This window comes from Actinoallomurus acanthiterrae, assembly GCF_054775715.1.
Window position 1 is genome coordinate 1,181,159 of sequence record NZ_BAAHCO010000001.1, and the last position, 55,707, is coordinate 1,236,865.

Annotated in this window: 51 protein-coding genes and 2 pseudogenes (1 of these 53 running past the window's edge); 26 read left to right on the forward strand and 27 right to left on the reverse strand. The window is 70.7% G+C overall.

Translation table 11 applies throughout. The annotated features are described in order from the left end of the window. The 3 genes from ACYVF7_RS05815 to ACYVF7_RS05825 all read right to left on the reverse strand — a co-directional run. A protein-coding gene (locus ACYVF7_RS05815; protein WP_460335987.1) for a replication initiator crosses the window boundary here: on the reverse strand, positions 1-1,000 show its 5' portion. The gene continues 434 nt to the left of window position 1, outside the view; the window shows 1,000 of its 1,434 coding nt (coding positions 1-1,000); it begins with the start codon at positions 998-1,000; the stop codon falls past the left edge of the window. Continuing rightward, complete coding sequence (locus ACYVF7_RS05820) at positions 997-1,176, reverse strand: hypothetical protein (RefSeq protein ID WP_460335989.1); 180 nt, start codon at positions 1,174-1,176, stop codon at positions 997-999. The genes ACYVF7_RS05815 and ACYVF7_RS05820 overlap by 4 nt, the downstream gene beginning before the upstream one ends. Positions 1,177-1,744: 568 nt before the next feature. Then, a complete protein-coding gene (locus ACYVF7_RS05825; protein ID WP_460335992.1) occupies positions 1,745-3,265 on the reverse strand; it encodes a recombinase family protein in 1,521 nt (506 codons plus the stop codon). A 29-nt stretch (positions 3,266-3,294) separates the two neighbouring features. Here ACYVF7_RS05825 and ACYVF7_RS05830 point away from each other — a divergent pair. The 3 genes and pseudogenes from ACYVF7_RS05830 to ACYVF7_RS05840 form a co-directional block, all read left to right on the forward strand. Beyond that, positions 3,295-3,405, forward strand: a pseudogene (locus ACYVF7_RS05830) (peptide-methionine (S)-S-oxide reductase MsrA); the annotation flags it as partial. A 1,603-nt stretch (positions 3,406-5,008) separates the two neighbouring features. Next, positions 5,009-5,632, forward strand: coding sequence for a DUF3995 domain-containing protein (locus ACYVF7_RS05835; RefSeq protein ID WP_460335995.1), 624 nt, complete (start codon positions 5,009-5,011; stop codon positions 5,630-5,632). 70 nt (positions 5,633-5,702) lie between these two features. Then, the gene (locus ACYVF7_RS05840) at positions 5,703-6,080 is read left to right on the forward strand and encodes a VOC family protein (protein WP_460335998.1); all 378 of its coding nucleotides are present in this window, start codon (positions 5,703-5,705) and stop codon (positions 6,078-6,080) included. A 189-nt stretch (positions 6,081-6,269) separates the two neighbouring features. On the opposite strand, the gene ACYVF7_RS05845 is transcribed toward ACYVF7_RS05840, so the two are convergent. Then, positions 6,270-6,464 carry a hypothetical protein gene (locus ACYVF7_RS05845; RefSeq protein WP_460336001.1) on the reverse strand — a complete coding sequence of 65 codons (195 nt, stop codon included), beginning with the start codon at positions 6,462-6,464 and terminating at the stop codon, positions 6,270-6,272. Positions 6,465-6,731: 267 nt separating this feature from the next. Between ACYVF7_RS05845 and ACYVF7_RS05850 the strand changes: the two genes are divergently transcribed. The 7 genes from ACYVF7_RS05850 to ACYVF7_RS05880 all read left to right on the forward strand — a co-directional run bounded on the left by ACYVF7_RS05850 (position 6,732) and on the right by ACYVF7_RS05880 (position 10,626). Next, a complete protein-coding gene (locus ACYVF7_RS05850) occupies positions 6,732-7,901 on the forward strand; it encodes a hypothetical protein (protein WP_460336004.1) in 1,170 nt (389 codons plus the stop codon). A gap of 24 nt (positions 7,902-7,925) precedes the next feature. After that, positions 7,926-8,354 (forward strand): pyridoxamine 5'-phosphate oxidase family protein, encoded by a 429-nt coding sequence (locus ACYVF7_RS05855; RefSeq protein WP_460336007.1) that lies wholly within the window; start codon positions 7,926-7,928, stop codon positions 8,352-8,354. A gap of 232 nt (positions 8,355-8,586) precedes the next feature. Continuing rightward, entirely contained in the window at positions 8,587-9,225 is a 639-nt protein-coding gene (locus ACYVF7_RS05860; RefSeq protein WP_460336010.1) for a hypothetical protein, read from the forward strand. Positions 9,226-9,304: 79 nt separating this feature from the next. Continuing rightward, positions 9,305-9,700, forward strand: coding sequence for a hypothetical protein (locus ACYVF7_RS05865; protein WP_460336013.1), 396 nt, complete (start codon positions 9,305-9,307; stop codon positions 9,698-9,700). After that, positions 9,697-10,023 (forward strand): hypothetical protein, encoded by a 327-nt coding sequence (locus ACYVF7_RS05870; RefSeq protein WP_460336016.1) that lies wholly within the window; start codon positions 9,697-9,699, stop codon positions 10,021-10,023. Before ACYVF7_RS05865 ends, ACYVF7_RS05870 begins: the two co-directional genes overlap by 4 nt. A 104-nt stretch (positions 10,024-10,127) precedes the next feature. Beyond that, entirely contained in the window at positions 10,128-10,331 is a 204-nt protein-coding gene (locus tag ACYVF7_RS05875; protein WP_460336019.1) for a DUF4236 domain-containing protein, read from the forward strand. A gap of 61 nt (positions 10,332-10,392) precedes the next feature. Next, positions 10,393-10,626, forward strand: a complete 234-nt coding sequence (locus ACYVF7_RS05880; RefSeq protein ID WP_460336022.1) for a hypothetical protein — start codon at positions 10,393-10,395, stop codon at positions 10,624-10,626. Between the two features lie 32 nt (positions 10,627-10,658). Here ACYVF7_RS05880 and ACYVF7_RS05885 read toward each other — a convergent pair whose 3' ends face one another. Both ACYVF7_RS05885 and ACYVF7_RS05890 read right to left on the reverse strand, forming a co-directional pair. Continuing rightward, the gene (locus ACYVF7_RS05885; RefSeq protein WP_460336027.1) at positions 10,659-12,464 is read right to left on the reverse strand and encodes an ABC transporter ATP-binding protein; all 1,806 of its coding nucleotides are present in this window, start codon (positions 12,462-12,464) and stop codon (positions 10,659-10,661) included. Then, positions 12,461-14,236 (reverse strand): ABC transporter ATP-binding protein, encoded by a 1,776-nt coding sequence (locus ACYVF7_RS05890; RefSeq protein ID WP_460336030.1) that lies wholly within the window; start codon positions 14,234-14,236, stop codon positions 12,461-12,463. Before ACYVF7_RS05890 ends, ACYVF7_RS05885 begins: the two co-directional genes overlap by 4 nt. Positions 14,237-14,467: 231 nt before the next feature. Here ACYVF7_RS05890 and ACYVF7_RS05895 point away from each other — a divergent pair, with 231 nt between their 5' ends. Then, positions 14,468-15,745, forward strand: coding sequence for a D-arabinono-1,4-lactone oxidase (locus ACYVF7_RS05895; protein WP_460336033.1), 1,278 nt, complete (start codon positions 14,468-14,470; stop codon positions 15,743-15,745). Here the strand turns inward: ACYVF7_RS05895 and ACYVF7_RS05900 are convergent. The 4 genes from ACYVF7_RS05900 to ACYVF7_RS05915 all read right to left on the reverse strand — a co-directional run bounded on the left by ACYVF7_RS05900 (position 15,650) and on the right by ACYVF7_RS05915 (position 19,630). Next, positions 15,650-16,036 (reverse strand): hypothetical protein, encoded by a 387-nt coding sequence (locus ACYVF7_RS05900; RefSeq protein ID WP_460336036.1) that lies wholly within the window; start codon positions 16,034-16,036, stop codon positions 15,650-15,652. The genes ACYVF7_RS05895 and ACYVF7_RS05900 overlap by 96 nt on opposite strands. A gap of 11 nt (positions 16,037-16,047) precedes the next feature. Beyond that, positions 16,048-16,929: a hypothetical protein gene (locus ACYVF7_RS05905; protein WP_460336039.1), complete on the reverse strand. Its 882-nt coding sequence runs from the start codon at positions 16,927-16,929 to the stop codon at positions 16,048-16,050. Positions 16,930-17,011: 82 nt separating this feature from the next. Beyond that, positions 17,012-18,811 carry an asparagine synthase (glutamine-hydrolyzing) gene (gene asnB / locus ACYVF7_RS05910; RefSeq protein WP_460336042.1) on the reverse strand — a complete coding sequence of 600 codons (1,800 nt, stop codon included), beginning with the start codon at positions 18,809-18,811 and terminating at the stop codon, positions 17,012-17,014. 225 nt (positions 18,812-19,036) lie between these two features. Further along, positions 19,037-19,630 carry an HD domain-containing protein gene (locus ACYVF7_RS05915; RefSeq protein WP_460336045.1) on the reverse strand — a complete coding sequence of 198 codons (594 nt, stop codon included), beginning with the start codon at positions 19,628-19,630 and terminating at the stop codon, positions 19,037-19,039. Positions 19,631-19,769: 139 nt separating this feature from the next. On the opposite strand from ACYVF7_RS05915, the gene ACYVF7_RS05920 reads away from it, so the two are divergent. After that, the gene (locus ACYVF7_RS05920; RefSeq protein ID WP_460336048.1) at positions 19,770-19,895 is read left to right on the forward strand and encodes a VOC family protein; all 126 of its coding nucleotides are present in this window, start codon (positions 19,770-19,772) and stop codon (positions 19,893-19,895) included. Here ACYVF7_RS05920 and ACYVF7_RS05925 read toward each other — a convergent pair. From ACYVF7_RS05925 to ACYVF7_RS05950, 6 genes are all read right to left on the reverse strand, one after another. Further along, entirely contained in the window at positions 19,892-20,527 is a 636-nt protein-coding gene (locus ACYVF7_RS05925; protein WP_460336051.1) for a DJ-1/PfpI family protein, read from the reverse strand. The two genes, ACYVF7_RS05920 and ACYVF7_RS05925, sit on opposite strands and share 4 nt — an antisense overlap. A 10-nt stretch (positions 20,528-20,537) precedes the next feature. After that, positions 20,538-21,482 (reverse strand): GlxA family transcriptional regulator, encoded by a 945-nt coding sequence (locus ACYVF7_RS05930; protein WP_460336054.1) that lies wholly within the window; start codon positions 21,480-21,482, stop codon positions 20,538-20,540. Between the two features lie 149 nt (positions 21,483-21,631). Further along, positions 21,632-23,062 carry a serine hydrolase gene (locus tag ACYVF7_RS05935; RefSeq protein ID WP_460336057.1) on the reverse strand — a complete coding sequence of 477 codons (1,431 nt, stop codon included), beginning with the start codon at positions 23,060-23,062 and terminating at the stop codon, positions 21,632-21,634. A gap of 90 nt (positions 23,063-23,152) precedes the next feature. Continuing rightward, positions 23,153-24,103, reverse strand: a complete 951-nt coding sequence (locus ACYVF7_RS05940; protein ID WP_460336060.1) for a ribose-phosphate diphosphokinase — start codon at positions 24,101-24,103, stop codon at positions 23,153-23,155. 90 nt (positions 24,104-24,193) lie between these two features. Then, complete coding sequence (locus tag ACYVF7_RS05945) at positions 24,194-24,844, reverse strand: response regulator (protein ID WP_460336063.1); 651 nt, start codon at positions 24,842-24,844, stop codon at positions 24,194-24,196. After that, positions 24,841-26,001, reverse strand: a complete 1,161-nt coding sequence (locus tag ACYVF7_RS05950) for a sensor histidine kinase (protein ID WP_460336065.1) — start codon at positions 25,999-26,001, stop codon at positions 24,841-24,843. The genes ACYVF7_RS05945 and ACYVF7_RS05950 overlap by 4 nt, the downstream gene beginning before the upstream one ends. A gap of 119 nt (positions 26,002-26,120) precedes the next feature. On the opposite strand from ACYVF7_RS05950, the gene ACYVF7_RS05955 reads away from it, so the two are divergent. Genes ACYVF7_RS05955 through ACYVF7_RS05965 form a run of 3 tightly spaced genes read left to right on the forward strand, consistent with a single transcriptional unit; the run spans position 26,121 to position 29,608 of the window. Beyond that, positions 26,121-27,008 carry an ATP-binding cassette domain-containing protein gene (locus ACYVF7_RS05955; RefSeq protein ID WP_460336068.1) on the forward strand — a complete coding sequence of 296 codons (888 nt, stop codon included), beginning with the start codon at positions 26,121-26,123 and terminating at the stop codon, positions 27,006-27,008. Then, complete coding sequence (locus ACYVF7_RS05960) at positions 27,005-28,000, forward strand: ABC transporter permease (protein ID WP_460336071.1); 996 nt, start codon at positions 27,005-27,007, stop codon at positions 27,998-28,000. Before ACYVF7_RS05955 ends, ACYVF7_RS05960 begins: the two co-directional genes overlap by 4 nt. A 39-nt stretch (positions 28,001-28,039) precedes the next feature. Beyond that, positions 28,040-29,608 (forward strand): alpha/beta hydrolase, encoded by a 1,569-nt coding sequence (locus tag ACYVF7_RS05965; RefSeq protein ID WP_460336074.1) that lies wholly within the window; start codon positions 28,040-28,042, stop codon positions 29,606-29,608. A 108-nt stretch (positions 29,609-29,716) separates the two neighbouring features. Here the strand turns inward: ACYVF7_RS05965 and ACYVF7_RS05970 are convergent, their stop codons facing one another. The 4 genes from ACYVF7_RS05970 to ACYVF7_RS05985 all read right to left on the reverse strand — a co-directional run bounded on the left by ACYVF7_RS05970 (position 29,717) and on the right by ACYVF7_RS05985 (position 35,862). Then, complete coding sequence (locus ACYVF7_RS05970; protein WP_460336077.1) at positions 29,717-31,411, reverse strand: nitroreductase/quinone reductase family protein; 1,695 nt, start codon at positions 31,409-31,411, stop codon at positions 29,717-29,719. Positions 31,412-31,872: 461 nt separating this feature from the next. After that, positions 31,873-32,301, reverse strand: coding sequence for an AAA family ATPase (locus ACYVF7_RS05975; RefSeq protein ID WP_460336080.1), 429 nt, complete (start codon positions 32,299-32,301; stop codon positions 31,873-31,875). Between the two features lie 118 nt (positions 32,302-32,419). Beyond that, the gene (locus tag ACYVF7_RS05980) at positions 32,420-33,268 is read right to left on the reverse strand and encodes an ABC transporter permease (protein ID WP_460336083.1); all 849 of its coding nucleotides are present in this window, start codon (positions 33,266-33,268) and stop codon (positions 32,420-32,422) included. Beyond that, positions 33,265-35,862, reverse strand: coding sequence for an alpha/beta fold hydrolase (locus ACYVF7_RS05985; protein WP_460336086.1), 2,598 nt, complete (start codon positions 35,860-35,862; stop codon positions 33,265-33,267). Before ACYVF7_RS05985 ends, ACYVF7_RS05980 begins: the two co-directional genes overlap by 4 nt. Before the next feature lie 91 nt (positions 35,863-35,953). Here ACYVF7_RS05985 and ACYVF7_RS05990 point away from each other — a divergent pair, with 91 nt between their 5' ends. From ACYVF7_RS05990 to ACYVF7_RS06010, 5 genes and pseudogenes are all read left to right on the forward strand, one after another. Then, positions 35,954-37,720, forward strand: a complete 1,767-nt coding sequence (locus ACYVF7_RS05990; RefSeq protein ID WP_460336089.1) for a hypothetical protein — start codon at positions 35,954-35,956, stop codon at positions 37,718-37,720. A 46-nt stretch (positions 37,721-37,766) separates the two neighbouring features. Then, positions 37,767-38,442 (forward strand): annotated as a pseudogene (locus ACYVF7_RS05995) (response regulator transcription factor). Then, the gene (locus ACYVF7_RS06000) at positions 38,439-39,899 is read left to right on the forward strand and encodes an ATP-binding protein (RefSeq protein WP_460336092.1); all 1,461 of its coding nucleotides are present in this window, start codon (positions 38,439-38,441) and stop codon (positions 39,897-39,899) included. Before ACYVF7_RS05995 ends, ACYVF7_RS06000 begins: the two are co-directional and overlap by 4 nt. Further along, positions 39,896-40,447: a hypothetical protein gene (locus tag ACYVF7_RS06005; protein ID WP_460336094.1), complete on the forward strand. Its 552-nt coding sequence runs from the start codon at positions 39,896-39,898 to the stop codon at positions 40,445-40,447. The genes ACYVF7_RS06000 and ACYVF7_RS06005 overlap by 4 nt, the downstream gene beginning before the upstream one ends. 16 nt (positions 40,448-40,463) lie before the next feature. Then, a complete protein-coding gene (locus ACYVF7_RS06010; protein WP_460336097.1) occupies positions 40,464-41,009 on the forward strand; it encodes a hypothetical protein in 546 nt (181 codons plus the stop codon). A 7-nt stretch (positions 41,010-41,016) separates the two neighbouring features. Here ACYVF7_RS06010 and ACYVF7_RS06015 read toward each other — a convergent pair whose 3' ends face one another. Further along, positions 41,017-41,982, reverse strand: a complete 966-nt coding sequence (locus ACYVF7_RS06015) for a TIGR03557 family F420-dependent LLM class oxidoreductase (RefSeq protein ID WP_460336100.1) — start codon at positions 41,980-41,982, stop codon at positions 41,017-41,019. Between the two features lie 648 nt (positions 41,983-42,630). Here ACYVF7_RS06015 and ACYVF7_RS06020 point away from each other — a divergent pair. Beyond that, positions 42,631-43,461 (forward strand): SecDF P1 head subdomain-containing protein, encoded by an 831-nt coding sequence (locus tag ACYVF7_RS06020; RefSeq protein ID WP_460336103.1) that lies wholly within the window; start codon positions 42,631-42,633, stop codon positions 43,459-43,461. Here ACYVF7_RS06020 and ACYVF7_RS06025 read toward each other — a convergent pair whose 3' ends face one another. The 5 genes from ACYVF7_RS06025 to ACYVF7_RS06045 form a co-directional block, all read right to left on the reverse strand. Next, the gene (locus ACYVF7_RS06025; protein ID WP_460336105.1) at positions 43,462-44,280 is read right to left on the reverse strand and encodes a crotonase/enoyl-CoA hydratase family protein; all 819 of its coding nucleotides are present in this window, start codon (positions 44,278-44,280) and stop codon (positions 43,462-43,464) included. Positions 44,281-44,308: 28 nt separating this feature from the next. Continuing rightward, on the reverse strand, positions 44,309-45,340 hold the full coding sequence (locus ACYVF7_RS06030) for a 2-oxoacid:ferredoxin oxidoreductase subunit beta (RefSeq protein WP_460336108.1): 1,032 nt from the start codon (positions 45,338-45,340) through the stop codon (positions 44,309-44,311). Further along, entirely contained in the window at positions 45,337-47,175 is a 1,839-nt protein-coding gene (locus ACYVF7_RS06035; RefSeq protein WP_460336111.1) for a 2-oxoacid:acceptor oxidoreductase subunit alpha, read from the reverse strand. The genes ACYVF7_RS06030 and ACYVF7_RS06035 overlap by 4 nt, the downstream gene beginning before the upstream one ends. A gap of 255 nt (positions 47,176-47,430) precedes the next feature. Further along, complete coding sequence (locus tag ACYVF7_RS06040; protein WP_460357802.1) at positions 47,431-47,571, reverse strand: putative leader peptide; 141 nt, start codon at positions 47,569-47,571, stop codon at positions 47,431-47,433. Positions 47,572-47,714: 143 nt separating this feature from the next. Further along, positions 47,715-48,974, reverse strand: coding sequence for a hypothetical protein (locus ACYVF7_RS06045; protein ID WP_460336113.1), 1,260 nt, complete (start codon positions 48,972-48,974; stop codon positions 47,715-47,717). Positions 48,975-50,146: 1,172 nt separating this feature from the next. Here ACYVF7_RS06045 and ACYVF7_RS06050 point away from each other — a divergent pair. The 4 genes from ACYVF7_RS06050 to nuoH all read left to right on the forward strand — a co-directional run bounded on the left by ACYVF7_RS06050 (position 50,147) and on the right by nuoH (position 53,521). Continuing rightward, positions 50,147-50,518: an NADH-quinone oxidoreductase subunit A gene (locus ACYVF7_RS06050; protein WP_460336116.1), complete on the forward strand. Its 372-nt coding sequence runs from the start codon at positions 50,147-50,149 to the stop codon at positions 50,516-50,518. 160 nt (positions 50,519-50,678) lie between these two features. Continuing rightward, positions 50,679-51,899, forward strand: coding sequence for an NADH-quinone oxidoreductase subunit B (locus ACYVF7_RS06055; RefSeq protein WP_460336119.1), 1,221 nt, complete (start codon positions 50,679-50,681; stop codon positions 51,897-51,899). Next, the gene (locus tag ACYVF7_RS06060) at positions 51,889-52,563 is read left to right on the forward strand and encodes an NADH-quinone oxidoreductase subunit C (protein ID WP_460336121.1); all 675 of its coding nucleotides are present in this window, start codon (positions 51,889-51,891) and stop codon (positions 52,561-52,563) included. Before ACYVF7_RS06055 ends, ACYVF7_RS06060 begins: the two co-directional genes overlap by 11 nt. Next, complete coding sequence (gene nuoH, locus ACYVF7_RS06065) at positions 52,556-53,521, forward strand: NADH-quinone oxidoreductase subunit NuoH (protein ID WP_460336124.1); 966 nt, start codon at positions 52,556-52,558, stop codon at positions 53,519-53,521. The genes ACYVF7_RS06060 and nuoH overlap by 8 nt, the downstream gene beginning before the upstream one ends. 170 nt (positions 53,522-53,691) lie before the next feature. Here nuoH and ACYVF7_RS06070 read toward each other — a convergent pair whose 3' ends face one another. Further along, the gene (locus ACYVF7_RS06070; RefSeq protein WP_460336126.1) at positions 53,692-54,876 is read right to left on the reverse strand and encodes an alpha/beta hydrolase family protein; all 1,185 of its coding nucleotides are present in this window, start codon (positions 54,874-54,876) and stop codon (positions 53,692-53,694) included. Between the two features lie 137 nt (positions 54,877-55,013). On the opposite strand from ACYVF7_RS06070, the gene ACYVF7_RS06075 reads away from it, so the two are divergent. After that, positions 55,014-55,568, forward strand: coding sequence for an ArsR/SmtB family transcription factor (locus ACYVF7_RS06075; RefSeq protein ID WP_460336129.1), 555 nt, complete (start codon positions 55,014-55,016; stop codon positions 55,566-55,568). Positions 55,569-55,707: the final 139 nt, after the last annotated feature.

Below are 55,707 nucleotides of genomic sequence, written 5' to 3' on the forward strand. Positions count from 1 at the left end.
CGGAGTCTTCCGCTCCCTTGGTGGCGTACTTGGCGATGTAGCGGGCCACGTGCTTGTCGGCGATGCCGTCCAGCTCGGCGGCGACGTAGACGGGCTGGACGTCGAGTTGGCTGCCCCACTCGATCGTCAGCGGCAGGCTTGCTCCGTCCGGGTTCGCCACCGCGAATGCCAGTTCGGAGGCGGTGCGCTGGATCGCCTGGTCGAGCAATCCGGCGGTGGCCCATGGAGGCGGTGACTGATCGGGGCCGTCCGGTCCGTCCAGCCGAACGACCGCGTGGAAGTGGATCAGTCCTCGGCGCTGGTACTCGATGACTCGGGCATAGGAGACGCGGGCATGTTCGCGGAACGCCTTGCGCGTGATGCCGAGCTCGGCGGCGATCTGCTTCGGTAGGGCCTGTGTGAAGCGTCGCCACAGCTCTGGAGCGTAGGCGTTCCACAACACGGCGGCGGGGTAGTCGTAGCAGTCGGCGCAGATCGGCTGACCGACGATCGGGTCATCGGATTCATGGATGCGTCCGCATCCTTCGGGGCGGCCGTGGGGGCAGAGTGGCCGGTCTCTGCGGGGGCGGCACGCCATGCCCTTGCCCGCTTTCTCCTTGTGGGCGTGCACTCCTCCGAACGAGGGGGCGGTAAGTGTGACGAACACGCGTGGATGGCGGCTGACGGATTCGGGGACGTCTTTGCCTCCGGCGAGTCCGGAGATGATCAGGTGGTAAGTGTCGTCGCGGTAGACCTCGGCACATGCCGGACAGCGGGAGGCGCGCCGGTTCCCGCATGCGGTGAGCAGGTACCCGGTGGGCTCATCGTTGGTGCTGTACGACTCGATCAGCTCGCCCGTGTCGGCATCCAGCGTGAGGCGTTCGCCTTGTAGCCGGATCGGCTGTGAGCATCCGCCCGTTGCGCTGATCATCTGCTGCCAGCGGGCGAAGTCGGGCATCGCGGCTCGCTGGATGGCTGCTTGGACTTCTGCCGGTAGCTGCGGCATCTGCGGCGCGCTCATGCGGCATCCCGCAGTGGGTCGGTCTCGGCGGCCTGGTCGTGCTGGTCGGCTCCTGGATCAGCGGCAAGCTGCACTCCGAGGAGAATCCCGATCTTGTTCCACTTGGCCTCGCTCCAGCGGGGAGATCCGCTGGCCTGGCGCTTACCCCACGCGACTGCTTCCGGGCTCGGCTGCAACCCTGGCAACTCCTTCTTCCTCACGGATGGAAAGGAGCTCGCGCCGACTCCGGGACCGAAGACCCCTGATCAGGGCACGCTGACGCAGGCCTGTTGATCAAGACTTCCGGCGAGTGATTTCCGTGAGTGCTGTGTTGGCCAGGGCTCTAAGTATGTAAGGCTGTTTGGCGGAAACTTCCGCCCGGCGCCGATCCCGTTGGTGCCGAGAGCCCACCTCGGCGGCATGTGTTTTTGTGTCAGTTTTGTGCGGCTGTCGTTTTATGTGAGGTCCCCTCACGAGGACCCCGGCGGCAGGGAGCCGACCCCTGCCTCTCACTCGCCGTCCACAGAGTCGCGTTTGCGGCTCCGGCCTCTACTGTGCCACGCCTGCGCGAAGATCAAACCTGCGAAATCCCCTGTGGGCACGGGGTTTCTGCGGTGTCGCGTTGTCCGTAGGTGACCGCTGGCGTCCGGTGGCATCCGCTGGCGACTGGTGACGTACGGCTGCGGGATCGAAGCGAGTGAGGGAGATCACAAAGACAGAGACGCCCCGGCGTGTGGATGTCGGGGCGTCTTGGCCTGGCTGTGGTCAGTCTTCGCGCCAGATCGTCTCCAGCAGGTCGGGATTGAACCGGTTCCGGCTGCCGTTGCCTCGTCCGGCCGGATGAACGATCACGGCGTGCAGCGCTTCTCGGATGTAGGCGCGCTTCTGCGACAGGTCGAGACGGTCGTCGTCCGTCTCGGAGTACCAGCGGCGGCGGATGTCGGTCATGTTCGTGGCTGCGCGTTCGACGGTCAGCGCATGCCGCTCGCGTTCGGTGCGGAGTCGGTCTCGGTCGGCTTCGAGAGACGGGAGTTGTTCGAAATAGATTGAGCTGCTGATCTTGCGCTGTCGCCAATAGGCGCTCAGCTCTCGAATCTGTTCCTCGACTGCGGCCAGCTCTTCTTCTCCCGGCCATGGGCCGATGTTGTCGGCGGCGATGGCGCTGCGTTCCTCCAGCTTGGCTAGTACGGCTTCGGAGATGAACTCATCGACCTTGTCTCCGCGACGGGCGAGGCCACCACATCCACCTTCCGTCTTCGCGGGACAGGTGTAGAGGTGCTGCACGCAATGCTTCTGCCAGTTGATGCGGAGCTTCGCGTTGCAGAGTGAGCCGTCGGGGAGCACCTTGCCGCAGCGTAGGAACCCGGTGAGCAGGTACTTGTGTTCGTGGAAGTCATGACGCAGCACCGGGCCCACTGATCCGTCCTGCCGGACGGTGCGGCCCTTCCGCGCCGTGAAGATGGCGTTCATGGCCATCCACAGCTCCGGCGTGATGATGGCCTCCCACTTGCCCACCACGGGCTCACCATCCGGGCCGCGAACAAGCTCGCCGTTGATCATTCGCCAACCGCACAGCCGGGGATTCTGCAACATGACCTTGAGGGACGTCGTGGTCCAGGTCCGGCCCGTCGTCGTCTTCCGGCCGTCGCGTACCCACTGGCCGACGATCGAGTTGATGCTCCGGCCCGCCGCGAACTCCTCGGCGGCCTTGCGTACGAGCGGGGCCTCGATGGGGTCGAGTGTCCGGCGGTCAGCCTTCCACCCGAAGGGCCGGTTGCCTCCGGCCGGTGGCTCGCCTGCGAGTGCTCGTCGGCGGTGGTCGTTGCGCATCCGGCGTTGCATCTTCCGGACCTCGGCCTTCGAGATGACGGCACCGATCAGGCCGATGCTCTCGACGTCCTCGCTGTAGAGGTCCTTCCGGCCGCGCTGGTCGGCGAACACTCGCCCGTCCCGGTAGGTGATCGCTTCGACGAACCGCTCGTAGTCGCCTGGCCGTCGAGCGAGGCGGTCATCCGCCACCACGACGACCCCTTGCACGGGCCTGCCGTTCGGAAGCTTCCCGGACCGGAGGGCACGGACCATGGCCTCGAAGTCGTCGCGGACCACGTTGCTCTTGGCGGCGGACTTGTCGTTGTCGGTGAACTCGTGGACGACGGTCCAGCCGAAGCGCTCGGCCGTGGCGCGGTTGGTCGAGTGCTGGGCCTGGACGCCGTGCTCGTCGCGGTCGATGTCGGCGGAGATACGGGCGTAGGAGACGACGGGGATTTCGTCACGCTCTGCGACCATCGGGGGAGTCCTCCTTGTTATGTCGCAGAGCAAACTACTACCACCAGCAGTACCTTTCGGACGCCAAGAACCCCAACGGCTACTGCGGCGTGGGCGGCACCGGCCTCTCCTGCCCGGTGGGCATTGCCCGCGCTGAGTGAACAACGCCGTCGCATCGCCCGCCAAAGACGGCGGCGAGGACTGAGCCAGGCGAAGACGGCCGGAATCGATGGTGAGCGGTGCGGCCGGTTGAATGTCGCAGGCTCCCGAGGGGCGAAGTTCTGCCGGCGGCACTGCACCCCTGGACCGCGAACCAGCGGTGGTGCGGTGCTGATGGTGACGTGCAGGCTCCGCACGGGCGGGGTCATGTGAACGGCGGACGGTCCGCCTCTCGCCTCGGGCGCGAACGGACCCCAAGGCCGCACGCGCAAGCCCGAAGCCGAGGAGCGGACCGGGCGGGCGGCGGGAGCGTCGTCGCCCGCCCGTCTGACCGCCACGTTCGATGTGAATTTCGTACATCCGCCGCCGACGCTGATGTGATCTGCGGGTCGGGGGATCTCGATGCTTCTTGTCGTCTCGTGCTTGATCACATCGTCATGTGCCCTCAGTGTGCCCTGTAATCAGATCCTCCGTTATGCCTTCAGGGAACGCCGAGATGCACCCGCGCGGTTGGAGGTGCTTGTTGTTCGGGACAAGAAGACTTCGTTGCCCGCGATTCTCACAAACCTGGTTGATCGCAGGCAGCATTTCCGCGTCCGTGATCGGGATATAGCGGCCGTCACGGCGCCGTAGGTACAGAGTCTGGCCAACTATCCAGTCACCGCTTCGCCAGTGGCCAACGATTTGCATACGGTCGTCGGGCTGGGAGTAGATGGTGACGATCATGAAGTGGAAGGGGCCGCCCTGGTTGCGAGACGCGGTCCGGTACAGCCTTCCGCACTCGTTGCAGGTTCGATCATATCTAGCTGTCTCGGTCTCAGTGGCCACTAGCAGATCATCGCATCAGCGCTGTCTCCCGAGATTGTTCCCCAGTTTGGAAAATTTCGGATTGGGATCTTGCGACCTGCTCCGATCCAGGTCGGCGCAGGTGTACGGCTGCTCGCGACTCTCCGTGAGTCGCCCTTGATCAGCATCCTGACGGGCGCGCATCGGGCACGCTCCCTGTGGGACGCTAGCTGCCCATGGATGTCTTTCAAGAAATTCCCGGGTGCGGAACCCGCGGCCAGCCCTTGGATGATCGACACACCCATGGCGAGTCGCGCGCCTCTGCGTCAAGAGAGGGCAGGCGAGTCGAGTATGTCGTCGTCGGCCAACGTGGGGCAACCGCGAGCTACCAGGCTGTTGAGGATTCGTCGAGGACCTACAAGACTGGTGCTGCCGAATTGGCGGAGCAGCTTGGTATTGACGAATCAAGCCTCGTGGGCTGCCGCTTCAACTGCTGGGTCGAGCCAGCGGAGTATGACGTAATTCGCCGTGACTACCGGCCCTCCTGACAGTTGCAGCAGTCGGGCACGCAGGCGCACACGGTCACGACGGAGGGATGGGCTCGATCTTTGGTTGGGGTCCTGCCTTGGGGGACCCCGGGGGACTCAAGCTTATTGGCGGTCTCGGGCTGGCTTGCCGGTGTTAGACCGCTCTGACCGGCACGCGGCGGGCATGGCCTGAGCGAGTAGTCCGTACGGGCCTGGCCCGCTTGGCTCGCTGTCTCCGCCTTTTAGGGGGGCACCATCACTCGGGAGGGGGACATGCCAATGCGTGCCTTCAATGATGATCGACGATATGAAACCCCTCGGAGGCATGCTCACCTCGTATGCCCGACCGCAGCGAGCCGACCGGATATCGGCGGATCGCCGCACGCGCGACGAGGTCGTGCGCGCTAATCGAAGGACCGCCTATACGGCATTCGCCTGGGTGATGGCCTTTCTGGCCTGGCACGTCGTCTGGTACGTCACCGGCCTGCAATTCCCCTCCGCTTCGGATCAGCATGGGGTCAGGCAGGCCGTCATCCAGGTGTTCTCGTTGATCGTCGTTCTCATGGTCATCGTCGGAGCCCTGCTGCCGTTGGCCCTGGCTCAGCCGTGGGGTCGGCGGGTTCCTCGATGGATGCTTCTCTCCGCCGCATGGACGGGAGCTGTGCTCCTCGCGGCACGCGGGGTCTCAGGTGTCGGAGACGATCTGGTCCGGGTCACCGGGATCCTGCCGAAAGGATTCACCGGGCTGACGACGGCACAGACGCTGGGAACCTCGCACCCCTCGTTCTGGTGCCTGTTCGCGAGCGGCACCACCGACGTGCTCTTCACCGTTGGCGGCCTGGCGTTCGCTCTCGCCGCCATCGCCTACCGTCGCGTCACCCTTGCCTCACACGGACGTGGGGCCACCGAGCGATGACGCTCGCACGGCAGGCGATGACCCACCATCTGGAGACCGCGCGGGACCGGCTGCTGTATAGGTTCGACGCATGAGCTGCCGACTTTCCGAGCTGGTGTTGAACTGCCGGGATCCCGAGACGCTGTCCCGCTTCTGGTGCGAGGTGCTCGGCTACGTCGAGCTGGGCCGCGACGGTGCCGACATCGAGATCGGCCCGGAGTCGGGCTTCGGCGGCCCGGCGCCGACCATCGTGTTCGCGCTCGTGGCCGACGAGAAGACCGCCCCGCTGCGCCTACACCTGGACGTGAACCCGGTGGACCGCGACCAGGACGCCGAGCTGGAACGCCTGCTGGCGCTGGGCGCCCGCCCAGCCGACGTTGGCCAGACGGGCGACGAGCCGTGGCACGTCCTCGCCGACCCAGAAGGCAACGAGTTCTGCCTGCTCAGGCGCCAGTTGCCGGAGCTCTAGGCGCACCCGCTGGCCATCGCGAGGCATGAACCCTCGCCTCGTCGACGGGCGAGCCGGCGCGGAGCGAGTGGCGGGCGCCTCCGCCGGTCGGCCGCCCCGAGGGTCGCGCCAAGTGGCCCGGCCCTCGAAGCGGCGCTTGCTCAGATGCCTACGTTCGGCTCTTTCTCGAGCCGGCGGGCGGCTGTCCCGTCAGATGTGTTCGGCGGGGGTCGCCGGCAGGATGAAGTTCCAACTGCCCTGGCCGTGATGCTGGTGGTCAGGGGAGCGCGGGGAAGGGCACGCGCCGTTGTCGGGGTTGCCATTCCACCAGAGGGAGTAACAGAAGTCGCAGAATCGCCAGTTGTTCTGGTAGGCGGTGACTTCGTCGGGAATCGGAGCGCCCATGTCACGCCTCTCTTTCTCTGGATATGAGCCGATTCTCGATCGCGATCGGCTGATGGATCCAGCAGAACATCGGGCTCTGGGAGGCCGCATGAGTACCCCCTACCTAATTCACTTCGGGGGGCGTCCGGCGGAGCACCCGGTGAACGCCTCGGCCGAGGGCGCCGTTCCGGCTGGTCGTCGATACGTGGCGGACCGCCGTTGCCCAGCCAAGCCGGGCTCGGTGATCCGGCTTGTGTTCGGGCGGTGCCGGGCTGTTGTATGTGGGTCGTGGAGGCGCTGACGGCGGTCACTGTTCTTGTCGGGAAGTACGGGGTGCAGCGGCTGGTCGGTTCGCTTACCGGCCGGCAGGGTCTTGGTGACCTTGCGAGTGAGCTCTTTGGAACCTTGGCCGCCAGTGAGGATCGGCTGGCTGAGCGCCTGGCCGGGATAGAGCAGCAGTTGAGCGGCATTGAGCGGCGACTCGACGAGGTCTTGGACCAGCGATACCAGGTGTCGCTTGTGTTGGGTCTGCGCGGTCTGCTGGAAGCGGGTGCGGCCCACGACCCGCTCGTGCGAACCGAGGAACTGACCAACGCACGGGAGCGATTCCGGGAGGCGGCCGCTTCCGCGCGTTCGTCGCTGCAGACCGCGGTGGCCGAGCGCTACGTCGTGCTGTGTGCCATCGCGCTGGGTCGCCCGGACGCGGCGAAGACAGCGTGGGCGCAGCTGAACGGCGCGGTCACTGCGACAGCGCTTGACCTGTGCACCGCCTTTGGGGAGGCGCACGGGAAGGTGGCGCTCCGATTGGAACAGGAGGGTGTTTCGAAGAATCGTCGATTCTGGAAACGCGTTGACGACGAAGCGACCCAGGCTCGCGACGGCGTCATGGAGGCGGTCGGCCTGGTGGAAAGTCTTCTTGTGGAGTCGGGCGTTCTGGGCCAAGTGCTCGGACAACCGCAGCCTCCTCGCATAGACAAAAAGGAAACGCAGCTCGACTATCGGCAGTCGAATCGTCAGTTGCGTGAGCTGACATTTTATAAAGATGCGCCTATCCTCCTGGGGCCCATGATGGGCGCAAGTTCGCTTGGCTGGGATGTGCAGCCGATCGTGCCCGGACCGGTACGCTTCGGTGCGTTGGTCGTCACCTGGACACACCTCGAACCACGGCCCAATGGTTGGGACCCAGGGAATGTCGGTCGCGCCCCCACCGTCGACGCCGATGTAGGACTCACCGTCCTGGCGGACCCACCTCTTTCCCGGGATGTTTCGATCGACCACCCCAGGCGGTTCCTGGCGAGCCCAGAGCACGGTCCGCTGTCTCTCAAGGCGGGTGACCGCTCAACCCAGCTGTCCTACGTCACAGCCCTCACGACAGATGAGCGGGGTAATGCGACGAAAGGCGACTCCGTTCGCGTCGGCGACATCACCTTCCACAGCTACTTCGGGCCCCTCGGGTAGCGCTCATGGCTAGCATCCGGGACTATGGCGCTCTCGGTAGAAGAACGAGAACAGTTCCTTGCAGAGCCCCACATCGGTGCGTTGTCGGTGGTCGAGAGGCCGGACCGTGCGCCGCTGACCGTCCCGATCTGGTACCAGTACAGCCCGGGCCGTGAGCTGTGGGTGCTTACGGAGCCCGGCTCGCGGAAGGCCCGTGCGATCGACGCCGCGGGCCGGTTCAGCCTGATGGTGCAGCGGACCGAGCCGACCATTCGCTACGTGTCGGTGGAGGGGCCGGTGATCAGGACCGCCGCAGCCAGCGTCGAGCGTTCGCGGGAGATGGCGGCGCGGTATCTACCGCCGGACGCGGTCGCCGACTTCCTGGAGTACGAACGCACGCAGCTCGGCGAACACGTCCCCATCTACATGCGGCCGGAACACTGGCTGTCCGCCGACCTGGGCCCGGCCTGGTAGGGCGCAGTGAAGCGGTCGTTCGCCGGGTCGGCCCAGGACTGCCTCGGTCTCGATCCCGCGATGGTGGCGAAGGGTGCCGAAGTCATTCAGTGCCCCCGCGGCGCTACGGGAGAACAGTCGTCCTGATCGGCTGGCGGGTCAGCCTCCTCGCTGAGGAGCCGTACGTATTGGCACATGCCCGGTTCGCTGTGTATGACGCTATAGTGCCCGCGATACGGAAGGCGGCGCGGTGATGCATCATCAAACCCGAGGCGGGAGTACCACCGCCCCCCTCTTCCTCGTCCTCGGCGGCGTCGTGGGCGTGGTGGCGGAGTTCGCCCTCGACCTCGTTCTCTCCTACACGGTGACGACGTCGAGCCAAGCGGTGTACTACTTCGTGGGCGGGTTGCAAGGCCTGGCCATCGGTGCGCTCATCGGCGGCGCCACCATCTTGGGCCGTCCCAGGCACTACGGCCTCGCGGCGGTGGCCGGCCTGGTCGCGCTGATCGCCGGCATCATCGGTGACCTGATCGCTCGCCCGGTCATCTGGCTCCTTCACCACCTGCCGGTGAATGCCAATACCTTCACCGACTACTTCACCCGCCAGACGGCCATCTCGCTGCTGCTCTACCTCGTGCCGATCGCGGCGGCGGCAGGGCTCACCGCGGTGGGCGTCTCGAGGACGGCACGTCCTGCCGCTGGTCCCGTTCCATCGCAGGGATACTGGAACCAGCCCCCTCCCTATGGGCCGGGCCAGCCCGGTCCGGGAACGGGCGCCCCGCCGTACGCACCGCCGGGGCCGGCCGCCGGCGGCGCGGCTCCCCAGGGCTGGCAGCCGCCCGCGGGTCCCGGAGGACCGCCGCCCGGTCCGCCCGGGTCCGGAACCGGCTGATCCTTTGCGGCGTCCCACTTTTCACACGGGACGGCCGAACGTTCCCAGGTGCGGCTCCGCCCCGTGAGAGGGGAGCACGGTGCCCAGTTACCTGCAGACACTTCCATTGCACACGATCACCGAGGTGTACGGCGAGGCCGGCCTGCGCGACCGGTTCTCCCGCGAGATCGAACGGTTCGCGGAGCCGGACTGGCGCCGGCTCAACAAGGCGCTCTCGCTGGCGAGCGACCTCCACCGCCAGGACCGCCGGGCGCGCGAACCCGTGGTCAACCATCTGCTGCGCGTCACGCTGCGGGTGATGTGCCACTACGAGGTGAACGACGTCGACATCCTCGTCGCCGCCCTCCTGCACGACACCGTCGAGGACCACCCCATCGAACTGGCGGGGAGGGCCACGACGACCCTGCCGAGACGGCCCTGGACGTCCTGTCCGCCGAGTTCGGTCCGCGCGTCGCCGGGCTCGTACGTGCCGTGACGAACCCGACGTACGACCGGACCCGCGACGTCCACGCCCAGTATCGAGCGCACGTCGTCGCCAGCCTGAATCGCCACCCCGCCGCCCGGGTCATCAAGGTGTCCGACTTCACCGACAACGGTGTCGGGCTCATTCACACCACCGGCCCGAAGCTCCGCAAGCTCGCCATGAAGTATCGCCCGCTCGTCCCGGAGCTGAAGGAACTGGTCAACCGCCCTGACACCCCGCTGACGGCCCCCATCAGACTTCACATCGTGCGCCAACTGGACCGCGCCGACGAGCGCTTCACCGCCATTCTCCAGGGCCCCGGCGAGCGCTGGTAGGGCACGCCTGGCGTCATCCCAGGTCGGCGGTGGTGTGCGTTTGATGAACGGAGTGCCGGGCATTTCTGCGGCACTTGCGGTCGAATCATGGAGGGAGCACGACGATGGGCGTGATGTTCCGCAAGCGCCAGAAGTTCGGTCCCCTGATCCTCAATTTCACCGAGCACGGCTTCTCCTCGTGGACGATCAAGATCGGGCGCTGGTCGTGGAACTCGCGGGCCCGCGCACACCGGGTCGACCTTCCGGGCCCGCTGTCCTGGAAACAGAACAAGGCCCGCAGACGAGAGAGCACGTCCGATCACCGGTGACGAACTCGTCGCCACGCAGGGGCACACGCTGACCGTCGGCGATCTGCTGGCCACGCTGGCCGTGGAAGCGGGCGTCCACCATCTCGACCTCACGGCGCACCTGCCCGGCCCGCCGCCCGCACCGGCGGTGCTCCGGCTCGTACGGGACACCCTGGACGGGCTCGTCGGCCGACCCACCGCACGCGACTGGGACGACGCGCACTACGTCCGCGTCGCCACCGGCCGCACACCGCTCACCGAGGCCGAAAGGGCGTCCCTCGGTCCGGTCGCCGAGCTCTTCCCGGTTTTCGGCTGAGACCCCGGGGACGCCCACCGCCCGGGAGCGGATCAGTGGACGTCCGACTGGTCCTCGGCTTCGGTGATGAGTTCGTCCGTCCACAGGCGTCGCATCTCCGGGCAGCCCTCCAGCAACTCGTCCAGCGGTCCGCAGCCGACGACGCGGCCGCGGTCGAGGACGAGGATCCGGTCGGCGCGTTCGAGGGCCGCGCGGCGGTGGGACACGACCAGCAGCGTCGCGGGTCCGCGTCCGTCCCGGGCGGCGTCGGCGAGCCGGTCCCAGAGGAGTTTCTCCGTCTCGACGTCCAGCGCGGAGGACAGGTCGTCGACGACGAGCAGGTCCGGCGACCGGATGAGGGCGCGCGCGGCCGTCGCCCGCTGCACCTGGCCGCCCGACAGCCGTACGCCGCGAGGGCCGACGACGGTAGCGAGGCCGTCCGGCATGCCGGACAGGTCCTTGTCGAACACCGCGAGTTCGACGGCGGTGGCGAGCCGGTCGTCGTCCGCTGGCCGGCCGAGCAGGAGGTTCTCCCGGAGCGAGTCGGAGAACAGCCGGGGGACCTGGCCGGCGTACGCGACGCGTCCGGGAGCGAGGTACGTGCCCGGGTCGTCTACGTGCCGGTCGTTCCAGGCGATCGTTCCGGCGTCGAGCGGCACCAGGCCGAGCAACGCCCGTACGAGGGTGGTCTTGCCCGCTCCGACGGCGCCGGTGATGAGGGTGAACGATCCGCGCTCGATCCGCAGATCGACGGCGTGCAGGCGGTCGCGCACCGTCAGCCCGCGGGCCTCGAGGACCCGCAGCGGGTCGTCGTGGCGGGGCGGTGGCGGCACGACGGACGGCGGCTCGCGGCGGAACCACACGCCGCTGACCCGGGCCAGGTCTTCGACGTCCTCGTACGGGGCCATGAGCCGGCGGAGGCGTTCGACGGCGACCGCGGCCTGGGGCAGGCGGTAGAGGAACGTGCCGGCGGAGCGCGGCAGCGCCGTCAGCCAGCCGACATAGGTGGTGAACAGCGCCAGGTCGCCCACCGTGAAGTCACCGCGGTGCATCGCGGGGGCGGCGATGAGTAGGACGAGGCCGATGCCGATCTCGACGGTCGCGCCCGTCGCGGTGTCGAGGAGGTCGGTGGTCAGCCGGTCCTTGACGGCGGCGTTCCGTCGTCGGCGGTTGTGGTCGCGGAGGCGCCGTAGCACCGCGTCCTCGGCCCCGGCCGTCTTGATCGCCAGGATGCCGGCGAACGTCTCGCCGATGTGGGCCGTCACCACCGCGCCGAGTTCGCGGGCGCGACGGTGGAGCCGCCGGATGAGCCCGCCGAGCAGCCGGCTCAGCACACCGGCGGCGATCATCGGCAGCGCCAGTGCGAGCGTGACGGCGGGGTCGATCGACACCATGATCACCAGCGCGGTGACGGCGAACAGCGCGGTGCCGGTCAGGTCCACCAGGTCGTCGGTCACCTGGACGACGTCGTCGACGTCGTCGCGCAGCCGCGCGACCGCCTCGCCCGACGAGTGCGGCAGCCGATCCGCGGCGGTTCCGCGCGCGGTGAGGACCGAGCGCAGCACGTTGACGCGCAGCGTGGTCGCCGCCGCCACCCACCAGTAGACGCCGTACGCCCACGCGGTGACGAACACCACGCCGCGGACGACCTCCAGCCCGACGAACGCCGCGCAGAGCCACAGAGCCGCCCGCAGATCGACGGTACGGTCCCCGCTGAGCTCGTCGAACACCGCCTTCAGCAGCAGCCCGCCGCCGATGGGGAAGACGTACGGTGGCAGCCACAGCAGGCCACCGGCCACATAACGGCCCAGCCCGGAGGAACGGGCGAGGCGGGACATCACGAACGGTACGGGCCTCATCGCGCCACCTCCGCAGCGCCCAGGAGCCGCGCGAACCGGCTGCCGGGGTCCACCGCGAGCTCCTCGCGGCGGCCGTACTCGACGATCCGGCCGCCCTCGACGACCGCGATCCGGTCCACCCGCGCCAGGGAGGACAGGCGGTGCGCGATGAGCACACCGGTCCGGTCGGCGAGGAGCCGGTCGACGACCCGCTCGATACGCCGCTCGGTCGCCGGATCGAGTCGGCTCGACGCCTCGTCCAGCACCACGAGGCCGGGATCGGTGAGGAACACCCGGGCGAACGCCAGCAGCTGCGCTTCACCGGCCGACACGCCGGTCGCGTCGCCGCCCAGCGCGGTGTCGAGCCCGTCGGGGAGGCCCGCCAGCCAGTCGCCGAGACCGACCTCGGCGAGGATCTCCCGGAGGCGGTCGTCGTCGGCGAGCGCCGGCCGGAACAGCGTGAGGTTGTCCCGGACGCTCGCGGCGAACAGTTGCACGTCCTGGGTCACGACGCCGATCCGCCGCCGTACGGACGCCGGGTCGGCGTCGCGCAGGTCCAGCCCGCCGACCCGGACCGCGCCCTCGGTCGGGTCGTACAGGCGCAGGATCAGCCGGGCGATGGTGGTCTTCCCGCTGCCCGTACGGCCGACCAGGCCGAGCGTCTCGCCCGGTGCCAGCGTGACGTCGATTCCGGACAGGACCGGCTCACCGTCGTCGGCGTACGCGAAGCCCACTCCGTCGAGGCGCAGGCCGAGCGGGCCGGACGCGGGCAGCGGCCGTGGGGCGGCGGGCTCGGGCAGCGTACGGCGTTCGGCCAGCAGGTCCCGGACGCGGGCGACGCCCGCCAGGGCCGCCTGGTACTGCCGCAGCTGGTCGATCAGCCGCTCGAACGGCGTCCGCACCATCTGCGTGTACTGGAACAGCAGCACGCCGGTGCCCACGGTGAACGCGCCGGACCGGCGGCCCCACGCGGCGAGGCCGATCACCAGCGCCGTGCCCACCGCGAACGCCAGCGACGTTCCGGCGAGGAGACCGCTGCCGAGCCGTTCGGACCGGAACTCCGCGCGGTACATGCGCCCGCTCGTCCGGTGGACGCGGTTCACGGCGTGCTCGCCGGCGCCGTTCGCGCGGATGTCCTCCACGCCGGCCAGCCGTTCCTCGATGTCGCCGTACAGCGCCGCGTACTGCGCCCGGGAACGCGCGGCCGAGGGCACGGCCATCTTCTGCGCACGGGCCATCCCGAACCCGATCAGCACGCAGTACGCCAGGAGCGCGGCCCCGACGCGCGGATCGACGGTCAGCACGACGACGAGGACGCCCGCGAGCAGCAGGACGCCGGCCACGACGTCCAGCAGGAAGGCGACGACGAACTCGGCGATGGCGACGACGTCGCCGTCGACCCGTTCGATCATCTCGCCGGGCGTGCGCCGCCCGTGGAAGGTCATGTCGAGACCGAGCGCGTGCTCGGCCAGCCTCTCGCGGAGGCGGTTGGTGCCGTCCCAGGCGAGGCGGCTCGCCAGCCAGGCGGTCAGCGTACGGGCGGCCTGCCCGGCGACGGCGAGGGCCAGATAGCCGACGGCGACGAACGTCAGATGCCGGGCGCCGGCCCCGCCGATCGCGTTGTCGACGAAGCGCCGGGTGATCTGGGGCGCGGCGAGCGGGAGCACGGTCGCGGCCGTGACGGCGGCGACGAGCGCGGCACCCGCGCGGGGTCCCGGGCGCAGACAGCCCAGGACGGTGGTCGTTGAGGTCTTACCGGCGTCTCTCCGCGCCGGTCGTCGGAAGGGTCGCACGAAGCGTCATGTCCTCTGCGTAGGTGGCGATTGCCTGCTGGGGGGACATGAACGCTGGGCGCATGACCATCTCCTCGGTCGACCGGTGGTTCGCCGGGAGTACAACATCCGGGCCTGGCCGTGGGCAACGGGTTTTCCGCGATGCCGGTCCGGCCTTTCAGGGCTTATGGTGCGGCTTGGGCGTTTTTGATCGCACAGGGCGGTCTGGGCGGGCGAAGGGTGCGTGGTCCGGTGGCCGATGGCGTATGGAACTGGTCGGGGAACATCGCGTTCCAGGCGGATGAGGTCTGCCATCCGGCCTCACTGGAGGAGGTACGGAGCCTGGCCGCCCGCGGCTCGAAGCTCCGGGTGCTGGGCAGCGGGCACTCCTTCAACGACATCGCCGACACACCGGGCAGCCTGGTCTCGCTGGCGAAGCTGCCACCGACGATCGAGATCGACGGCGCCGCCGGCCGGGTGAAGGTCGGCGCGAACGTGCGGTACGCCGAGCTGAGCCGTCGACTGCACGACGAGGGGTACGCCCTGCACAACCTCGCCTCCCTGCCGCATATCTCCGTCGCCGGCTCGATCGCGACGGCGACGCACGGCTCGGGCCACGGGAACGGGAATCTCGCCACGGCGGTCTCCGGGCTGGAGATCGTCACGGCCGGCGGCGACCTCATCTCGCTGAGCCGCGACCGGGACGGCGACCGGTTCAACGGCGCCGTCGTCGGGCTCGGCGCCCTCGGGATCGTCGTCAGCGTGACGCTGGACGTCGAGCCGGCCTTCGCGATGCGGCAGCGCGTCTATGAGGGACTGCCGCTGGAAGTCCTGGACGAGCACTTCTCCGCCCTGGTCTCCGGGGCGTACAGCGTCAGCCTCTTCACGACCTGGCGTGCGCCGCGGATCGACCAGGTGTGGGTGAAGGAACGCGTCGACCCGGCCGGCGAACGTCCCATGGCCGAGGACTGGTTCGGCGCCCGGCCCGCCGACGGGCCGCGGCATCCGGTCCCCGGCATGTCCGCCGTCGCCTGCACCGAGCAACTGGGCGTTCCCGGCCCGTGGTTCGAACGACTGCCGCACTTCCGGCCCGATTTCGCCCCGAGCAGCAGCGGCGATGAGCTGCAAACGGAGTTCCTCCTGCCGCGCCGGCACGCCGTCGACGCGCTCCACGCGGTGAACGAGGTCGGCGACCGGGTCGCCGCCGTCCTGCAGATCTGCGAGGTCCGGACGGTCGCGGCGGACGACCTGTGGATGAGCACGGCCTACGGCGAGGACGCGGTGGCAATCCACTTCACCTGGGTCAAGGACGCCGACGCCGTGCTCCCCGTGATCGGTCTCCTGGAGGAGCGCCTGGCCCCGTTCGGCCCCCGCCCGCACTGGGGCAAGCTCTTCACCACCCCCGCCGACGCCTTGCGCTCCAGGTATCCGCGGCTATCGGACTTCCACGCCCTCGCCCGCCACTACGACCCGAACGGCACCTTCACCAACGACTTCCTCGCCCGCCACCTCTTCGCCGACCTCGACTGACCGGCAGCCCGGGTCAGGCGTGAACAGATCGTCCACCGAACGGATCACACCGGCCCGGGCAAGCCAATCCGTGAGCTGCACGAGGTCGGTGCAGGCCGTGATGCGCTCACTCGCTTCGAAGGGGACCGGAACTCCTCGAATCTTGAGCAGCTCGAGGGTTTTCTTGGCCACGCCCTGCACCGCGCCGTCAGGGAATGCCTCGGCGAGGCTCTCGGCGAAGGCCTCCGCGAGGCCGCGGAAGTAATGGCGGCGGGCGAAATCGCTTCGGTACGGCCACGGATCCGTCTGCATCGACGCCTCGCTCAGTCGAAGAGAGCGTCGACCGTGCGGACGATGACGGAACGCTCGAGCCAGGCCTGAGCCTCGGCGACGTCGGTGCATGCCGTGATGCGTTCGCGTGCTTCGGAGGGGACTGGGATGCCGCGAACCTCGAGCACTGTGAGGATGCTCTCCACCTTGCCCTCGACTTTACCTTTGTTTATACCTTTAGCCTCACCGTCGGCGTAGTTGCGGCGAGCCAAGTCGCTTTTGTAGGGAGATGTGTCGCTTTTCATCATTGCCTCCAGTTCGGTGGCGGGTGTCCCGGGTAGAGCCCTGAGCACAATGTCAAAGTACAGTCTCGCGCGGTCGGTGTCCTCCACTGCGGCGAGGGCGGAGAGCAGGGCCTGGAACATTCGTGCCCGGTCGTAGGCGGCGCCGTGCGTCACGGTCGACAAGACCGTCAACTCCGGAGCACGGGCGGCCTCCTGTGCGTCGGTGACGACCGGGACCGCCTCGGGCTTGAGGACCAGCGGGGTCAGCGTCCAGCCCGGATGGCCGAGGTCGATCGGCTCGGCGCACCAGTCGCCGACGCTCGCGTCGGCGCAGATGACCAGCAGGATCGCCGGACAGCGCGTCCGGGCGCGCAGGCCGGCGAGGTACACCGGCCAGCTCCACCGCTTGCCCTTGTCACGCCGGAGCTGGATCTCCACGACCACGGCCAGCACCGGGGCGGCCGCCTCGAAGACCACCACCGCGTCGGCACGGAACTCCGCCGGACTCCACTCGGTCAAATCGCCGGATTCGACTCGAGCGCGCTTATAGTCCGGGATGTCGACTTTTAATGCGTTATGTAGAATATCTGCCGCGAGGCTGGGCCGATTATGGAACAGCATGGCGAGAGATTCGTGCTCAAGCGAAGGCATGGCCGGGACTTTAGACCGGCCATGCCTTGTCTGCGAATTGATCACTCACAATTCGCCATAAATGGCGAATTGTGAATCCCGCTCAGACGTGTTGCGGATGGTAGGCCGTCAGCCAGTCGTTCAGGGCGACGATGCGTTCCATGGCCGCGCGGTCCTGCTGGAGGCTGGCCCGGCCGAGCGGGCGTCGCAGGGCCTCGCGGGCGGCGCTCTCCGTGAGGTAGGGCCGTACGGGGGCGTTCGGGTCGGCGAGGATGCCGGACAGGCGGTCGCGGACGGTCCGCTCGTAGCTCGGGTTCTGTGTCGCCGGGTAGGGGCTCTTGCGCCGCTGCACGACCGACTCGGGGAGGAGGTCGGCGACCGCGCCGCGCAGGAGGCTCTTCTCCCGTCCGTCGTAGGTCTTGTGGCTCCACGGCGTGTTGAAGACGTACTCGACGAGCCGGTGGTCGCAGAACGGCACCCGTACCTCCAGGCCGACCGCCATGCTCATCCGGTCCTTCCGGTCAAGGAGGAACCGGACCATCCCGGTCAGGTGCAGGTAGCAGATCTCGCGCATCCGCCGCTCGTGTCCGGTCTCGCCGGGCAGCCGGGGCACCCGGTCGATGGCCTCGCGGTAGCGGTCGGCGAGGTACGCCTCCGTCCGCCGGTTGAGCTCCGCGTCGAGGAGTTCCTGTCCGGTGGACATGCCCAGCATCCAGGGGAAGGTGTCGGCGGCGATCGCCTCCGGGTCGTGGAACCAGCGGTAGCCGCCGAAGACCTCGTCGGCGGACTCGCCGGACAGCGCGACCGTGGAGTGCCGCCGTATCTCGGTGAACAGCAGGTACAGCGAGGTGTCCATGTCGCCGATGCTCGGCAGGTCGCGGGCGCGCATCACCGTCTCGTTGACCTGCGGCGAGGAGAGCTCGTCGCTGCTGAGGACGACGTCGGTGTGGTGCGACCCGACATGCTTGGCCACCTCGTGGACGTACGGCGCGTCGGCCGTCTCCCGCATGGCGTCGGGCACGAACCCGCCGCCCTCGTCGGTGAAGTCGACCGCGAAGGACCGTACGGTGCCGGCCCCGAGTGCGCGGTCGGCGAGCGCGGTGAGCGCGCTGGAGTCCAGGCCGCCGGAGAGGAGGGTGCACAGCGGCACGTCGGAGATGAGCTGCCGTTCGACGATGTCCTCGAGGAGTTCGCGGACGCGGCGGACGGTCGTGGGGACGTCGTCGGGGTGCTCGCGGGCGGTCAGCGCCCAGTAGCGCCGGTCGGTGACGCCGTCGCGTGAGACGCGGACGACGTGCCCGGGCTCGACCTCGTACATCCCGTCGAAGACGGCGTGGCCCGGGGTCTTGACGTTGGTCAGCAGCTCGAGCAGGCCGTCGTCCTTGAGCCGCGGGGCGAACAGGTGGTTGGCCAGGATGGCCTTGGGCTCGGAGCCGAACAGGACTCCGTGCGGGGTGGGCGCGTAGTAGAGCGGCTTGATGCCCATCCGGTCCCGGACGAGCAGGAGCTCCTCGGTCCGCTGGTCCCACAGGGCGAAGGCGTACATTCCGTTCAGGTGCTCGACGAGGTCCGTGCCCCAGCGGAGGTACGCCTGGAGGACGACCTCGGTGTCGCTGCGGGTGCGGAAGCGGTGGCCGTGGGATTCCAGCTCCCGGCGGAGCTCGCGGAAGTTGTACGTCTCACCGCTGTAGACGAGGGTGACGGGACCGCCGCTCATGGGCTGCGTGCCGCCCTCGATGTCGATCACGGCGAGCCGCCGGTGTCCCAGCGCGACGTGCGGCTCGATCCAGAGACCTTCGTCGTCGGGGCCTCGGAAGGCCATCGTCCGCGTCATCGCGAGTGCGGTGGCGCGCTCCCTGGTGAGGTCGCGCTCGTAGTCCACCCAGCCGGCTATGCCGCACATCGGAGCACCTCCCGGATAGCTGCATCATGCACATGACCGACGTTAACTCCAGATGTCAGAAATATGGAAGTTACAAAGCTCACTCCCTTCCGGGGCTGGACCTCCGGCCCGAGGCGTGCGCAGCCGGCGTACGTGCCCGCTGCCGCGTGCCTACCGCCGCGCTCGCCCCCCACGCGCTTCGCGGCCGGCTCGTCCCGCCACCACTCCGTCGTCGGCTCGCCGCGGTCAGTCGGTCGCGGCGCCGTTCCCGCCGTTCACGACCGCGGGGAGCCACTCGAGGGACCCGGTGCCGAGGGCCTCGTCGGCGAGTTTCTTCCCCGACGGCGTCTGCAGCGCGGCGAGTGAGCTGTCGATCCACGGCTGGATGTTGTGGTGTCCCTGGTCGCGGTACTCGATGGCCTGCAGCAGGCAGTCGAGCTTGTCGGCGTCCCGGGCGCAGCGGGCCTCCAGGCTGGTCTTCTGCTCGTACTCCGCGACAGAGCCGGAGATCAGGTCGGCCACCGGACCCGGCAGGCCCTGCACTTGATCCGCGGTGACCTTCTCGTTGGGCGCCCGGGTGACGTACCGCTTGGCCAGGTACGGGATGTCGGTCAGCCGGGTCTCCTGGCTGTCGTGGAAGAGGCTCAGGAGAGCGGCGCGCTCGGGGTTCGCGCCCTCCATGGCGGCCAGGACGCCCGCGAGCACGGCGGCCCGGAAGGAGTGGTCCGCGATGCTCTCGGGCGCGGCGACGCCCGCGACGAGCCAGCCGGTCCGCTTGTAGCGCTTGAGCAGCCCCATCTCGTAGGCGAATTCCGTCAAGCGCGTCAGCTCGTCCGGCATGCCAGCCTCCTTCGCTCTCGGCCGTCCGGGTATCTCACGGTAGACGACTTTTCCCAGATCAAACGGTAAGCGAAGGGCAGATCTCGTACTGAAGATCCGATCGCGCATGGCGTGCGGGTCACCGGGTAGCCCGTCCGGCATGGTGGGACGGCTGAACGAGATCGTCATCGACTGCGCGGATCCCCCACGACTGGCGCGCTTCTGGACGTCGGTCGTCGGCGGTGAGGCCGCGCAGCCGGACGAAGATCCACCGGACACGCCCTAGCCGTTCTGCTCCGCCAGGTGGGTGGTGACGAAGTCGAGCACCTCCGGGGACGCCTTGGCGAGCGAGCCGCTGTCGAACGGCGGCTGCGGATCGTACTCGATCCACAGCTGGATCGCCTGCGCGGCGACCTCACCGCCGATCCGGGCGGCGAGGGTCAGCGCCATGTCGATGCCGGCGGAGACGCCCGCGGCCGTGATGACCTTTCCCTGCTCGACGGCGCGCTCCGGGACGTACCGCGCGCCGGTCGCCTCCAGTTCCTTCCGGAGGCCCCAGTGGGTCGTCGCGTCGAGACCCCGCAGAAGCCCGGCCGCGCCGAGGATCAGCGCACCCGAGCACACCGACGTGGTCCACCGGGTCGTCGGGTGCACGCGGCGCACCCAGTCGACGTACCGCTGATCGCCGAAAACGACCTCACGCGTGCCCGGCCCGCCCGGTACGACGAGGACGTCACACCGGTCGATCTCCTCCAGCGCCGCCTCGGCCACGACGGTGAGGGCGCCGTCCGTACGGACCGGGCCGCGCTCCACCGCCGCGAAGACGGCCGTGACGCCCGGCAGACGCGACAGCACCTCGTACGGCCCGACGGCGTCGAGCGCGGTGAACTCCTCGTACAGCGCGAAGACGATCTGCATGGTGCCTCCTTCAGAGGGTCGGCGTACGGCTCCGGAAGCGGCGCCGGTAGTCGCCGGGGGTGACGGACACGGTGCGCTTGAAACTGCGGTGCATGGTCTCGGGAGTGCCGAAGCCGCACTCCCGGGCGATCACGTCGAGGGGCCGTGCGGTGGTCTCGAGGAGCCGGCGGGCCGCCTCGACCCGTACGGACTCGACGTATGACGCCGGGGTGACGCCGACGCCGTCGCGGAACACGCGGGCGAAGTGTCGTGTGCTCAACCCGGCGCGGGCGGCCAGCGCCTCGACCGACAGGTCGGCGGTGAGATGGTCGGCGATCCACCGCTGCAGCTCGCGCAGGCCCGGCCGGTCCGGCCGCCCGGCGGCCAGCTGGGCGCTGAACTGCGCCTGACCGCCCGGCCGCTGCACGAACACCACCAGCTGCCGGGCGACGTCACGGGCGGTCGCCGGGCCGAGGTCGTCCTCGACCATGGCGAGGGCCAGGTCGATGCCGGCGGTGACTCCGGCGGAGGTCCAGACCGGATCGTCGCGTACGAAGATCGGATCGGGGTCGACCTCGATCTCGGGGAAGCGTTCGGCCAGCAGACGGCAGGTCGCCCAGTGGGTGGTCGCCCGCCGGCCGTCGAGCAGCCCGGCCCGGGCCAGCAGGAACGCTCCGCTGCACACCGAGCCGACCCGGCGGGCGCGCCGCGCGGCCGAGGAGATCCAGCCGATCGTACGGTCGTCGTCGACGGCCTCGGCGGTGCCGAGGCCGCCCACCACGATGAGCGTGTCGACGGGGTCGTCGTGGAAGGCGCGGTGCGGCGCGATCGACAGCCCGCTGGACGACGTCACCGGCGCGCCGTCCACGGAGACGACCTCGGTGACGTACGCCCCGCCGGCGAGCGAGAAGACCTCCAGCGGCCCGGTCAGATCCAGTGACTGGAACCGGGGATGGACGAGGAAGGTGATCCGCACTACACCAGCCTCGCCGCCCGGGCTTCATGGCCGCAATGACGCGAATATGACGATTCCGGCCATCGAGCGGCCTGAGTGCCCGGTTGATCGTCGACGGACAGGCCGAAGGGGCCGGGATATCCCGGCCCCTTCGGTGCGTTCCGTCTGGGTCAGTGCTGCGCCTCGTAGGTGTCCATCGTGCGGCCGAGGATCGCGAACTTCTCGGTCCGGCTGACCGACGGCTGGATGTCCTGGCGGTTCACGTCGATGTACCGGTAGCCGAGGTTGCTGAACGCGGTGATGATGTAGCGCCGGTTCGGCTTGCCGGGCAGCGACTTCACGATGCCCGCGTCGCTCACCGCGTTCTCCGTCACACCGGTCTTGTGAGCGAACGTGACCTGCGCGGCGTCCTGGCAGGGCTGCACGGGGTACTGGTACTTCCCGTCGGTCGGGTCGTTGTTGACCGTCACGGTCCCGTCGGGGCCGATCCACCGCTGCGAGATGCGCTGCGGCATGCCGGCCGTCGGGTACGTGTAGCCGCAGTAGTTCGTCGTCGACAGGACGTTGTTCCAGCCCTGCTCGCCGAGCTCCTTCATGAAGAACTCGCGGGAGGACTGGCTCAGGACGTCGCTGGTGACCGCCTTGCCGTTCGGGGCGGTCCATGCCGTGCCCGTGACGCCGTTGACGAGCGCCAGCAGCTTGGCGGTGTCCAGCGACGACATGTTGATGCCGGAGGTCCAGTTTCCGCCGTTGGCGGGGTTGGTGTCCTTCAGCTGCATGGTCTCCAGGCCGATGTCCTGGAACGTCTGGTTGAGACCGTCGATCGCGCCCTTGTCGTTCAACAGCTTGATCAGCGAGCACGCCGAGCCGTTGTCGGAGACGGTGATCATGCGATCGAAGTAGTTGCGGACGGTGTCGGTGGTGGCGGCGCCGCACAGGTCGGATGCCTGTGTCGGCTGGTACGCGTACGTGTCGTCCAGCTTGATGACGCCCTTGTCCACCAGCTGCAGGACGCCGAAGCCGACCATCAGCTTGAGGGTCGACGCCGGGTAGGGCGACATGAAGTCGATCGGCGCCTTCTCGCGGCCCGGGACGACGTCGGTGTCGCCCTGTCCGTTGTTGGAGTTCCAGAGGGCGGTGTCCCAGTGCCGGTAGCGCACCGCGGTGGTGTGGAAGTTCTTGTCGACCGGGACGATGACGCCGTTCTTGTACGTCGGGCTCGTCACCACGGTGCCGGAGGAGACGGGTCGGCCGTTGCCGTCGAGCTCGAGGACGGTCACGTCGACGTTCGGCTGCTGGTGGATCTGCGTGGCGGCCGCGGCGACCGCCGCCTTCAGCTGGGGCGCACGCTCCGGCTTGGGCATTTTCGCCTCGGGGTCGACGTCGACGGAGGACGACCGGGCGGCCTGAGCGGACGTGGGAGGCTCGGTGTCGAGGACCTCGCCGAAGTTCAACCCCGCGATGGTCTTCTGGAGCTGTCGCGCGACACCGCTGGTGTCCTCGGCCGCGTGCGCCGGCTGTGCGACGGTGGCCAGCAGCACGGCGGCACCGCCCAGCGCGATCCAGCCACGACCACGCCTATGACTTCCCTTCAAGATCATTCGAACAAGATATCCATACGGATACGTATGGCGTAACTTCTTTGAAGATCCTTTACAAAGAGTTCGCAAAGGCGCAGTGTACGGCCCTGGTCACGACTCGAACAGGACGCTGATGCTCTCGCGGCGGTGAATGCGGGCGATCGCCTCGGCGAACAGCGGCGCGACCGAGACCTTCTGCACCTTCGGCGACAGCCGTACGGGCTGGTTCTCCACGGTGTCGGTGACGTAGAGCCGGGTGATCGGGCTGGAGTCGAGGCGTTCCATCGACTTGCCGGTGAACACCCCGTGCGTCACGGCCGCGCGCACGCTCCGCGCACCGCGCTCCACGAGGCACTCGGCCACCTCCACCAGCGTGCCGGCGGTGATGGTGAAGTCGTCGACGATCACGGCGTCGCGGCCGCGCACGTCGCCGATCAGGTCGACGACCCGCGCCGTCTCGGTGTGGTCGATGCGCTCCTTGTCGGCGATGGCGAGCGGAGCGCCGAGCCGCTTGGCGTACTTACGGGCCTGCTTGGCGAAACCGGCGTCGGGGGAGACGACGACGAGCTCCCCGGAGGCGCCGATGGCCTCGGTGAGCACGGGCAGGGCGTACAGGTCGTCGACCGGCCGCGTGAAGAAGCCCTGGATCTGCGGGGCGTGCAGGTCCATCGTCACGACCCGGTCCGCGCCGGCCGCCTCGATCGACTGGGCGCACACCCGGGCCCGGATCGACACCCGTGGCTCGTCCTTCTTGTCGGCCTTCGCGTAGCTGAAATACGGCATCAGCACGGTCACCGACGCTGCGCTGGCCCGCTTGAACGCGTCGATCCAGAACAGGAGCTCCATGAAGTTGTCATTGGCCGGGAAGACCGTGGACTGCACGAGGTGCACGTGCCGTCCCCGGACGTTCTGGTTGACCTTCACGAACAGGTTGCCGTCGGAGAAGCGGATCGCCTCCCCGTGGCCCGGCTCCACGCCCAGGCTTTCGCAGATCGCGGCGGTGAGCCGCGGACTGCCCGATCCACCGAACACCAGGAGCTCATCGAGATCGGAACCGGTCACCAGCATCGCCTCCCCGCGCGTCCGACCCCCGATGATGCCCGAAACAGGCCCGTTCGTCACGCTCCACGTCGCGGCGCCGCTACCCGCCGGTCAGGCGTGCGCCAGCCCGTTCTCCCAGGCCCAGGCCGCGATCTCCACCCGGTTGCGGAGGCCGAGTTTCAGTTGGACTCCGGCCAGATGGCTCTTCACGGTGCTGATTGAAATGAAAAGCTCCGCGGCGATCTCCCGGTTCGTACGGCCGCGGGCGATGGCCCGGACGACCTCGGACTCCCGCTCGGACAACGGCACCGCCGGAGGCGAGGCCGGGGGCCTGGCGGGCGCGAGGTGTTTCAGGAGCCGTACGGTGACCGACGGGGAGATCAGGGCGTCTCCGGTGCGCGCGGCCCGCACGGCCTCGACGAGCAGGACCGGGCCGGCGTCCTTGAGGATGAAACCGACGGCGCCGGCCCGCAACGCCCCGTAGACGTACTCGTCGAGGTCGAAAGTGGTCACGATGACGACCCGGAGCGGGTCGCGGACGCCCGGACCGGCCAGGGCCCGGGTGACCTCGATGCCGTCGAGACCGGGCATCCGGATGTCGACCAGGCACACGTCCGGACGCAGCCGCCGGGCCAGGGCGACGGCCTCCGCGCCGTCCGCCGCCTCGCCGACGACGGTGACGTCCGGCTGATCCTCCAGGATGAGCCGCAGCCCGCCGCGGACCATCGCCTGATCGTCGGCGATCAGCACCCGGGTGGTCATGAGCGGCTCGGGGCGGGCAGGGTGGCGCGCACCGACCAGCCGGCCCGGGGACGGGGCCCGGCGTTGAGGGTGCCGCCGAGGGCCTCGACGCGTTCGCGCATCCCGACGAGGCCGTGCCCGCCGGAGTGGGGGAAACGCGGCGCGCCCGCCGGGGGCGCGTCGTCGGTGACCTCGACGGTGATGTCACGCCGGTCGTGGGCGAGGGCCACGGTGACCTCCCGGGCCCCGGAGGCGTACCGGGTGATGTTGGTGAGCGACTCCTGGACGACCCGGTAGACCGTCGTGGTGACCTGCGGCGGCCACGCGGGGTCCGGCGGCCCGTCGGGCAGGTGCAGCCGTACGGCGGGGCCGCGCGCGGCGAACCGGTCGACGAGCTCGGTCAGCCCCTCCGGGCCGGGGGCGAGCCCGGCCGCGTCGTCGGCGTCCCGGAGCAGGCCGATGACCTGGCGCATGGACACGAGCGCCTCGGTGGCGGCGGTCTCGATGCCCGCCAGGGTGTCGTCGAGGGTCCCGGCGCCCCGGCGGGCGGCGATGCGGGCCGCCTGCGCCTGGAGCACGACGCCGGTCATGTGGTGGGCCGCCGAATCGTGCAGCTCCCGCGCCAGCTCCAGGCGCTCGCCCCGCCGTACGGCCTCGAACGCGGCGCGGCGACGCGCGTCGAGGCGGCGCAGCAACAACCCGGCGCCCACGGCGGCGACCCACGCCTGGGCCATGATCCAGGTCGCCGAGTACGACACCGGGGCGCCGGTGGCGAGGAAGTGGGAGTACCGCTCGAGGCTCCCGGCCGCCACGACCGCCCCGCCCGCCGCGATGGCCGCCGCCGTACGGACCGGCAGCGCGCGTACCGCGGAGGCGATGAGCACGACCAGGGCGAGGATCGCCGCACCGGCCGGCTGCCCGGGCAGTCCCCAGCGCCAGGCGACCAGCTCGGCCGCTCCGGCGACGGCGAGCCCGAACGCCGCGGCCCACGTACGGGATCGCTCCCGCAGCAGGGCGGCCACGGACACCACCGCCCCGACGGCGAGGATCGACCTCCAGTCGCCGTGCCGCTCCGCGATGGCGCGGATCTCGTAGCCCAGCGCCACCGCGAACACGATGCCGAGCCCGGCGTTCACGGCGATCCGGGGCCGCTCGACCAGGCGATCCAGCAGGTCCATGACGGTTCAGCGTACGGAACTCCGTCGCATGGCGGATCAGCCGAAAGTACGACCGGTTCGGCGCGAACCGTACTTCCGGCCGGTGGGCGCGCCGAGCCGGGGCCCGCACAGTGAACCGCATGCCTTCCACTGAGAACACGGTCCTGCGGGCCCGAGGGCTGGGCAAGCGATATCGCCGGCGCTGGGCGCTCTCGGACTGCACCCTCGACGTCCCGGCGGGACGGGTCGTCGGACTGGTCGGCCCCAACGGGGCCGGGAAGTCGACGCTGCTCGGCCTGGCCGCCGGCCTGCTCACGCCGACGTCCGGCACGGTCGAGGTGTGCGGCGGCCGCCCCGGCGCGAACCCGGCGCAACTGGCCAAGGTCGGCTTCGTCGCCCAGGACACACCGACCTACGCCCGGCTGACCGTCGCCGAGCACCTCACGCTCGGCTCCCGGCTGATCCCGGGCTGGGACATGCCCCTGGCCCGCGAGCGGGTGCGGCGGCTCGGCCTGCCCCCTGACCAGCGGGCCGGGAGCCTGTCCGGCGGCCAGCGCGCCCAGCTCGCCCTCACGCTCGCGCTCGCCAAGCGGCCCCGGCTGCTGATCCTCGACGAACCGGTCGCCGCCCTCGACCCGCTCGCCCGGCGGGAGTTCCTCCGGGAGCTCAGCGACGCCACCGCCGGCCGGGACATCAGCGTCGTGCACTCCTCCCACCTGGTCTCGGACGTGGAACTGGTCTGCGACCACCTCATCGTGCTCGTCGGCTCCCGCGTGCGGATCGCCGGCGACGTCCGCGACCTGCTGGCCGCACACCACCTGATCAGCGCCCCGCACCTCGACCCCGCCGCCCTTCCTCCGGGCGTGCACGCCGTCTCGGTCGACCGCACCGACCGGCAGACCACCCTGCTCGTCCGCGCCGACGCCCCGGTCGACGGCCACGGCTGGGCGGTCGCCCCGGTCGGGCTCGAAGACCTCGTCCTGGCCTACATGAGCGGGTCCACTCCGCTGCTGGAGGGACACCGATGATCTGGCTCACCTGGCGGCAGCTCCGCACCCAGGCGGCGGTGGTGTTCGGCGCCGTCGTCGTCCTCGCCGCCCTCCTCGCGGCCACCGGCCCGCACCTGGTCGACCTGTACCACGCCCACGGCCGCTCCTTCCTCGACGAGCTGGGGAGCACCGAGAGCAGCCTGTACGTCATCGGCACCTTCGCCGTGCTCTTCACCCCGGCCATCATCGGCACGTTCTGGGGCGCTCCGCTGATCACCCGGGAGCTGGACGCCGGAACGCACCGGCTGGCCTGGACCCTGACCACCCGCACCCGCTGGCTGGTCACCAAGCTCGGGATCGTCGGCCTGACCGCGGTGGCCGCGACCGGGCTGCTCAGCCTCGCGGTGACCTGGTGGAACCGGCCGATCGACGCGGCCATCGCCGCCAACAGCGGCGCCCCCGGCCACGGCATCTTCCTGCTCCCGCGCATGCACGTCCTGATCTTCGACACGCGCGGGGTCGTCCCCCTCGGCTACGCCGCGTTCGCCTTCGTCCTCGGCGTCACCATCGGCGTCATCGTCCGGCGGACCCTGCCCGCCATGGCGATCCTCCTCGCCCTCTTCACCGTCGTCCAGGCCACCATGGGCCTCGAGGTCCGGTCGCACCTGCTGCCGCCGGAACACGTCACCACGAAGATCAGCTCCGCGAACCTCACCCTCATCGACATCAGCGGGAACCTCACCGTGCAGGTCGACGAGCCCGGCGCCTGGATCGTCTCCCAGCACACCGTCAACGCCGCCGGCCAGGTTGTCTCACCGCCCTCCTGGGTGGAGAAGTGCCCGCTGCAGTCCCGGCAGGGGGCGCAGGACTGCTTCACCCGGCTCACCGACATGGGCTACCGGCAACGGGTCGACTTCCATCCCGCCGGCCGCTTCTGGACCTTCCAGTGGGAGGAGACGGTGATCTACCTCGCCGTCGCCCTCCTCCTCGCCGGACTCTGCACCTGGTGGCTCCGCCGCCGCCTGGCCTAGCCCCGTACGCCGCCGAGATCCCGAAAGGGCGCTCCGACAATGCCGATCGACCACACCGACCCTCGACCTCCCGCCAAGCGCCGTCTCCTGGCCTGGACGGCCGGCCTGCTCGCCGCCGTCTCCATTCCCGTCGCGCTCTCGCTGCCGGACGGCCGGGTGGCCGCGACGACCGCCGCGTCGGCTTCCCCGCTGACCTGGCGCTCCTGCGACGGGGAGTTCCAGTGCGCCACGGCGCGGATCCCTCTGGACCACCGGAACCCACGCGGCCGGACCATCAGCGTCGCCGTGATGCGGCACCAGGCGACCGACACCGCGCACCGCATCGGCTCGCTGTTCGTCAACGGCGGCGGCCCCGGCGCGCAGCTCGCGGGCTTCACCGCCGCCTACCGGCAGGTCCCCGCGACCTGGCGGGCACGGTACGACATCGTCGCCTTCGACCCACGAGGGTTCGGCGAGAGCACCGCCGTACGCTGCTTCCCGACGACCGATGCGGAGAACGCGTTCCTGTCCGGCGCGCCGATCGGCTTCCCCGTCGGGGCGCGGGAGACGTCCGCGTGGGTCCGTACGTGGTCGCGCTTCGCCGCCCGGTGCGCGAAACGCGACCCCGACCTCATCCGGCACGTCAGCACGGCCGACGTGGCCCGCGACATGGACCTGCTGCGGCAGGCCGTCGGCGACCCCGTGCTCAACTACGTCGGCCTGTCGTACGGCACCCTGCTCGGCACCACGTACGCCAACCTGTTCCCGAACAGCGTCGGCCGGATGGCCCTGGACGGCAACGTCGACCCGGTCGCCTGGACCAATGCGAAAGGCGGGCTGCCGAGCTTCGTACGTGAGGGCAACGACCAGGCGTCCGCCGCCGTCCTCAAGGACTTCCTGGGCCTGTGCGGCAAGGCGTCCACGGCCGCGTGCGCCTTCTCCGCGGGCGGCCCGGCGGCGACGCGCGCCAAGTACGACACGCTCCTGCGCCGCCTGCGACGGCACCCGGTCACCATGGGCACCCCGCCGGACACGCAGACCTGCGGCTACGCGTGCGGGGTCCTCAGCCTTCCGCTGGGCAACGTGTCGATGTGGCGTGAAGGCGCCGACCTGCTTCAGCAGATGTGGGAGAAGTCGTCCGGGAGGACCACCTCATCCGCCGTCGCGAAGAAGGCCGGGACCGCGGCCCCCTACGCCGGCCGCGAGCAGTTCCTCGCCACGGTCTGCTCCGACAGTCCAAACCCGCGCGACCCGCGTGCCTACGAGACCGCCGCGCGGCTGGCGTACTCCAGGTCCGGGCCCTCGGGGCTGGAACCGGCCTGGGCGACGGAGCCGTGCGCGGGATGGCCGCTGGGCAAGGACCGCTACACCGGACCGTGGAACCGGCGTACGGCCAACCCCATCCTGCTGCTCAACAACACCAAGGACCCGGCCACGTCCTACCGGAAGGCGGTCACGGTGTCCCGGACCCTGGCCCGGGCCCGCCTGCTGACGGTCGACGGGTACGGCCACACGGTCTTCGCCAACCCCAGCGCCTGCGCCCTGGAGCACGAGACCCGCTACCTGCTGACCGGCGCCCTGCCGCCGGCCGGCACCGTCTGCGAGCAGGACGTCGTCCCCTTCTCCTGACGTACGCCCGCGCGGCGGGAGCACGGGAGACCGTCCCGTGCTCCCGCCCCGGCCGTACGATCGCCGTCCACGACCGACGTGGTCACCCCGGCGGTCGCGGCGTTCGCGCTACCGGTCCTCGCCCAGCCAGGCGGACAGGCGCTTCAGGAAGGTGGCACCCACCGGGAGCCGCGGGTCCGGCAGGACCGCGATGTGGAACGCGTGCGGCATGCCCTCGTAGACGTCCAGCGTGACCTCGACGCCCGCTTCGGCCGCCGCCTCGGCGTAGCGCCGGGAGTCGTCCAGCAGGACCTCGTCGCCGCCGACCACCAGGAGGATGCGCGGCAGGCCCGCCAGGTCGCCGTGGATGGGCGACTGCGGCGCCTGGTCGTTCGGCCGCCCGTTCAGGTACTGGCCGACGACGTGCTCGAGCACCTCCCGGCCGACGACGTCCCGGCCCGCCGGGGCGTCGATCGACGGGCTCGTCAACGTGAAGTCCGTGATCGGTGAGACCGGCACCACCGCGCCCGGGAGCGGCACGCCCTCCGTACGCAGCGTGAGCAGCATCTCCAGCACGAGAGTCGCGCCCGACGACTCGCCGACCAGGACCGTCCGCTTGGCCGGCACGCCCTCGGCCAGCAGCGCGCGGTACGCGGTGACCATCTCGTCGTGCGCGACCGGGAAGGGGTGCTCGGGGGCCAGCGAGTAGTCGACGTTGAACGCTGGGCGGCCGGCCGCCTTCGACAGGTGGTAGGCCATCGGGTGCTCGAACGCAGGGTTGCGCTGCTCGAAGCCGCCACCGTGCACGTACAGAACCACGCCCGCCTCCTGCGGCAGGCGGCCCGAGGCGTTCGCCCAGCGGCCCGGCACCGGCAGCGCGAACGGCTCGGCCGTGTCGGCGTCCGGCGGCAGCGGCGGCGGGCCCGCGCTCATGCCGGTCAGCGCAGCGAGCACGGTGTCGAAGGTGTCGGGGCCGGTGATGCGGTTGGCTGTCAAGCGGTCCTCGCGCCTCCGCAGGGCGTTCAGTACCGGGACGAGTTGTGCCTCCTCGCCGTCCAGGTGCGCCTCGATCTCCGTCACCAGGCGATCGACGGTGGCCGCCAGGTCGCCGGTGCCGGACACGACCGTCTCCTGCAGGTCGTTCAGTAGCCCGGCGAGGATCCGGTGCTGTTCGTGCAGGTGGTCCAGGACCGGTGCCAGTTCCGGATGGCGGCCGCGTAGATACGGGAACAGGTCGCTGTCCTCGTTCTGATGGTGGTGCCGCATCCCGCCGCAGAACGTCAGGCAGTTGACGCGCAGCTGCGCGCCCAGCCCGCGGCCTTGGGCGACCTCGTCGCGGATCAGCCGCAGGTCGCGCCGGAACGCGTCGTGCACGACCGTGAGAAAGTCACCCTCGGGTAGGTCGGCGTAGCTCATCCGCACCGGGTGCAGCGCGACGACGGGGATGACCCGTGCGGTCTTCCGCTGGTACTCGGCCCAGCCCGGGTCGGACTCGACGGCACGCGCCCAGATCTCCTCGCGCTCGGCCCCCTCGAGCACGACCGCGTCGGCCTCCAGCGTGAACGGGCCGGTCTCGACGGTGACGCGTGGGTTGGCCACCAGGTTGTGGTACCAGGCCGGGTGCCGGTCCGCGCCGCCCGCCGACGCGATCACGAGCAGCCCGCCGGGATCGGGCAGGAAACCGACGGGGGTGGTGTGGGGGCGGCCGGAACGCGCGCCCGTCGTGGTGAGCAGGATCAGCCGGGCCCCCTCGAACATGCCGCCCACGCGCCCGTGATTGGCGCGGAACTCCTCGATGACCTGCTGGTTGAACGGTGTGGTCAAAACTCTCCTTCGCTGCGTTACCGCATGGCGGAACGAACGACGAAACGAATGGCGGAAATGGCGCGCCCGTTCGACGAACGGCACGGAACGGCGAAGCAGCGAAAGGCGACGGCTCCGCGGGACGACGGGCGCGGGTGATACGACGCGGTCAGCTCACGGCGTTCGGAAAACGGCGCTCAGGCAAGGGCGCAGGCCGGGAACGACGCGAACGGCGTCGGCGACTAGGCGCGATCCATGCGGTAGGCCACCTGGCTCATCCCCTTCGGGCTCTTCCGGTGCTCGCCCACTCGTACGCGGTCTGGCCCCCTGTCCTCTGTCGGGGCACTCTTGCGTACGCCACGCGGCACCGACGACATTCAACGCAGAACCCGCACCGAACGTCAAGAAGCCGGCAGAGGCGTCATCGCTGCGGCCGGATGAGGCGGTCGGCGAAGGAAAGGAGTGACCAATGGACGTCCTGATCAGAGACGCCGTGGACGCGCCCGCCCGTGCAGGATGTCGGCCTCGGTCATCGGGAACGTCTCATCTGGGGCGGTCGACCAGCGATGGGCGATCCGGGCGCGTTGGGTCTCATCGTTCACCGGCAGGTAGACCATGCGGAAGCACGCGTCCTCGGCCTCCGCCAGCCAGCGGATCGCGGACCGTTCGTCCCGGGACCAGCAGCCGTAGTCCACCACGACGTTGGTGCCCAGCTTGACCGCCTCCAAGGCGAGCCAGAGCATGCGCCCCTCCAGCACGTCGCGCTTCCCGTCCGCCTCCGTCTCGCCGAACAGGGGAATCATCCAGTCGTCGGGCGTCAGGCGCAGCGCGCCGTGCTCCTCGGCGAGCTGCCGAGCCCTCGTGGTCTTTCCGGCGCCTGGCAGGCCGACCATCAGGAACAACGTGGTCACGCCCAGATCGTGTCAGGGAAGCCGGGCGGAGGACCACCGCTTTATCCGCCTGATCACGGCCTGAGCCACCGGCGGATTGAGGCCGCGGTGACGTGCCGTGAAAGACGTAGGCGCGGGGTCAGCTCACGATGTCCTTGGAGCGGAAGCGGCGGACGGCCAGGGCGAGGAACACGGTGGCGTACGACGCGGACAGGGCCGCGCCCTTGATCATGCCGGTCCACTCCAGGTGGGGCTGGAGGGCGTCGGTCCAGGCGAATATCCAGTGGGTCGGCAGGAACTCCCGCCAGTGGCCGAGTGCGGTGACCGCGTCGATGATGTTGCTGACGATGACGAGGCCCACCGCGCCGCCGACCGCGCCGAGGGGCGAGTCGGTGGTGACCGACAGCAGGAAGGCCAGCGCCGCGACGACGAGTTCCGAGGCCAGGATGTAGCCGACGATGATCAGCATCCGGGTCAGGGCGGTGCCGTTGGGCAGGGCGACGTCGCCGCCGGGGACCCGCAGGCGGGCCCAGCCGAAGACGTAGATCCCGGTGATCATCGCCATCACGGGCAGGCTGACGACGGCCAGGGCCGCGTACGTGAGGGCGACGATGAGTTTCTGGCGCAGCAGTCGCGTGCGCGGCACCGGGGCGGCGAGCAGGTAGCGCAGGGACGCCCAGCCCGCCTCACTCGCGACGGTGTCGCCGCAGAACAGCGCCACCGCGACCACGAGCAGGAAGCCCGACGACGCGAACAGCGTGAACGCCGTGAAGTTCAGCGCGCCGGCCGTCGCGACCGTGACGAGGCCGGGGGTGTTGGCGTCGTTCGCCGACGGCGAGCCGCCGATCTTGAACGCGGCGGCGAGCACCCAGGGCAGGACGAGCAGCACCGCGAACGCGATCCACGTCCGGCGCCGGCGCAGCTGCCGGACGGCCTCGACGCGCAGCGGCAGCGTCCGGCGCCTGCGGTAGGTGACGTCTGCGCTCACGATCCCTCCCCGATGAGAGCGAGGAACGCGTCCTCCAGGCGGCGGTGGGGCATCACGCGGTCCACCGGGACGCCGGCGCTGACGAGTGCCGCGACGACGGCCGACGGCGCGGAGCCGTTCAGGCGCACCAGGACGCCGGGGTCGTACGGCTCCGCGCCCTCGACGCCCTCGAGTGCGGTCAGCACGCTCATGGCGCGGTCGACCTCCGGGGTGCCGATCAGGACGGAGCCGTCGTGGCCGGCGATCTCGGCGACGGGACCTGCGGCGACGAGCGTGCCGCGGTGCATCACGACGACGTCGGTGCAGGTCTGTTCGACCTCGGCGAGCAGGTGGCTGGAGATGATGACGGTGCGGCCCTCGGCGGCGTACCGCACGAGGACCTCGCGCATCTCGGCGATCTGCGGTGGGTCCAGGCCGTTGGTCGGCTCGTCGAGGACGAGCAGGTCGGGCAGGCCGAGCATGGCCTGGGCGATGGCGAGCCGCTGCCGCATGCCCTGGGAGTAGGTGCGGACGGGGCGGCGGATCGCGTCGCCGAGTCCGGCGATCCGCAGGGCCTCGTCGAGGTACGCCTCGCCGCGCCCGGCGGCCTTCCAGTACAGCTCCAGGTTGTCGCGGCCGGACAGGTGGGGCAGGAAGCCGGGTCCTTCGACGAACGAGCCGAGCCGGGACAGCACCGGCGCCCCGGGGCGTACGGGCTCGCCGAAGATGCGGATCTGGCCGGCGTCGGGGTGGATCAGGCCCATGAGCATGCGCAGGGTGGTCGTCTTTCCCGCGCCGTTCGGGCCGAGCAGGCCGCAGACCTGTCCGGGTTCGACGCGGAAGGACAGGTCGTCCACGGCGAGGTGGCCGTTCTTGTACCGCTTGGTCAGCCCGGCGATCTCCAGCGGCACCGCGGGGTCGCCGCGCTCGTCGCCGCGCCGGCGCCGCCCGCGCCCGGTGGCGACCAGGACCACGGCCGCCGCCACGGCGATCGCGGGGAGACCCCAGACCCACCAGGGCAGCGGCGTCGGCGGCGTGCGCAGCGCCGGGTCGACGGGGACGGTCAGCGGGGAGTCCACGGACACCCGGTACGAGGCGGGCCGTGCCGGTGAGGCGTATCCCATGTCGGTGGTGCCGAACACGACGCGGATGCGGTGTCCCTGGTCGAAGCGGTGGTCCATGGGCGGCAGCGCGACGTCCGCCGTGCCGGTGACGTTCAGGGGCGCGGCGAGGCGGCGGGCCGGTTCGGCCTGGCCGTCCGGCCCGACGTCGTACACCTTCGCGAACAGCGTCGCGGGGCCGCTGGCGACCCGGACGCGTACGTGCGCCGACCCGGTCAGCTGCACGGGCGCGGCGAGCGGCTCGGTGTCGAACGCCGCCGACTGGCCGGGCATGTCGAGCTGGGCACCGCCCGTGCCGAAGCCGCTCACGCCGCCGAGCGCGCCGAGGCCGGGCAGGGTGGAGATCGACGCGGGGGAGCCGCCGGCCGGGTTCTGGATCGTCTGCTCCTGCCCGCCGAGAGGGAGCGTACGGCGGGTGGTCCCGGACAGGCCGGGGTAGCGGGGCGCGGTCGCGGCGGTGACGACGACGCGCTGGGTGGAGGAGTCGATGCCGCCGGTGCGCGTGACGGTGAAGCCGCCCGAGGCCGACGCGGGCCCGCCCTTCAGGTAGCGGTCGAACCAGCCGGTGACGAGGTCGCGGACGCGCGCGGTCTCCGGGTCGCCGCCGTCGTGACCGCCCTGGAACCAGACCACCTTGACCGGGGCGCCGGTGATCGCGCGTGCGTTGCCGTCGGCCTGGTCGAGGGGGAACAGGGAGTCCGCCTGGCCCTGGACGAGGAGGGTGGGGACGTGGATCCGGCCGGCCACGGACGAGGGGCTGGACCGGCGCAGGGTCGCGATCGCCTCGGGCGTGGGCCGCCCGGTCTCGGCGACCTTCTGGTACATCGCGCACAGCGACGGCAGGAATCGTCCACAGGCTGTGGACGACGCGCCGCCGGTGAAGAAGACGCCGGCCCAGACCTTCTTGAACACCCCGTTCACCGCGCCCTTGCCCGTGGCGTCGGGGAACAGGGAGTCGGCCAGGTCGTACCAGGTGATCTGCGGGGCGATGGCGTCGATACGCCGGTCGTACGCGGCGGACAGCAGGGTGATCCCGCCGCCGTACGACTGGCCGGCGAGACCGACGCGGGGATCGCCGGGGCCGTCGAGGCGCACCTCCGGGCGGCGGGCCAGCCAATCGATCAGCTGCCGGACGTCCTTCACGTCGTAGTCGGGGGAGTCGAGGGTGATCTCGCCGTCCGAGCGGCCGAAGCCGCGCGCCGACCAGGTGAGCACGGCGTACCCGTGTCGCGCCAGCCGCTCGGCCTCGTCCCGCGTGTCGTCCTTGCTGCCGCCGAACCCGTGTGCGAGCAGCACCGCCGGGGCGCGTCCCCCGCCGGCCTGCGCGAAGAACGTGGTGTCCAGGCCGACGTGCTGGTCGTTCTTCGGGCCGTCCACGACCTGGATGCGCTGGTCGAACGTCCGTACGCGCGGCGCGTCGCCCGACGCCGCCCAGGTGATGCCCCCGGCGACGGCCATCGCACCGACGACCGCCGCCCACCGTCCCCGCCTCATGAAGCAAGACCCTAGCCATAGCCGGCCCGTGTAACAGAACGCGGACATCGTGCGGACGGCGCCATGACACTCACTCGCGATCTTGGTCGGCATGACCATTTCCAGCACCCTCGACGTCCGGACGCCGGACCGGCCGCGGCCGTCGCCGCCGGTCCGCACGCGGCGGCCGTCCTGGCCGCTGCTCGTCCTGGCGGGCTGGCTGGCCCAGGTCGGCATCCGGCTGGTCCTCACCGGCGGGCAGAGCGTCCCGGCGGCGTTCCCCGACGAGAGCGGCTATCTGCTGGCCGCGCGGTGGCTGGCGGGCGGTCCGGGAGGCGACCTGTCGGGCAGCACCTTTTACCAGGGCGGATACCCGCTGCTGGTCAGCCCGGCGTTCTGGCTGAGCCACGATCCGCAGACCTGCTACCGGATCGTGCTGGGGATCAACGCCCTCGTCGGCGCCGCGATCTTCCCGCTGGCCCTGGTCGCGCTGCGCCGGATGCGGCTGCCCCGGCCGCACGCGTACGTGCTCGCCTTCGCGGCCGCGCTGCTGCCCGCGGCGACGGTGTTCGGCCCGCTCGCGCTGACCGACGCGGTGCTGCCGACGCTCATCCTCGGCTGGCTGCTGGCGCTGCACTCGTTCGTCCGCGCCTGGTTCCAGGGCACGGACGGGCGGCGTGTGGCGGTGGCCGGTTCACTGGCGAGCCTGGCCGCGGCCTACGCCTACACGACGCACGCGCGCGGCACCGTGATCCTCGCCGTGCACCTGCTCGTCGTGGCGGGAATCGTGACGTACGGCCTCGTCACGCGGCGTCCGGCGGTAAAGGCGGCGCTGGTTTCGGGGGCCGTCGCCTTCGCCGCGGCAGCCGCGGGCTGGGCGCTGAACGGCGCGGTACGGGCCGCGCTCTATCCGCACGGCGTCCGCGACCTCGGCGGGCTGCTGTCGGCGCGGCTCACCACGGTCGGGGGCCTGGAGTGGGCGGTCTTCGGCGCGGCCGGTCAGATCTGGTACCTCGTCGTCGCGACGTGGGGCCTGGCGGGGATCGGCCTCATCGCCGCCGCCCGTACGCTGTGGCGGCCCTGGAGCGACCCGGAGTCCCGGGTCATGTCCGGAGTGCTGCTGGCCGCGACCTTCGGGACCGCCCTGGCGTCCTCGGCGGCGCTGCCGGACGAGCACCGGGTCGGCAACTACTTCTACGGCCGTTACCTGGCGTGTCTCGCCGTGGCGCACGCGCTGGGCGGCCTCGCGGTGCTCATGCGGCGGCGCCGGTCCCTCGTCGGGTACGCCCTCGCGGCGGGCGTCGTGTGCACGGGCGCGGGGCTGTCCGCGGCGATCTACGCCGGGGACCGGCTCACCGACTACAACTTCATCGCCTTCGACTTCCCCGAGACGTGCTTCCTGACCTGGGACTGGACGGCACTGCGGCTCGGCACGGCCTCCCTGGCGGCCCTCGCGCTGCTGGGCGTCCTGGTCGCCGTGGCGTTCACGCCTCGCTCGGCGTGGACGATCGCCGTGGGGCTCGCGGCGTTCAACCTCGTCGCCGCCGCCGTCATCGCGAAGCCCTGGCTGCCGCCACGCGAGCCGATCTTCCGGGCCGGCCCCGGGTACGGCGGGGTGGCGGTCGACGCGAGCCTGACCTGGCGGGTGTGGGTCCGGCAGGCGTACCAGGTCTGGTGGACGCCGCTCACCTTCTTCCACGCGGCGAACGGGCAGCCGCCGACGGGGACCTGCATGGTGATCGTGCCGGTGACGGGCGGTGCGGCGCCTGCGACGTCGTGGCCGCGGCACCCGGCCGGCTGGCGGGTCACGGCGTCCGGAACGTCCCCCGCACCCTGGGCGGCCTGGAAAAGTTCGTCCTGTCACAGAGTTGTGACATGATCCTTTTGTTCTGACCATTGCGCCGACGGTCTTGATAATGGGCCCCGTGGCGACAATCTTGCTGGTGGAGGACGACCCTTCCGCACGGGCGGCTCTGGAGTTCGCGCTGTCCCGGCTCGGACACTCCGTGACCGCCCGGGAGACCGGCGAGCTGGGGCTGGAGCAAGTGCGCACGCAGCGCCCGGAGCTCGTCATCCTCGACGTCATGCTCCCGGGCATCGACGGGGTCGAGGTCTGCCCGGCGGATCCGCGCGGAGGACTCACTGCCGATCATTCTGCTCACCGCCCGCAGCGACGACATCGACGTGGTCGTCGGCCTGGAGGCCGGGGCCGACGACTACGTCGTCAAGCCGGTCGAGCCGCGGGTGCTCGACGCGCGGCTGCGGGCGGTGCTGCGCCGGGTCGAGCGCGACCCGGGGGACCGTTCCACCTACGGCGACCTGGTCATCGACCGGGGAACGATGAAGGTGCGGCGGGCCGGCCAGGACGTGCACCTCACCGCCACCGAGCTCCGGCTCCTCCTCGAGCTGTCCCGCCACCCGGGACAGGTGCTGACCCGTCAGCAACTCCTCGCCTCCGTCTGGGAGCACGACTTCCTCGGCGACTCCCGGCTCGTGGACGCCACCGTCCAGCGCGTGCGGTCGAAGGTCGAGGACGTGCCGTCCCGGCCGAAGTTCATCGAGACCGTGCGCGGCTTCGGCTACCGCTTCGTCGCCCCATGATCGGCCTGCGCACACGGCTCGTCGCGGCGTTCGCCGCCGTGGCGCTGCTGGCCTCGGCGATCACCGCGGGGATCGCCTACTGGCTCGTGCGGCTGGCGATGCTCGAGCGGGTGCAGAACGCCGTCGTCAACGACGTGCGGATCACCCTGGCCCAGACCGTGCCGACGCAGCTGCCCGACATGACGCTGACCGCCGACCTCCTCCAGCCGATCAGTAACGCCCTGGCCCGGCAGCCCGGCCGCCAGTCCTGGGTGCTCGGCAACGAGCCCGGAGGATGGGCCACGAGCGGCGCGAAGTTCACTCATCTCCGCATCCCGCCCAAGCTGATCGCCTCGGTCCGCGGCGCGGGCCGCCACGACGACCTCGCCCGGCCGCTGCGAGGGCAGCAGATCTACTTCCAGCGGATCAGCTTCCACGGCATTCCGTACCTGATCGTCGGCACGCCGGTCTACCTGCCGACCACTAATTCGCGCGTCGCGAGCCCGATCGAGGCGTACGTCATCGTGAGCCTCACGCGGGAACGCGACGACCTCGACCGGATGGCCACCTCGGTCGCCGTCGGGGGCGGCGCGGCCGTCTTCGTGGCCCTGCTGCTCGCCCTGCTCGCCGCGCGGAGCGTGCTGCGGCCCGTCCGGCGGCTGGCCGCCGCCGCCCAGGGACTAGGTGCCGGAGACCTGCACCGGCGGGTCGAGGTACGGGGCCGCGACGAGCTGGCGCGCCTCGCCCGGATCTTCAACTCCAGCGCCGAGGCCCTGGAAGCCAGCGTCACCGAGCTGCGCGAGATGGAACGCTCGGCCCGCCGCTTCGTGGCCGACGTGTCCCACGAGCTGCGCACGCCGCTGACCGCGATGACCGCCGTCACCGACGCGCTGGAGGAAGAGGCCACCGGGAGCGCCGCGACGGCCGCCGGTCTCGTGGCGGAGGAGACGCGCCGGCTGCGCACCCTGATCGGCCACCTGCTGGAGATCAGCAGGTTCGACGCCGGGGCGGCGGCGCTCGTCCTGGACGACGTGGACGTGCCGCAGCTGATCCGGCAGAGCCTGCGGCTGCGCGACTGGCAGGAGAAGGTGGAGACCGAGCTCGTCCCGGAGCTGCGCGCCCGCGTCGACCCCCGCCGCTTCGACATGATCCTGGCCAACCTGGTCGGCAACGCGCTCAGACACGGCGAACCGCCGGTCACCGTACGACTGCGCCGCTCGTACGTGCCGAACGGGCCCGGCATCCGGCTCCGCGTCTCCGACAGCGGTCCCGGCATCCCCAAGGACGTGCGCAAGCACGTCTTCGAGCGGTTCTACAAGGCCGACGCAGCGCGGACGCGGAGCGAGGGCAGCGGCCTGGGCCTGGCCATCGCCCGCGCCAACGCCGAGCTGCACGGCGGCGAGCTGCACCTCCTCGACACCGACACGGGCACGACGTTCGAGCTGTGGCTCCCCGACATCCCGGTGGAGACCGCATGACGCCCGCACGGTTCCATGCCGGCCTGCGGCCGGCACGCTTCCGCCACAGCCTGCCGCTCGCGCGGTTCCGCCACGGTCTGCCGATGCTCGCCGGGCTTCTCGTCGCCGCCTGCGGGGTGCGGCCGACCGGGGTGATCGGTTCCGGAGCGCCGGTCGTGGCCCAGCAGGCCGTGCCGCAGACGACCGTCTACCTGGCCCGTGGCCAGCGGCTGGTCCCCGTGCGCCGGGTCGCGTTCCCCGGTGCCCCGCAGGCCGCGCTGAACGCCCTGTGGGAACAGGGCGCCAAGATCCCGGAGGAAGCACAGGGCATGTCGAATCCGATGGCGGACCTCGCCTCCTTCCACGCGACCTTCGAGAGGGAGGCACGGGGAATGCTGCTGGCTTCGTTCTCCCCCGTCCGGCCGGTCACGGACCTGCTCCGGGCCCAGATCGTGTGCTCCGGGACGGCGCAGCCCGGCGTCCAGCGCGTCCTGCTCGCCTATCCGAGCGCGTCGCTGAACGAGCCGCCGCTGCGGTGTTCCTCGTTCCGCCGGTACCTCGCCGGCTGACCGCAGGGGAGAGCGAATGAGACGAGTCCGGCCCTTCGTGGTCCCCTTCGTCCTGGCCGCGCTGCTGACCGCCTGCGGGGTGCGGCCGACCGGGGTGATCGGAGCCGGGGACCCGGTCGTGGCCCAGCAGGCCGTTCCCCAGACGACCGTGTACCTGGCGCGCAACGGACGGCTGGTCCCGGTTCGCCGCGTCGCGTTCCCCGGGGCACCACAGGCCGCGCTGTACGACCTGTGGAGCCGCGGGGCGACGTCCACGGAGGTCGCGGGGGGCATATCCAACCCCCTGGAGAACGTCACCCTGCTCGACATCAAGGTCAGCCAGGGGACGCTCGTCGTCGACTACTACCGGGACGTGGTGCTGCCGCGACTGGTCAGGGCTCAGATCGTGTGTTCCGGCATCGCCCAGCCGGACATCCGCCACGTGGAGCTGGTCGGCTGGGCATATGAAGGCGCCGGCAAGGGCCAGCCCTGGTCCGACTTCCAGCATCCGCCGCCGGGCTGGGTGTCCCTCGCCGACGACGAGCGGCAGTGTTCCCGGTACAAGGACCTGATGGGCTCCTGACCGGCCCTCAGAGCGACCGGAGCGCGGGCAGCAGTTCGCGTTCGGCCCAGGGCATGAAGGAGTCCTGATGTTCGGCGCCGATCTGCACCACGGCGACCTCGTCGAAACCGGCCTCGACGAACGGTTTGATCTTCTCGACGTACTCGTCGACGTCCGGCCCGCACGGCAGCTGCTCGCCGACCTGCTCCGGAGTCACGAACCGACTCGCCGACTCGAACGCGCTCGTCGCGGGAAGGTTGGCGTTGACCGGCCAGCCGAGCCCGAACCACCGGAACTGCTCGTGCGCCCGCTTCACCGCCGCCTCCCGGTCGATGTCGTACGCGACGGCGACCTGGCCGATGCGCGGTTTGCCGGCACCACCGGCGGCCTCGAACATCTCCCCGAGCTCCCCCTTCGGCTCGGTGGCGATCATGATGTCGGCCTGCTCGCCCGCCAGCTGGCAGGACTCGGGCCCCGACACCGCCACGCCGATCGGCACCCGCTCGTCGGGCAGGTCCCAGAGCCTGGCCGCCTCCACATCGAAGTGGTCGCCCCGGTAGTCGATCGTCCCCCCGTCGAACAGCGCCGAGATCACCTCGATCGCCTCGCTCAGCATCTCGTGCCGGACGCTCGCCATCGGCCAGGGCCTGCCGACGACGTGCTCGTTCAGGTTCTCCCCGGCGCCCAGGCCGAGCCGGAAGCGCCCGCCGGACAGGATCTGCATCGTCGCGGCCTTCTGGGCCACGATCGCCGGGTGATAGCGGATGGTCGGGCACGTCACGAAGGTCATCAGCGGGATCCGCTCCGTGGCCTGCGCCGCGGCGCCGAGGATCGACCACGCGTACCCCGCATGGCCCTGCGAGGCCAGCCACGGGAAGTAGTGATCGCTGATCACCGAGAAATCGAATCCGGCGTTCTCTGCGGACCGGACGTCGCGCACCAGCTGGTCCGGACGCGCCTGCTCGCACATCATCGTGTATCCGATGGCAACCACTGTTCCTTCTCCTTTCTCCAGGACTTCCGGGGCGTCTTTCTCCAGGGCTTCCGGGCGTCGTCGGGGCGTCCCGCGAGGCGAGGCCGGATCGTGCTTTCCGGCGGCTACCCGGACAAGACCAGCGAAAACATGGGATGGTCGACCCGGTGCGGTCGAGGGACGTCCGTCGGCGCGATGGAGAAGGACGGGGACACGCCGCCGTACGCCGCCCGCGACCCTGGCGCGCCGGGCCTTCCCCATGATGCGATTGACTTGACGATGACCTGATCCAGGCGAGACTTCCGCCCGCCCCCCACGCGGAGGAGACGACACCTTGAGGTTCGCGGTTCACCGGTCCGCCCGCCGACCGGCCTCCCCGCACGGGCACTCCCCGGAGCCGCCGGCGACGCCGAGGCCGGCACGACACGTCCGATGCCTCCGTCCCCGCCTGCCGCGGAGCCGACGGCCCACGCCGATACGGGCGCCACGCGCACGCTGCCTTCGGCGTCGGCGAACGGAGCCAAGACCACCGGACCTGCCCCGGAGACGGCGGGCACCGCCACGCGGCCGCTGCCGCCGACTCCGGCCCCCATGCCGCCGGTTCGCGCCGACACGACAACCACCGGCGGCGGCGAACCGTCCTCCACGGGGAAGGATCGGAGGTCGGTGATGCGGATCGGGCGGCGCGGCGGCGGTCGGCCGGATCACGGCTCGGCCGAGGGCGCCGCAGGGCGCACCGGCGGCAAGCCGGCCGCGGGGACCGCGCGGCGGGCCGGCGGGCGATCCCCACGGCTCATCGCGATCGTCCTCATCCTGTGGCTGGTCATCGCCGCGATCGCGCTGACCGGGACGCTCATCGTCGCGTTCTCGACGGAGCACCCGGCGCGGTTCCCCTCGCCGCTGAAGATCTACCCCGTCACCCAGCAGCTCGTCGGCCAGCAGTGCCCGGCCGGCGTGCAGGGGATCGCGGGCCAGAGCAGCGTCGGCACCGTCTGCTACGAGCTGGCGACCGGCATCACCATCAAGCGGGTGAACGACATCCACGTCGAGCGGGCCAAGGCCGGCGGATACGCCGTCTCCCTCAGCCTGACCCCGGCCGACGGCAGGGCGCTGAAGAACCTCACCCGCAATGCCGCGGGGCGGGCCTTCGCGCTGACCGTCCGCGAGCAGGTCGTGGCCGCGCCCCGGGTGGACGCCCCCATCACCAAGGGACGGGTGCTCATCACCGGCAACCTCACCCGCATCGCCGCCGAGGACATCGTCGCCCGCCTCAAGGACGGAAAGGCGGTGCCGGCGCCCTCGCCGGCGCCGACCTGGCAACCTCCGGCGACGACCGCCCCGCCCACCGGGCAGCCGACGACCCCACCGACGGGGCCGTCCAGCACGGGGCCGAACTCGACGACGACGCCCCCGAACTCCTCGACGACCTCGCCCACACAGTCGGCGACCCCGGGCGCGACCACGAAGACGACGGCCTCGCGCACACCCCTGTCGGTCTGATCAGCCGTCGAACGAGCCGTGGCGGCCCACGCCGTCGCGGAACCGCTGGACGTCGGCCAGGCCGGTCTCCCCGAACACGGCCCTGCCGTGCCGGAACTCATTGGAGATCGCGGCGTCCTCCTCCAGCCCCTGCTGTTCGATGAGGGACATGCGGTCGTGCCGGAGGCAGGCCTGCGGGAACGCGGCGATCTGCGCGGCCAGCTCCTCCGCGGCCTCCCGCGCCCGCCCGTGCGGCACGACGCGGTTCACCAGGCCCATGTCGTACGCCTCGGGCGCCGGCACGGCGCGGCCGGTCAGGATCAGGTCCGTCGCCCGGGACGTGCCGATCAGGCGCGGCAGGCGTACGGTGCCGCCGTCGACGAGGGGGACGCCCCAGCGGCGGCAGAACACCCCGAGGACGGCGTCCTCCTCGGCGACGCGCAGGTCGCACCAGATCGCGAGCTCGAGCCCGCCCGCGACGGCGTGTCCGCTGATCGCCGCGATGACCGGTTTGGACAGCCGCATCCGGGTCGGGCCCATCGGGCCCTCGGCGGCGTGGGACACGTCGTGGGCGGAGGCTCCGGCGCTCGGGGCATCGAGGCGGTTGCCGCGCTCGGTGCCCAGCGCCTTCAGGTCGGCGCCCGCGCAGAACGCGCCGCCCTCGCCCCACAGCACGGCGACGCTCGCCTCCGCGTCGGCGTCGAACGCGCGGAACGCCTCCGCCAGCGCCCGCGCGGTCGGCCCGTCCACGGCGTTACGCACCTCGGGACGGGCCAGCACCACTGTTGTCACGGGCCCTTGCTTTTCCACCCGCACGCTCATGACACCGAACGATTCCATGATTCGCGTGCGGGCGGAACGGTATGGGTCAGTCGATGCGCCAGGTGTCTCCGCTGCCGAGCAGGGCGGCCAGGTCGCCTGTGCCCTGCTGGGCGACGGCCTCGTCGATCTGGGTGCGCATCAGCTCGTCGTACGACGGGCGCTCCACCTGCCGGAAGATCCCGATCGGCGTGTGCTCGAACGTCGGCGAGTCCAGCCGCGACAGCGCGAACGCGAGCGACGGGTCCGGGTTCTTGGCGTCGTGCACCACGATGTCCGGGGAGTCCGCCGGCACGACCTCCAGCGAACCGGAGGCCGACCGCCGCAGCGCCTTCTCGCCGTCGGCGCCGAACACGATCGGCTCGCCGTGCTCCAGCCGGACCGTCACGTCGTCGCGGGTCTGCGGGTCCTTCAGCGGCAGGAACGCGTCGTCGTTGAAAATGTTGCAGTTCTGGTAGATCTCCACCAGCGCCGTGCCGTTGTGCTGGGCGGCCTCCCGCAGCACCGACTGCAGGTGCTTGCGGTCCGAGTCGATCGTCCGGGCCACGAACGACGCCTCCGCGCCGATGGCGAGGGAGATCGGGTTGAACGGGGAGTCCAGCGAGCCCAGCGGCGTCGACTTGGTGATCTTCCCGACCTCCGACGTCGGGGAGTACTGGCCCTTGGTCAGCCCGTAGATCCGGTTGTTGAACAGCAGGATCTTCAGGTTGACGTTGCGGCGCAGCGCGTGGATCAGGTGGTTGCCGCCGATCGACAGCGAGTCGCCGTCGCCGGTCACCACCCACACCGACAGGTCCGGGCGCGAGGACGCCAGCCCGGTCGCGATCGCCGGGGCGCGCCCGTGGATCGAGTGGAACCCGTAGGTGTTCATGTAGTACGGGAACCGCGACGAGCAGCCGATGCCCGACACGAAGACGACGTTCTCCCGCTTCAGGCCGAGCTCCGGCAGGAAGCCCTGCACGGCGGCGAGGATCGCGTAGTCACCGCACCCGGGGCACCAGCGGACCTCCTGGTCGGTCTTGAAGTCCTTCGCGGTCTGCCGCTCGGGGTCCTTCGGAACGAGGGCGAGGGGGTCGCTCATGAGCTGATCACATCCCGGATGACGTCCGCGAGCTCTTCCGCCTTGAAAGGCAGGCCGCGGACGCGGTTGTAGCCGATCACGTCGACGAGGTAGCGACCGCGCAGGATCAGCGCGAGCTGACCCAGGTTGATCTCCGGCACGACCACCTTGTCGTACGAACGCAGCACCTCTTCGAGGTTGGCCGGGAACGGGTTCAGGTGGCGCAGGTGCGCCTGCGCGACCTGCTCTCCGGAGTTGCGGATGCGGCGCACCGCCGCGGTGATCGCGCCGTACGTGCCGCCCCAGCCGAGTACGAGCACGCGCGCGTCGTCCGACGGGTCGTCGACGGCCAGCGGCGCGATGTCGCGGGCGATGCCGTCGATCTTGGCCTGGCGCAGCCGCACCATCAGGTCATGGTTGTTCGGGTCGTAGGAGATGTTGCCGCTGCCGTCGGCCTTCTCGATGCCGCCGATGCGGTGCTCCAGCCCCGCCGTGCCCGGCACCGCCCACGGCCGCGCCAGGGTGTCCGGGTCGCGCTTGAACGGCTGGAACTCCTCCTCGCCCGCCTGCGCGAACGCCGGCTCGATCTCCGGCAGCGAGTCGACGTCGGGCACCTGCCACGGCTCGGAGCCGTTCGCGAGGTAACCGTCGGACAGCACGATCACCGGCGTGCGGTACTTCACCGCGATCCGCGCCGCCTCGATGGCGGCCGCGAAGCAGTCCGACGGCGTGCTCGGCGCCACCACCGGCACCGGCGCCTCGCCGTTGCGGCCGTACAGCGCCTGCAGCAGGTCGGCCTGCTCGGTCTTGGTCGGCATGCCCGTCGACGGGCCCGCCCGCTGCACGTCGATGACGACCAGCGGCAGCTCCGTCGAGACGCCCAGGCCCACCGTCTCGCTCTTCAGCGAGATGCCCGGACCGGACGTGGTCGTCACGCCGAGCGCACCGCCGAACGACGCGCCGAGCGCGGCGCCCACCGCCGCGATCTCGTCCTCGGCCTGGAAGGTGCGCACGCCGAACCGCTTGTGCTTGGACAGCTCGTGCAGGATGTCGGAGGCCGGAGTGATCGGGTACGAGCCGAGGAACAGCGGCAGCCCGGACCGTACGCTCGCGGCGATCAGCCCGTACGCCAGGGCCATGTTGCCGGAGATGTTGCGGTACAGCCCCGGCGGCAGCGTCGCCGGCTTCACCTCGTACGACACCGAGAACGCCTCGGTCGTCTCGCCGTAGCTCCAGCCCGCCTGGAAGGCCGCGATGTTGGCCTTCATGATCTCCGGCTTCTTGGCGAACTTCACCTCGAGGAAACGGACCGTCGCCTCGGTGGGCCGGTGGTACAGCCAGGACAGCAGACCGAGCGCGAACATGTTCTTCGCCCGCTCGGCGTCCTTCTTGGATATGTCGAAGTCCTCGAGCGCCTTCACCGTCATCGACGTCAGCGGCAGCGAGTGCACCCGGTACTCGTCGAGCGAGCCGTCCTCGAGGGGGTTCGTGGCGTACCCGACCTTGGCCAGGGCGCGCTTGCTGAACTCGTCGGTGTTCACGATGAGGTCCGCGCCGCGCGGCAGGTCACCGACGTTGGCCTTCAGCGCGGCGGGGTTCATCGCGACGAGAACGTTCGGCGCGTCACCCGGCGTGAGGATGTCGTGGTCGGCGAAGTGCAGCTGGAAGCTGGACACGCCGGGCAGCGTGCCGGCCGGCGCGCGGATCTCGGCGGGGAAGTTTGGCAGTGTTGACAGGTCATTGCCGAAGGCGGCCGTCTCCTGAGTGAAGCGGTCGCCGGTCAGCTGCATGCCGTCACCGGAGTCACCGGCGAAACGGATGATGACGCGGTCGAGTTGCCGGACCTGTTTGGTCACAGAGCAGGACCTCCTCGACGAGCGGCACTCGGGCGGAGGGAGGCATCCGCGTCCGACGTGCCACTTAGGCTTACCTTCATGCTACGTCCCGGATCACATGGATATTTCAACATCGGCTGCTAGAGCCAGGCTTGTGAGATGCGTCGCAGCGCCGAGTGATCCGCCCCGTCGACGTCCCCGACCGTACTGATTTCCCAGGTCAGGGCATAGCCATGCATGCGAAGGCGCCTCGGCGCGCCGCGAGAGGCGGCCGGATCAGGCCGCCGATCCCGGACACAGGGCGCTCGCCGACCGGCAGAGGTCGACGTGCAGCCGTGCGAAGAGCAGGAGCGGGGACACGTGCCGAACTATAGGGCCTCGCCCTGGGGCCTCCTCGAAGCGGGGCGGCCACGGCATGTCACCGGGCACGTCAGATCATCGGCACGAGGCCGACGGCCCCGCGACGACGGCGAGGCCGCCGGCGCCGCGGTCCCGGCCGTCGGTGTGGATCATCGCGGCGGCCGGTGGATCGTCGGGGCCGGCGCGGCGGCGGCCCCGTCTCAGCCCGTGCGCTGCTCCTGCTCCAGCTTGCCCAGCAGCCCGTTCACGTCGGAGGAGGAGTTCACCGTCGCGTCGAAATTCGCCTTCGCGTGCACGGTGAACCGTCCGTTGTGCGACCGGTACCAGGACGACCAGTCCCCGCCGCTCGCCCGGCAGGAGAGGCTCGTCTGGCGATTCACGCTCGTCGACGTCGCGTCCGTGCACGTCGCCACGGTGCCCCCGGACCCGCTGAACGCCACCTTCATCGTGACGTGCACGGCCCCCGAGGAGTCGCTCACCGTCGTCGCACGGATGTCGGCCCGCACCGTACAGCCCGCCTCGCCGCAGCTGCCGAACTGCACCTTGCTGACCGGCAGCACGGTCAGATCGGGATCGTAGGCGTTCGCCAGGCCCTGCACGTCGCTGCGGAGCGCCGTGAACACCGTCGTGATCGAGGCGGCCGGCAGCGCGGCGACGTCGAACATGTACCGCTGCGACCCCGAGAAGCCCTCGACCCGGAGCAGGCGACGCGGCTCGCTCTTGGAGATGTAGTACGTCCGTGAGCCGGTCCGCATCTTGATCGCCTTGACGCCGTTGACCGTCGTCCGTACGGCGAGTGGATCGTTCACCGCCCCCCGGAGCGCGGACGCGAGCCGCGCCGGCGACAGATCGGTCAGGTTCAGCCTGGCAAGATCGTCGGGAGCCTTGGTCCACTTGCCGTCCGCCTTGGCGGCCCGGTCGGCGGACAGCCCTCCCTGGCCGGCCCAGAAGGTGCGGTCCGCCTTGAGGTAGGTCGTCCCGCCGACGTCGAGCCGCGTGACCTGCGACCCGCCCGCCGTGTAGGTGCCGCGCACGCTCCCCGCCTTCGTGACGCTGAACGTCGACTGCCCGCCGTCGTACGTCCCCGTCAGCGTCACCCCGGCCGCCCGGCCGAGCGCCTGGCCGGCCTTGTTCGCGGCCTTGCCCGAGGTCGTCTTCGGGTCGTCATCCGGTCCGCTCAGCGCCGCGACGGCGATGACCGCCAGCAGGACCAGCAGCGCACCGCCGCCGGCCAGGACCGCGATCAGCGGGCCCTTCGACTTCTTCGCCGGCTGCGGCCCGAACCCGTACGGCTGCGGCACGCCCCACGGCTGCCCTCCGCCCCATCCCGGCGGCCCGCCGGGCTGCCCCGCGTACGGCCCGGAGCCGGCGGGAGTCCCCGGGTAAGGCGTCGTCGGCCCGCTGGGGTTCTCCGCGTACGACCCAGGCCCACCGGGTCCACCGGGGTACGGTCCCGGCACGCCGGGATTGTCCGCGTAGGGACCGGTCTGGCCGCCGGGGTACGGAGCCGGGCCGCTGGGGTTGTCCGCGTAGGGCCCAGGTCCGCCTTGGCCGTCCGGGTACGGTGCCGGTCCGCCGGGGCTTTCCGAGTAGGGCCCGGGGCCGGTTTGACCGCCCGGGTACGGCGTCGGTCCGCTGGGGCTCTCGGCGGGCGGCCCGAAGCCGCCTGGGCCGCCGGGCGTGCCGACAGGGCCCAGCGCACCAGGAAAGGCCGACCCCTCGGGCGGTCGCTGACCCTGGTCTCCCCCTGGCGGCTGCCACGCCGCCCCCTGCTCAGGAGGCCCTGGAGGGAAGGGGGAATCGGGACGGCCTGGCCACGCCGCGGTCTCAGGCGGTGCCGCCGGTAGCCCGGCCGGTCCGGCCTGGCCGGGCCAGACGCCGGTCTCGGCGGGCGTCGCCGACGACTCGGCCGAACCGTCCTGGCGCGGTGACTCGGACGGCTCGGGGGAGTCCTGGGCCTGACCCGACGTTTCGGCCGGCGCCGATTCGGCCGGCTGCGCTGGGCCTTCGGGTCGCGCTGGTGCTCCGGCCTGCGCCGGGTCTTCGGGCTGTGCCGGTGGCTCTGGGGAGTCCGGCCGGCCTGGGCTCGATCCTCCCTCTCCGGGGGACGACTCGCGGGGTGCGGACGGTGCGTTCTGCGCCGAACCTTCGGCCTGTGCGGGCGGATTCGCGGCCTCCGCTGCTTCCGGCGGTTCGGTGGGCGCGGCCTCGGCCGGTCGATCAGGCTTTTCCGGGTCCGGCTGTTCGGGCAACGGGCCCTGAACGCCGTCTCGATCCGTGCTCAATGAAGTCCCCTGTATCCGTTCGTCGCCGTGACCCTATGTTTGTGCCTGATCGCCGGACAAGGCGGGGAAGCGGTTCTGTTACCCGCTCGATGCCCGTACGCACGTCTCCGGCCGCCTCGCGACTCTTGGCCGCTGTCGGCGTGCCGTCGACGACGCGGGGCCGATGCCCCGGTGTCCTTACCGGCGACCCGTTCTCCCGATGGTTGTCCACAGGCTGTGGAGAAGGGTGGTGCGGGGCGCGCGGCCGCTGAAGGCTGTCGACGTATGGACGTCCCGCTCGCCGCCGTCGGGTCGCTCCGACGCGGGGGCGGTCGTGGAGCGGGGCGGATCGGATTACGCTGATCTCCATGCACGGCTATTACGGGAACTACCTGATGGTCGTCGTACTGTTCGTGATCGGCGGTGCGATCGTGGGCGGCGCGCTCCTGGCCAACCGGGCGTTGCGCCCGCATCGGCCGACCAGGGAGAAGCTCACGACGTACGAGTGCGGGGTCGACCCCGTCGGCGAGGGGTGGGCGCAGTCGTACGTCCGCTACTACGTCTTCGCCTACCTGTACGTCGTGTTCGCGGTCGACGCGGTCTTTCTCTTCCCCTGGGCGACGGTCTTCTCCGCCAAGGGGTACGGCTATGTGACGCTCGGCGAGATGTTCGTCTTCCTCGCCTTCATCGCCGCCGGCCTCGCGTACGCCTGGAAGAAGGGCGTCCTGGGCTGGGTCTGACCCGTCCCGGCGACCGGTCGTCCTCGGACAAGACGACGATCCCGCGGAGTAGCCGACCGAACACGCATTGTTCTGCCGGCTGCGACGAGCCGGCCCCCTTGCCGCGATCCGCATCGACCTTGTCGTGAGGCAGAGCTTCGGGACACGTAAGAATGGGGGCATGGGTGCCGTCGATCTCCCCGCGCCGCGTATCGGGCCCGCCTCCCGGCTCGCCCCGAAGCCGATCAAGTTCGTGCTCAACTGGGGGCGGCGGTACTCCCTGTGGGTGTTCAACTTCGGGCTCGCGTGCTGCGCGATCGAGTTCATCGCGACGTCGATGTCGCGGCACGACTTCATCCGGCTCGGTGTCATCCCCTTCGCACCGGGGCCCCGGCAGGCCGACCTGATGGTGGTCTCCGGCACGGTCAGCGACAAGATGGCGCCCGCCGTGAAACGGCTCTACGAGCAGATGCCCGAGCCGAAGTACGTCATCTCCTTCGGCGCCTGCTCCAACTGCGGCGGGCCGTACTGGGACTCCTACTGCGTGACGAAGGGCGTCGATCAGATCATCCCGGTCGACGTGTACGTTCCGGGCTGCCCGCCGCGGCCGGAGGCCCTTCTGCACGGGATCCTCAAGCTGCAGGAGAAGATCGCCGCGGAGTCCCTCGGCGAGCGGTACACGGAGACGGCGGAGGCGGTCGCGCCGCCCCCGCCGGTCGTACGGAAGCCGCCGACGCCGGCGGTGCTGCGCCGTCCGCTCGTGCTGCCGCCGGTGCCCGAGCCCGAGGAGATCGAGGCGGCCGAGCAGCCCACGCAGAAGCTGACCCCGCTGGGCGATGAGATCGGGTCGACCGGCACGCAGGAGCTGCCGCCGGCCGAGCCCTCGCCCGACCCGCCGTCCGCGCCCACCGGGGCACAGGACACCACCGAGACGCAGGAGGTCCCCTTCCCGGACGTCGCCGGGCCCGGCGAACCGGTCTCTCCGTCGGCCGAGACGCAAGATCTTCCGGTGCCGGAGCCGCCCGCCGAGGACACGGAGACCACTCGCGACCTGACCCCCGTGGAGGACACGGAGGCCACCCGGGATCTGACTCCGGTCGAGGACCCGAAGACGACGCGGGACCTGCCCCCGGCGGAGGAGGTTCGCCGGGCGGCCGGGGAGGAGCCGACCGAGGTGCTTCCTTCGGTCGAGGAGGTTCGCAAGGCGGCCGAGGAGAAGGACGCGGCGAAGCCGACCGAGAAAGACACCGAGGCGGAGGGCGAGCGGCCAGGGCAGGCCGAGACGGCGGCGCAGAAGAGAGCGCGGCGGTTGGGCGGCCGGTTGCGGCGGTTCGCCGAGCCGCCGCCCGTGGGCGGCGACACCGATCACAACATCATTCCGGGGCTGAGCGATGACGATTGAGCTGGCGGTGGCGTGGACGCGCCGGTTCGGGGACGACGTGCACACCGAGGAAGCCTTCGGCATGCTGACCGTCGACGTGCCGCCGGAGCTGTGGGAGGAGGCGCTGACGTTCGCGCGGGACGACCTCGGCTGCGGCTTCTTCGACTGGCTGACCGCCGTCGACGAGCTGGAGCGCGGGTTCGCGATCGTCGCGCACGTCCACTCACTGGAGCAGGGACACCATCTGCTGGTCCGGACGATCGTGCCGCGTGAGGACCCGCGGCTGGTGAGCGTGACCGCGGTCTACCGAGGCGCGAACTGGCATGAGCGGGAGACGCATGAGATGTTCGGCGTGATCTTCGACGGGCATCCGGACCTGACGCCGCTGCTGCTCCCGGACGGGTTCGAGGGGCATCCGCTGCGCAAGGAGTTCGTGCTGGCCGCGCGGGTGGCGAAACCCTGGCCAGGGGCCAAGGAGCCGGGGGAGTCCGGGCACGGCGCGCCGAGCCGCCGCCGCATGCTGCCGCCCGGAGTACCGCAGGACTGGGGTCCCGCCGCCCGCCAGGGCCCCGCCGCGGACGCGCGCCGGAGCCCCCGTCGCGGCGCGTCGGCGGGCGAGGCCCCCGCGGAACAGCCCGTACGCCGGCGGGCGCGCGGCATCGACCCGGAGGGCGGCGATGTCTGACGTTCTGGTCGTCGTCATCAAGCTGCTGCTGGTGGTCGGCGCGTTCGCCGTGCTGCCGCTGCTGGTCGGGCAGGCCGAGCACAAGGTCATGGCCCACATGCAGGGGCGCCTGGGCCCGATGTACGCCGGGGCGTTCCACGGCTGGGCTCAGCTGGTCGCGGACGGGGTGAAGTTCGCCCAGAAGGAGGACGTGATCCCGGCCGCCGCCGACCGGCGGATCTTCCAGCTCGCGCCGGCGGTCGCGCTCATCCCGTACCTCGTCACGCTGATCGTGATCCCGGTCGGGCCGGGCGGTCAGGTGGCCGTCTCGATGGATCCCGGGCTGTTCTTCGCGCTGGCGATGATCGGCGTGGGCGTGCTCGGCGCGATCATGGCCGGCTGGGCGAGCGCGAACAAGTACAGCCTGCTCGGCGGCATGCGGGTCGCGGCGCAGCTGCTCTCGTACGAACTGCCGATGGTGCTGGCGGCGTCGTCGGTCGCGATGGCGGCTGGCAGCCTGAACCTCTCCACGATCGTCGACCAGTGGCGATGGTGGTGGCTGCCCTGGCAGGTGATCGGCGGAGTGGTCTTCTTCGTCGCCGGCCTGGCCGAGCTGCGCCGCCCGCCGTTCGACATGCCGGTCGCCGACTCTGAGATCATCTTCGGCCCGTACACCGAATACGCCGGGCTGCGGTTCGCCCTGTTCTTGCTGGCGGAGTACGCCGGGATCGTGGTGCTGTCCGCGCTGACGACCGTGCTCTTCCTGGGCGGCTGGAAGGGGCCGGTGCTCGATGAGCAGTTCGGCTGGCTCTGGACGCTGATCAAGGTGTTCGCGCTGTCGTTCGTCGTGATCTGGCTCCGGGTGAGCTATCCGCGGCTGCGCGAGGACCAGCTGCAGAAGCTCGCCTGGGCCGGCCTGGTGCCGCTCGCCCTCGTACAGCTCGCCCTCACCGGCATCCTCAAGATCGCCATCGGCTGAACCACGTCCGTACGGGTCGTGGACCGTCATCGCGCCCGCGCGACACGCTCAGTGCCGCGAAGGCGGGGCGATACTCTCGGGGCGGCGCGCTTCTGAGAGCCCGCCCCTGGGCGGGATGGCGCGTCACGGCCGGGCCGTCGAGTGCCGGCTCGACGGCCCGGCGCAGCCGCTCAGCCGCGCGGTGCGGGGACGATCTGCTCGAACCACGCCAGGATTTCCGGCAGTGCCAAGCGGATCGAGGCGTTGTGGTCGACGTTCGCGCCCAGGTCGATCACGTTCGCGCCGCCGAGTCGCGCAGCGCAGTTCCGCGCGTTCTGGATCGGCACGTTCACATCGCCGCTTCCGGCGTAGAGCCGGACCGGGACGCGCGGCCGCCACGAGCACGTGCCGTCGCTCTCCCGCATCGCCCGCAGCAGCGCGCCGCTCGGCTGCCGGGCCCAGTCGACGAACGCGGGCGTCAGCAACTGCCGGGGGTCGGCGGGCAGCGCGCCGGCGATCGCCTGTTCGTCGTGCCGGCCGTCGAACAGGCCCTCCACCACTCCGGCGTACGGCTCCTGGAACGCCTCCGCGGGCCGGTCGTATAGGTGGTGGATCCGGTTCATCGCGGTGATCCAGTACGCGAAGTAGAAGACGGCGTTACGCGGGGCGACCCGCCCGTCGAGCCCGGCCGGCGTCTCGACGCCCTGCACGTCGTACGGTCCGCTCACCGGGGCCAGTGCCACCGGCCGGAAACGCGGCACCTCGCCGGCGCCCAGCGCCTTGCCGAACCCCATGGCCGCATGCCCGCCCTGCGAGAACCCGGTGACCAGGACGCGGCCGTCCAGGCTCCGGTGGCGTCGCCCGGCGAGTGTGCCGGCCGCCCGCAGCAGATCCGCGGAGGCGCTGACCTCGGTCGGCGCGTGCGTGTACGGGTGACGCCCGGGCCCCTCGCCCAGCCCGAGGTAGTCGGGTGCCACGGCGGCGTATCCGTTCGCCGCGAAGGCCATCGTGCGAGCGCGGTCCGGTCGGGTGGTGCCGTCGGTGGACGGCGCGTCGGTCTTCAGCACGAGCGTGCCGTGCTCGTACGCCACGACGGGCAGCCGGCGGGCGTGTGACCCGGGGAGGGCCACCAGGCCGCTCGCGGTGGTCGCGCCGCCCGAGGCGTCGACCGTCCGGTACACGACGCGGTAGGCGTCGACGCCGTACCGCACCGGCGTCGTGATGCCGTCACCGCGCAGGTACGAGGTCGTGTCGTCGCGGGACAGGTGCGCGACACGGGTGACGGAGACGACCGATCCCCGTGCGGCCGTCGGGATGCCCTGCATGCCGTGCATACCGCTGAGCGCGAGACCCGCGGCCACCATCTCTTTGATCATGCTGGTCCTTCCGCAGACTTCTGAGAGCCCGCCCGGAGGCGGGATGGCGTCGTGCGGGACGGGTGCCGGCCCGTGACCCCGCACGCCGGACACCGTACACGATTGCAAAGATTTCTCTGCAGAGATAACTTTGCAATATGGCGGACCTGAACAGCGCCCAGCGCACCGCGCTGTACCGGACGCTCGGCAACCCGCTGCGGCGCAGCATCCTGGACTACCTCGAGCGCCACGGCGAGGCGAACTCCACGGCCCTCGCCGCCGCGCTCGGGGAGAGCACCGGGACGACCAGCTACCACCTGCGGAAGCTCGCCGAGCTGAACCTCATCGAGGAGGTCGCGGAGAAGTCCGGCGGCCGAGAGCGGTGGTGGCGGCCGCTGCCGTTCAGCCACCAGACGCCCGACCCGGCGACGATGACGCCGGCCGAGTACGCCGCCGCCGAGAACTTCGCCAGGCTGAAGCTCGCCACCGACACCGAGCTCTACATACGTGCGCTGAAGGAGTACGCCGGGCCGGAGGGCTGGGCCCAGGTCCAGCGGCACAATGGCGCCTACCTCGCGAAAGAGGACCTCCACGCCTTCATGCGCGACTACCTCGCACTGGTCGAGCGCTACTCGCGGACACGGGCGGACGCCCCCGAAGGCGCCCGCCGGATCGCCTTTCGCTTTTTCTGCGCCCCCGACGACCCGGAGTGACGAGGTAGGAGAGCGGTCGCCCCCGTGCGGGGGGCTGACCCGACCGGGCCTGACACCCGGTCGGGCGGTCGCTCGTGAACCACCGCCTGCACCCCGATCGAGGAGGGCTTGACGGCTCCGGCTAATCAGATTAGCTTTA

What these genes read in the sequence shown, in the direction of transcription:
- ACYVF7_RS05825 (WP_460335992.1), bottom strand. Translation starts at nt 3,265, where the DNA reads ATGGTCGCAGAGCGTGACGAAATCCCCGTCGTCTCCTACGCCCGTATC.
- ACYVF7_RS05835 (WP_460335995.1), top strand. Translation starts at nt 5,009, where the DNA reads ATGATGATCGACGATATGAAACCCCTCGGAGGCATGCTCACCTCGTAT.
- ACYVF7_RS05840 (WP_460335998.1), top strand. Translation starts at nt 5,703, where the DNA reads ATGAGCTGCCGACTTTCCGAGCTGGTGTTGAACTGCCGGGATCCCGAG.
- ACYVF7_RS05845 (WP_460336001.1), bottom strand. Translation starts at nt 6,464, where the DNA reads ATGGGCGCTCCGATTCCCGACGAAGTCACCGCCTACCAGAACAACTGG.
- ACYVF7_RS05855 (WP_460336007.1), top strand. Translation starts at nt 7,926, where the DNA reads ATGGCGCTCTCGGTAGAAGAACGAGAACAGTTCCTTGCAGAGCCCCAC.
- ACYVF7_RS05860 (WP_460336010.1), top strand. Translation starts at nt 8,587, where the DNA reads ATGCATCATCAAACCCGAGGCGGGAGTACCACCGCCCCCCTCTTCCTC.
- ACYVF7_RS05875 (WP_460336019.1), top strand. Translation starts at nt 10,128, where the DNA reads ATGGGCGTGATGTTCCGCAAGCGCCAGAAGTTCGGTCCCCTGATCCTC.
- ACYVF7_RS05885 (WP_460336027.1), bottom strand. Translation starts at nt 12,464, where the DNA reads ATGAGGCCCGTACCGTTCGTGATGTCCCGCCTCGCCCGTTCCTCCGGG.
- ACYVF7_RS05900 (WP_460336036.1), bottom strand. Translation starts at nt 16,036, where the DNA reads ATGCAGACGGATCCGTGGCCGTACCGAAGCGATTTCGCCCGCCGCCAT.
- ACYVF7_RS05905 (WP_460336039.1), bottom strand. Translation starts at nt 16,929, where the DNA reads ATGCCTTCGCTTGAGCACGAATCTCTCGCCATGCTGTTCCATAATCGG.
- asnB (WP_460336042.1), bottom strand. Translation starts at nt 18,811, where the DNA reads ATGTGCGGCATAGCCGGCTGGGTGGACTACGAGCGCGACCTCACCAGG.
- ACYVF7_RS05915 (WP_460336045.1), bottom strand. Translation starts at nt 19,630, where the DNA reads ATGCCGGACGAGCTGACGCGCTTGACGGAATTCGCCTACGAGATGGGG.
- ACYVF7_RS05920 (WP_460336048.1), top strand. Translation starts at nt 19,770, where the DNA reads ATGGTGGGACGGCTGAACGAGATCGTCATCGACTGCGCGGATCCCCCA.
- ACYVF7_RS05925 (WP_460336051.1), bottom strand. Translation starts at nt 20,527, where the DNA reads ATGCAGATCGTCTTCGCGCTGTACGAGGAGTTCACCGCGCTCGACGCC.
- ACYVF7_RS05935 (WP_460336057.1), bottom strand. Translation starts at nt 23,062, where the DNA reads ATGATCTTGAAGGGAAGTCATAGGCGTGGTCGTGGCTGGATCGCGCTG.
- ACYVF7_RS05945 (WP_460336063.1), bottom strand. Translation starts at nt 24,844, where the DNA reads ATGACCACCCGGGTGCTGATCGCCGACGATCAGGCGATGGTCCGCGGC.
- ACYVF7_RS05950 (WP_460336065.1), bottom strand. Translation starts at nt 26,001, where the DNA reads ATGGACCTGCTGGATCGCCTGGTCGAGCGGCCCCGGATCGCCGTGAAC.
- ACYVF7_RS05955 (WP_460336068.1), top strand. Translation starts at nt 26,121, where the DNA reads ATGCCTTCCACTGAGAACACGGTCCTGCGGGCCCGAGGGCTGGGCAAG.
- ACYVF7_RS05960 (WP_460336071.1), top strand. Translation starts at nt 27,005, where the DNA reads ATGATCTGGCTCACCTGGCGGCAGCTCCGCACCCAGGCGGCGGTGGTG.
- ACYVF7_RS05965 (WP_460336074.1), top strand. Translation starts at nt 28,040, where the DNA reads ATGCCGATCGACCACACCGACCCTCGACCTCCCGCCAAGCGCCGTCTC.
- ACYVF7_RS05985 (WP_460336086.1), bottom strand. Translation starts at nt 35,862, where the DNA reads ATGAGGCGGGGACGGTGGGCGGCGGTCGTCGGTGCGATGGCCGTCGCC.
- ACYVF7_RS05990 (WP_460336089.1), top strand. Translation starts at nt 35,954, where the DNA reads ATGACCATTTCCAGCACCCTCGACGTCCGGACGCCGGACCGGCCGCGG.
- ACYVF7_RS06000 (WP_460336092.1), top strand. Translation starts at nt 38,439, where the DNA reads ATGATCGGCCTGCGCACACGGCTCGTCGCGGCGTTCGCCGCCGTGGCG.
- ACYVF7_RS06005 (WP_460336094.1), top strand. Translation starts at nt 39,896, where the DNA reads ATGACGCCCGCACGGTTCCATGCCGGCCTGCGGCCGGCACGCTTCCGC.
- ACYVF7_RS06010 (WP_460336097.1), top strand. Translation starts at nt 40,464, where the DNA reads ATGAGACGAGTCCGGCCCTTCGTGGTCCCCTTCGTCCTGGCCGCGCTG.
- ACYVF7_RS06020 (WP_460336103.1), top strand. Translation starts at nt 42,631, where the DNA reads ATGCGGATCGGGCGGCGCGGCGGCGGTCGGCCGGATCACGGCTCGGCC.
- ACYVF7_RS06025 (WP_460336105.1), bottom strand. Translation starts at nt 44,280, where the DNA reads ATGGAATCGTTCGGTGTCATGAGCGTGCGGGTGGAAAAGCAAGGGCCC.
- ACYVF7_RS06030 (WP_460336108.1), bottom strand. Translation starts at nt 45,340, where the DNA reads ATGAGCGACCCCCTCGCCCTCGTTCCGAAGGACCCCGAGCGGCAGACC.
- ACYVF7_RS06040 (WP_460357802.1), bottom strand. Translation starts at nt 47,571, where the DNA reads ATGCCGTGGCCGCCCCGCTTCGAGGAGGCCCCAGGGCGAGGCCCTATA.
- ACYVF7_RS06050 (WP_460336116.1), top strand. Translation starts at nt 50,147, where the DNA reads ATGCACGGCTATTACGGGAACTACCTGATGGTCGTCGTACTGTTCGTG.
- ACYVF7_RS06055 (WP_460336119.1), top strand. Translation starts at nt 50,679, where the DNA reads ATGGGTGCCGTCGATCTCCCCGCGCCGCGTATCGGGCCCGCCTCCCGG.
- ACYVF7_RS06060 (WP_460336121.1), top strand. Translation starts at nt 51,889, where the DNA reads ATGACGATTGAGCTGGCGGTGGCGTGGACGCGCCGGTTCGGGGACGAC.
- nuoH (WP_460336124.1), top strand. Translation starts at nt 52,556, where the DNA reads ATGTCTGACGTTCTGGTCGTCGTCATCAAGCTGCTGCTGGTGGTCGGC.
- ACYVF7_RS06070 (WP_460336126.1), bottom strand. Translation starts at nt 54,876, where the DNA reads ATGATCAAAGAGATGGTGGCCGCGGGTCTCGCGCTCAGCGGTATGCAC.
- ACYVF7_RS06075 (WP_460336129.1), top strand. Translation starts at nt 55,014, where the DNA reads ATGGCGGACCTGAACAGCGCCCAGCGCACCGCGCTGTACCGGACGCTC.